At 50.2% G+C, this 57,671-nt stretch carries 53 protein-coding genes and 1 pseudogene (2 of these 54 running past the window's edge); 18 read left to right on the forward strand and 36 right to left on the reverse strand.

Features of this window, described 5'->3' with window-relative positions; all coding sequences use genetic code 11:
- A protein-coding gene (locus tag AC3ISQ_RS12975; protein WP_489347058.1) for a ribosomal protein uL16 3-hydroxylase crosses the window boundary here: on the forward strand, window positions 1–511 show its final stretch. The gene continues 611 nt to the left of window position 1, outside the view; only the last 511 of its 1,122 coding nucleotides appear in the window; its start codon lies beyond the left edge, outside the window; its stop codon occupies window positions 509–511.
- 52 nt (window positions 512–563) lie between these two features.
- Here AC3ISQ_RS12975 and AC3ISQ_RS12980 read toward each other — a convergent pair whose 3' ends face one another.
- The 7 genes from AC3ISQ_RS12980 to lolC form a co-directional block, all read right to left on the reverse strand.
- Complete coding sequence (locus AC3ISQ_RS12980) at window positions 564–1,646, reverse strand: malate/lactate/ureidoglycolate dehydrogenase (protein ID WP_489347059.1); 1,083 nt, start codon at window positions 1,644–1,646, stop codon at window positions 564–566.
- A gap of 84 nt (window positions 1,647–1,730) precedes the next feature.
- On the reverse strand, window positions 1,731–2,960 hold the full coding sequence (pepT, locus tag AC3ISQ_RS12985) for a peptidase T (RefSeq protein WP_489347061.1): 1,230 nt from the start codon (window positions 2,958–2,960) through the stop codon (window positions 1,731–1,733).
- A 161-nt stretch (window positions 2,961–3,121) separates the two neighbouring features.
- A complete protein-coding gene (cobB, locus tag AC3ISQ_RS12990; RefSeq protein ID WP_489347062.1) occupies window positions 3,122–3,958 on the reverse strand; it encodes a Sir2 family NAD+-dependent deacetylase in 837 nt (278 codons plus the stop codon).
- A 21-nt stretch (window positions 3,959–3,979) separates the two neighbouring features.
- Window positions 3,980–4,891: an N-acetylglucosamine kinase gene (nagK, locus tag AC3ISQ_RS12995; RefSeq protein WP_489347064.1), complete on the reverse strand. Its 912-nt coding sequence runs from the start codon at window positions 4,889–4,891 to the stop codon at window positions 3,980–3,982.
- 56 nt (window positions 4,892–4,947) lie between these two features.
- Entirely contained in the window at window positions 4,948–6,195 is a 1,248-nt protein-coding gene (gene lolE / locus AC3ISQ_RS13000; protein WP_489347066.1) for a lipoprotein-releasing ABC transporter permease subunit LolE, read from the reverse strand.
- A complete protein-coding gene (gene lolD / locus AC3ISQ_RS13005) occupies window positions 6,195–6,914 on the reverse strand; it encodes a lipoprotein-releasing ABC transporter ATP-binding protein LolD (RefSeq protein ID WP_489347068.1) in 720 nt (239 codons plus the stop codon). The genes lolE and lolD overlap by 1 nt, the downstream gene beginning before the upstream one ends.
- Window positions 6,907–8,109 (reverse strand): lipoprotein-releasing ABC transporter permease subunit LolC, encoded by a 1,203-nt coding sequence (lolC, locus tag AC3ISQ_RS13010; protein WP_489347070.1) that lies wholly within the window; start codon window positions 8,107–8,109, stop codon window positions 6,907–6,909. Before lolC ends, lolD begins: the two co-directional genes overlap by 8 nt.
- 240 nt (window positions 8,110–8,349) lie before the next feature.
- Between lolC and mfd the strand changes: the two genes are divergently transcribed.
- Window positions 8,350–11,802, forward strand: a complete 3,453-nt coding sequence (gene mfd / locus AC3ISQ_RS13015) for a transcription-repair coupling factor (protein WP_489347072.1) — start codon at window positions 8,350–8,352, stop codon at window positions 11,800–11,802.
- A 103-nt stretch (window positions 11,803–11,905) separates the two neighbouring features.
- Here mfd and AC3ISQ_RS13020 read toward each other — a convergent pair whose 3' ends face one another.
- The 9 genes from AC3ISQ_RS13020 to AC3ISQ_RS13060 all read right to left on the reverse strand — a co-directional run bounded on the left by AC3ISQ_RS13020 (window position 11,906) and on the right by AC3ISQ_RS13060 (window position 19,762).
- Window positions 11,906–12,457, reverse strand: a complete 552-nt coding sequence (locus AC3ISQ_RS13020) for a glycine zipper 2TM domain-containing protein (RefSeq protein WP_489347074.1) — start codon at window positions 12,455–12,457, stop codon at window positions 11,906–11,908.
- Window positions 12,458–12,772: 315 nt separating this feature from the next.
- A complete protein-coding gene (locus AC3ISQ_RS13025) occupies window positions 12,773–14,077 on the reverse strand; it encodes an NAD(P)/FAD-dependent oxidoreductase (protein WP_489347076.1) in 1,305 nt (434 codons plus the stop codon).
- Window positions 14,078–14,408: 331 nt separating this feature from the next.
- Window positions 14,409–14,951, reverse strand: a complete 543-nt coding sequence (ycfP, locus tag AC3ISQ_RS13030; protein ID WP_489347078.1) for an alpha/beta hydrolase YcfP — start codon at window positions 14,949–14,951, stop codon at window positions 14,409–14,411.
- 65 nt (window positions 14,952–15,016) lie between these two features.
- Entirely contained in the window at window positions 15,017–16,039 is a 1,023-nt protein-coding gene (gene nagZ, locus AC3ISQ_RS13035) for a beta-N-acetylhexosaminidase (RefSeq protein ID WP_489347080.1), read from the reverse strand.
- Between the two features lie 30 nt (window positions 16,040–16,069).
- The gene (locus tag AC3ISQ_RS13040) at window positions 16,070–16,939 is read right to left on the reverse strand and encodes a phosphotransferase (protein ID WP_489347082.1); all 870 of its coding nucleotides are present in this window, start codon (window positions 16,937–16,939) and stop codon (window positions 16,070–16,072) included.
- Window positions 16,920–17,513, reverse strand: a complete 594-nt coding sequence (lpoB, locus tag AC3ISQ_RS13045) for a penicillin-binding protein activator LpoB (protein ID WP_489347084.1) — start codon at window positions 17,511–17,513, stop codon at window positions 16,920–16,922. The genes AC3ISQ_RS13040 and lpoB overlap by 20 nt, the downstream gene beginning before the upstream one ends.
- A gap of 26 nt (window positions 17,514–17,539) precedes the next feature.
- Window positions 17,540–17,926 carry a YcfL family putative periplasmic lipoprotein gene (locus AC3ISQ_RS13050; protein ID WP_489347085.1) on the reverse strand — a complete coding sequence of 129 codons (387 nt, stop codon included), beginning with the start codon at window positions 17,924–17,926 and terminating at the stop codon, window positions 17,540–17,542.
- Between the two features lie 13 nt (window positions 17,927–17,939).
- On the reverse strand, window positions 17,940–18,290 hold the full coding sequence (gene hinT, locus AC3ISQ_RS13055) for a purine nucleoside phosphoramidase (RefSeq protein WP_489347087.1): 351 nt from the start codon (window positions 18,288–18,290) through the stop codon (window positions 17,940–17,942).
- A 164-nt stretch (window positions 18,291–18,454) separates the two neighbouring features.
- The gene (locus AC3ISQ_RS13060) at window positions 18,455–19,762 is read right to left on the reverse strand and encodes an Nramp family divalent metal transporter (protein ID WP_489347089.1); all 1,308 of its coding nucleotides are present in this window, start codon (window positions 19,760–19,762) and stop codon (window positions 18,455–18,457) included.
- A 196-nt stretch (window positions 19,763–19,958) separates the two neighbouring features.
- Between AC3ISQ_RS13060 and mntR the strand changes: the two genes are divergently transcribed.
- From mntR to AC3ISQ_RS13080, 4 genes are all read left to right on the forward strand, one after another.
- Window positions 19,959–20,420, forward strand: a complete 462-nt coding sequence (gene mntR / locus AC3ISQ_RS13065; protein ID WP_489347091.1) for a manganese-binding transcriptional regulator MntR — start codon at window positions 19,959–19,961, stop codon at window positions 20,418–20,420.
- Between the two features lie 232 nt (window positions 20,421–20,652).
- Entirely contained in the window at window positions 20,653–21,663 is a 1,011-nt protein-coding gene (locus AC3ISQ_RS13070) for a LacI family DNA-binding transcriptional regulator (RefSeq protein ID WP_489347093.1), read from the forward strand.
- A 252-nt stretch (window positions 21,664–21,915) separates the two neighbouring features.
- Window positions 21,916–23,304, forward strand: coding sequence for a glycoside-pentoside-hexuronide (GPH):cation symporter (locus tag AC3ISQ_RS13075; protein WP_489347095.1), 1,389 nt, complete (start codon window positions 21,916–21,918; stop codon window positions 23,302–23,304).
- Window positions 23,305–23,358: 54 nt separating this feature from the next.
- Window positions 23,359–24,714, forward strand: coding sequence for a NosD domain-containing protein (locus AC3ISQ_RS13080; protein WP_489347097.1), 1,356 nt, complete (start codon window positions 23,359–23,361; stop codon window positions 24,712–24,714).
- A gap of 137 nt (window positions 24,715–24,851) precedes the next feature.
- Here the strand turns inward: AC3ISQ_RS13080 and fabV are convergent, their stop codons facing one another.
- The 15 genes from fabV to yceD all read right to left on the reverse strand — a co-directional run bounded on the left by fabV (window position 24,852) and on the right by yceD (window position 38,455).
- Window positions 24,852–26,057 carry an enoyl-ACP reductase FabV gene (fabV, locus tag AC3ISQ_RS13085; RefSeq protein WP_489347099.1) on the reverse strand — a complete coding sequence of 402 codons (1,206 nt, stop codon included), beginning with the start codon at window positions 26,055–26,057 and terminating at the stop codon, window positions 24,852–24,854.
- 126 nt (window positions 26,058–26,183) lie between these two features.
- A complete protein-coding gene (gene ptsG / locus AC3ISQ_RS13090) occupies window positions 26,184–27,617 on the reverse strand; it encodes a PTS glucose transporter subunit IIBC (protein ID WP_489347101.1) in 1,434 nt (477 codons plus the stop codon).
- Window positions 27,618–27,945: 328 nt separating this feature from the next.
- Window positions 27,946–28,734, reverse strand: a complete 789-nt coding sequence (locus tag AC3ISQ_RS13095; RefSeq protein ID WP_489347103.1) for a metal-dependent hydrolase — start codon at window positions 28,732–28,734, stop codon at window positions 27,946–27,948.
- Between the two features lie 13 nt (window positions 28,735–28,747).
- A complete protein-coding gene (gene holB / locus AC3ISQ_RS13100) occupies window positions 28,748–29,755 on the reverse strand; it encodes a DNA polymerase III subunit delta' (RefSeq protein ID WP_489347105.1) in 1,008 nt (335 codons plus the stop codon).
- Entirely contained in the window at window positions 29,755–30,393 is a 639-nt protein-coding gene (tmk, locus tag AC3ISQ_RS13105; protein WP_489347107.1) for a dTMP kinase, read from the reverse strand. Before tmk ends, holB begins: the two co-directional genes overlap by 1 nt.
- A complete protein-coding gene (gene mltG, locus AC3ISQ_RS13110; RefSeq protein ID WP_489347109.1) occupies window positions 30,383–31,408 on the reverse strand; it encodes an endolytic transglycosylase MltG in 1,026 nt (341 codons plus the stop codon). Before mltG ends, tmk begins: the two co-directional genes overlap by 11 nt.
- Before the next feature lie 13 nt (window positions 31,409–31,421).
- Complete coding sequence (gene pabC, locus AC3ISQ_RS13115) at window positions 31,422–32,219, reverse strand: aminodeoxychorismate lyase (RefSeq protein ID WP_489347111.1); 798 nt, start codon at window positions 32,217–32,219, stop codon at window positions 31,422–31,424.
- A gap of 118 nt (window positions 32,220–32,337) precedes the next feature.
- Complete coding sequence (fabF, locus tag AC3ISQ_RS13120; protein WP_489347113.1) at window positions 32,338–33,576, reverse strand: beta-ketoacyl-ACP synthase II; 1,239 nt, start codon at window positions 33,574–33,576, stop codon at window positions 32,338–32,340.
- A 79-nt stretch (window positions 33,577–33,655) separates the two neighbouring features.
- Window positions 33,656–33,892, reverse strand: coding sequence for an acyl carrier protein (gene acpP / locus AC3ISQ_RS13125; RefSeq protein WP_489347115.1), 237 nt, complete (start codon window positions 33,890–33,892; stop codon window positions 33,656–33,658).
- A gap of 154 nt (window positions 33,893–34,046) precedes the next feature.
- Window positions 34,047–34,781, reverse strand: a complete 735-nt coding sequence (gene fabG / locus AC3ISQ_RS13130; protein ID WP_489347117.1) for a 3-oxoacyl-ACP reductase FabG — start codon at window positions 34,779–34,781, stop codon at window positions 34,047–34,049.
- A 12-nt stretch (window positions 34,782–34,793) separates the two neighbouring features.
- Complete coding sequence (fabD, locus tag AC3ISQ_RS13135) at window positions 34,794–35,723, reverse strand: ACP S-malonyltransferase (protein ID WP_489347119.1); 930 nt, start codon at window positions 35,721–35,723, stop codon at window positions 34,794–34,796.
- Window positions 35,724–35,741: 18 nt separating this feature from the next.
- Window positions 35,742–36,695, reverse strand: coding sequence for a beta-ketoacyl-ACP synthase III (locus tag AC3ISQ_RS13140; RefSeq protein WP_489347120.1), 954 nt, complete (start codon window positions 36,693–36,695; stop codon window positions 35,742–35,744).
- A gap of 7 nt (window positions 36,696–36,702) precedes the next feature.
- Window positions 36,703–37,737 carry a phosphate acyltransferase PlsX gene (plsX, locus tag AC3ISQ_RS13145; RefSeq protein ID WP_489347122.1) on the reverse strand — a complete coding sequence of 345 codons (1,035 nt, stop codon included), beginning with the start codon at window positions 37,735–37,737 and terminating at the stop codon, window positions 36,703–36,705.
- A gap of 12 nt (window positions 37,738–37,749) precedes the next feature.
- Window positions 37,750–37,917 (reverse strand): 50S ribosomal protein L32, encoded by a 168-nt coding sequence (gene rpmF / locus AC3ISQ_RS13150; protein WP_489347124.1) that lies wholly within the window; start codon window positions 37,915–37,917, stop codon window positions 37,750–37,752.
- A 16-nt stretch (window positions 37,918–37,933) separates the two neighbouring features.
- Entirely contained in the window at window positions 37,934–38,455 is a 522-nt protein-coding gene (gene yceD / locus AC3ISQ_RS13155) for a 23S rRNA accumulation protein YceD (protein WP_489347126.1), read from the reverse strand.
- A 142-nt stretch (window positions 38,456–38,597) separates the two neighbouring features.
- Here yceD and AC3ISQ_RS13160 point away from each other — a divergent pair, with 142 nt between their 5' ends.
- Window positions 38,598–39,179 carry a Maf family protein gene (locus AC3ISQ_RS13160; protein WP_489347128.1) on the forward strand — a complete coding sequence of 194 codons (582 nt, stop codon included), beginning with the start codon at window positions 38,598–38,600 and terminating at the stop codon, window positions 39,177–39,179.
- Window positions 39,180–39,181: 2 nt separating this feature from the next.
- Here AC3ISQ_RS13160 and rluC read toward each other — a convergent pair whose 3' ends face one another.
- Window positions 39,182–40,138 (reverse strand): 23S rRNA pseudouridine(955/2504/2580) synthase RluC, encoded by a 957-nt coding sequence (rluC, locus tag AC3ISQ_RS13165; protein WP_489347130.1) that lies wholly within the window; start codon window positions 40,136–40,138, stop codon window positions 39,182–39,184.
- Window positions 40,139–40,689: 551 nt separating this feature from the next.
- Between rluC and rne the strand changes: the two genes are divergently transcribed.
- The 9 genes from rne (at window position 40,690) to AC3ISQ_RS13210 (ending at window position 50,798) form a co-directional block, all read left to right on the forward strand.
- Entirely contained in the window at window positions 40,690–43,884 is a 3,195-nt protein-coding gene (rne, locus tag AC3ISQ_RS13170) for a ribonuclease E (protein WP_489347132.1), read from the forward strand.
- 162 nt (window positions 43,885–44,046) lie between these two features.
- Window positions 44,047–45,096 (forward strand): dihydroorotase, encoded by a 1,050-nt coding sequence (pyrC, locus tag AC3ISQ_RS13175; RefSeq protein ID WP_489347134.1) that lies wholly within the window; start codon window positions 44,047–44,049, stop codon window positions 45,094–45,096.
- Between the two features lie 76 nt (window positions 45,097–45,172).
- Window positions 45,173–45,412 (forward strand): DNA damage-inducible protein I, encoded by a 240-nt coding sequence (gene dinI / locus AC3ISQ_RS13180; RefSeq protein WP_489347136.1) that lies wholly within the window; start codon window positions 45,173–45,175, stop codon window positions 45,410–45,412.
- Between the two features lie 230 nt (window positions 45,413–45,642).
- The gene (gene bssS / locus AC3ISQ_RS13185; RefSeq protein ID WP_489347137.1) at window positions 45,643–45,897 is read left to right on the forward strand and encodes a biofilm formation regulator BssS; all 255 of its coding nucleotides are present in this window, start codon (window positions 45,643–45,645) and stop codon (window positions 45,895–45,897) included.
- Window positions 45,898–46,053: 156 nt separating this feature from the next.
- The gene (solA, locus tag AC3ISQ_RS13190) at window positions 46,054–47,169 is read left to right on the forward strand and encodes an N-methyl-L-tryptophan oxidase (protein WP_489353279.1); all 1,116 of its coding nucleotides are present in this window, start codon (window positions 46,054–46,056) and stop codon (window positions 47,167–47,169) included.
- Window positions 47,170–47,393: 224 nt separating this feature from the next.
- Window positions 47,394–48,011, forward strand: coding sequence for a response regulator transcription factor (locus AC3ISQ_RS13195; RefSeq protein ID WP_489347139.1), 618 nt, complete (start codon window positions 47,394–47,396; stop codon window positions 48,009–48,011).
- A gap of 321 nt (window positions 48,012–48,332) precedes the next feature.
- Window positions 48,333–48,887 (forward strand): cytochrome b, encoded by a 555-nt coding sequence (locus AC3ISQ_RS13200; RefSeq protein WP_489347141.1) that lies wholly within the window; start codon window positions 48,333–48,335, stop codon window positions 48,885–48,887.
- A 24-nt stretch (window positions 48,888–48,911) separates the two neighbouring features.
- On the forward strand, window positions 48,912–49,490 hold the full coding sequence (locus tag AC3ISQ_RS13205; protein WP_489347143.1) for a YceI family protein: 579 nt from the start codon (window positions 48,912–48,914) through the stop codon (window positions 49,488–49,490).
- Window positions 49,491–49,595: 105 nt separating this feature from the next.
- A complete protein-coding gene (locus AC3ISQ_RS13210; protein WP_489347145.1) occupies window positions 49,596–50,798 on the forward strand; it encodes an IS256 family transposase in 1,203 nt (400 codons plus the stop codon).
- Window positions 50,799–50,836: 38 nt separating this feature from the next.
- On the opposite strand, the pseudogene trhO reads toward AC3ISQ_RS13210, so the two are convergent.
- Window positions 50,837–51,886: pseudogene (trhO, locus tag AC3ISQ_RS13215) on the reverse strand (oxygen-dependent tRNA uridine(34) hydroxylase TrhO); the annotation flags it as partial.
- A 117-nt stretch (window positions 51,887–52,003) separates the two neighbouring features.
- A complete protein-coding gene (locus AC3ISQ_RS13220; protein WP_489347147.1) occupies window positions 52,004–52,165 on the reverse strand; it encodes a histidine kinase in 162 nt (53 codons plus the stop codon).
- A gap of 259 nt (window positions 52,166–52,424) precedes the next feature.
- On the opposite strand from AC3ISQ_RS13220, the gene AC3ISQ_RS13225 reads away from it, so the two are divergent.
- Together AC3ISQ_RS13225 and AC3ISQ_RS13230 are read left to right on the forward strand one after the other, a co-directional pair.
- Complete coding sequence (locus AC3ISQ_RS13225; protein ID WP_489347149.1) at window positions 52,425–53,345, forward strand: Kdo(2)-lipid IV(A) acyltransferase; 921 nt, start codon at window positions 52,425–52,427, stop codon at window positions 53,343–53,345.
- Between the two features lie 525 nt (window positions 53,346–53,870).
- Entirely contained in the window at window positions 53,871–55,424 is a 1,554-nt protein-coding gene (locus tag AC3ISQ_RS13230; RefSeq protein WP_489347150.1) for a peptide MFS transporter, read from the forward strand.
- A 97-nt stretch (window positions 55,425–55,521) separates the two neighbouring features.
- On the opposite strand, the gene AC3ISQ_RS13235 is transcribed toward AC3ISQ_RS13230, so the two are convergent.
- Window positions 55,522–55,815: a YceK/YidQ family lipoprotein gene (locus AC3ISQ_RS13235; RefSeq protein WP_489347152.1), complete on the reverse strand. Its 294-nt coding sequence runs from the start codon at window positions 55,813–55,815 to the stop codon at window positions 55,522–55,524.
- Window positions 55,816–55,906: 91 nt separating this feature from the next.
- On the reverse strand, window positions 55,907–57,671 hold the 3' portion of the coding sequence (gene mdoH, locus AC3ISQ_RS13240) for a glucans biosynthesis glucosyltransferase MdoH (protein ID WP_489347154.1). It continues 782 nt past the right edge of the window; 1,765 of the gene's 2,547 nt are visible here — the last part of the coding sequence; its start codon lies beyond the right edge, outside the window; it ends in the stop codon at window positions 55,907–55,909.

Genomic DNA, 57,671 nt, shown 5'->3' on the forward strand with positions numbered 1-57,671 from the left:
ACCAAATGGTCGTGAACTGGTGAGTGGTTTCGCCGATTACGTATTGGCGCGTGAACTGGGTAGCAAGCGTTATAGCGATCCAGACATCACCTTGCGTGATCATCCAGCACAAGTGTTACCACAGGAAGTGGATGCGTTGCGCCAAATGATGCTGGAGCTGGTGAAACAACCGGAGCATTTCCAGAGCTGGTTTGGCGAGTTTACGTCTCAATCGCGCCACGAACTGGACATCGCACCGCCAGAGCCGCCGTATCAAGCTGGTGAAATCTACGAACTGTTACAACAGGGCGAATCGCTGCAACGCCTTGGCGGGTTGCGTGTATTACGCGTGGGTGATCAGTGCTTCGCGAATGGCGAATTGATGGATACCGAACATCTGGCCGCGGCTGATGCGCTGTGCCAGCACTTTAGCGTCGATGCCGCAATGTTGGGTGATGCAGTGGATGATCCTTCGTTCTTAGCCATGCTGACCGCGTTGATTAATAGCGGTTACTGGTATTTTAACGATTAATTAAGCTTGCAAAATTAGCCACCTGAGTCTGTTCAGGTGGCTTTTTTTACGCTTAATGCACTTGGGCACGGTAGTTTGCTAACTCATCAACAGACATCCCCGCTTGCTGTGCCGCAAGACAAATCTGCTGCCAAGTATTCACATCGATCGGAATGCCCTCACGCAATCGTGCCTCGCGGTTGGCTTGTTCCCATTCCCCCGGAACCTGAATCGGTTGTTGGCCGCTTTCCGGTGATTTTTTCACCCAATCGATAAAGGCTTCCGCTTCGGTCTGCATTGCAGGTGCTTCGAACGCTTTAGGATCGAGCATGATCGTCGTCATACAGTTAACGATCACGTCATTGCTAGGTTGCAACGTCGCGTCATGGGTGGTTAATCCACCGGACAATGCCCCTCCGAGGATCTCGCACATCGTCGCTAACGCGTAGCCCTTATGCTCAGCGAATGCCAGCAATGAACCGAATGGCGGCTCCTGCATCACTTTTGGCTCGACAGTTGGCTGACCGAGATGGTCAATCAAATAGCCCGGGGCAACGGATAATCCTTTGTTATAAGCCACACGGGTTTTACCGAAAGCGATCCCGCTGGTAGCAAAATCGAGCAACAGCGGTAATTGACCTGACCGGGGGAAAATCACGCAGAACGGGTTAGTGCCGAAACGACGGTCGCTACCGCCAAACGGTGCCACCATCGGCCCACCGACCACGTTGACGAAGTGAATAGAGATAAGCCCCGCACGGGCACACTGTTCAGCCCAATGACCGATACGACCAATATGATGGGCATTGTTCAACCCCACCGCCGCTAGCCCTAGCTTACTCGCACGTTCGATACCTAACGCCATCGCTTCATAAGCGACAACCTGGCCAAAACCTTTACTTCCATCCAACGTAATCACTGCTCCCGCATCACGCACCACCTTGGCATGAACGTTCAGTTGCAGATGTCCTTGTTGCAACGAAGCCATATAGGTCGGGATCATGCCAACACCGTGCGAATCATGTCCGGCGAGATTGGCTTGAATCAGATGTTCAGCGACCAGTTCGGCTTCTCGCGCTGTACTGCCAGCATGGCGCCAAATCGCTTGCACCAACCGCTGAAGATTTTCGCTATCGATACGGTATTCAGAACTCATGCTGTCAATGTCCTTATGTTTAAAGGAAAGAGAAAAAGCCACGCTGGGCGGGATTAGCGTGGCCTTTGATTGGAAGGATAAAAATTATTTCGCGCGTTCAGCGGTCAATTGCGCGATACGCATAATCACTGACACCGCCTTTTCCATGCCTTCTAGTGAAACAAACTCATGTTTACCGTGGTAATTATAGCCGCCGGTAAACAGGTTCGGGCATGGCAAACCTTTGAAGGACAACTGCGCGCCGTCGGTTCCACCACGGATGGGTTTCATAATCGGTTCGATGTCACAATCACGCATCGCTTGCTGCGCCAACGCAATCACGTGTGGATGCTCTGCCACTTGCTCACGCATGTTGTAATAGCTGTCTTCGATCGCTACTTCAATGTAGCAGTCGCGCGGCAAGCCTTTACCGACGAGCTGCGCGACTTCAATCATCTTACGTTTACGTGCCTCAAAACCTTCACGTTCGAAATCGCGCAAGATGTAATGCATTTCTGCCCGTTCAACGTTGCCTTTAATCGCTGTCAGATGATAGAAGCCCTGATAACCTTCGGTATTTTCTGGTGTTTCATCCGCAGGTAGTGCTTGATTAATGCGGGTCGCTAATGCCAATGCATTGACCATCACGCCCTTGGCACTGCCGGGGTGAACGTTGTTACCGGCGATCTTGATAGTGACTGAAGCTGCGTTGAAGTTTTCACTCTCTAACTCACCCACACCGCCACCATCGACGGTATAGGCCCAAGCAGCACCAAATTTGGCAACATCAAAATAATGTGCGCCCTTGCCCACTTCTTCATCCGGTGTAAACGCCACGCGAATGTCACCATGAGGAATTTGACGATGCTTCAACCGCATCATCGCCGTCAGGATCTCGGCAATACCCGCTTTATCATCTGCACCCAACAACGTTTTGCCGTCGGTGGTGATCAGCGTATGCCCCAGCATTTGATGCAGGATCGGGAACATCACGGGCGATAACACTTCATCACCGATGCCGAGCGCGATATCACCACCGCGATAATTTTCTACAATCTGTGGATTCACATTCTTACCGCTAAAATCCGGTGCAGTATCCAAATGCGCAATAAAACCAATCGCTGGCACTTGCCAAGCCACGTTGCTTGGTAACGAGCCCATTACACAGCCATGTTCACTGAGCGTTACCTGTTCAAACCCCAGTTCAATCATTTCTTGCCGCAATGCTTTAGCCAGTTTCAGCTGCCCATCAGTACTCGGTACATGTTTAACGTTAGCTTTAGATTGTGTGTCGAATGAAACGTAGTTAAAAAAGCGATCAAGTAGATTTTCCATGGTTCCGCCCTCAAAATATCGCGTTTCATTATGCGCAGCCGAACTCGATCAAATATTGAGACAGGTCATTTATAGTCAGAATTAACTGAAATCATTAAGTGAAGATGATGAGTTATTGCGAGAGGATGTGGGATTCAGCAAGAACCCCACATTAGATAGATCTATGGCTTGTCCGCCCGTTCCACTTTTCCTACCAGGAATTTGTGGACGAATTTTGGTACGACTTCGCTGGCTGGGCCGTAGTGTTTCTCATCGAACTGACTTTCCACTTGGCTCGGTTCCAAATTCAGTTCCATCGTATGAGCACCACCCAAGCGCGCCTCATGGACAAAACCGGCTGCGGGATAAACATGCCCCGAAGTCCCAATCGCCACAAAGAAATCCGCTTGTTCTAGCGCCTGATAAATCTCATCCATACCCAACGGCATTTCACCAAACCACACCACATGCGGGCGTAGCGGTGCCGGGAACTGGCAGCAGTGGCAACGTTCATCCACACTGAGATCTTCCGGCCAATCGAACACTTGCCCAGAGCTGGTACAACGCACTTTCAACAGTTCGCCGTGCATATGCAAAACCCGCTGGCTACCTGCACGTTCGTGTAAATTGTCGATATTCTGCGTCACCAGCAGGAAATTGTCTCCCAGCCACGCTTCTAGATCTGCGAGTGCTTTATGCGCCGCGTTGGGAGTGATGTCCGGGTGTTGTAACTGACGACGGCGAGCGTTGTAAAACTCCTGCACCAAAACCGGATCGCGCTTGTAACCTTCTGGCGTCGCGACATCGTCCACTTTATGTTCTTCCCACAAGCCATCATCTGCGCGGAAAGTACGAATCCCCGATTCAGCGGAGATCCCTGCGCCGGTCAACACCACAACAAACGGCTTTTTCAATTCGGCAGCCGCCATCGTATCGCGGTGGAAAATGCGTGAACGAAAACGCTGATGCAGCACATGCTTGCTTTTGCGAAACTGACACAAACGGTGACGAGTGTGCATGACTCTGCTCCTTAGTTTTCCCTAATTAACCAAATTGAGGAACGCCGCTCCGCGCACCCCACCCGCATCCCCATAACGCGCCGGTTCAATCCGTGGCAGTTTAGCCACGCGCAGCACATGGGCGGGTAAACGCTGCTGCAACGCCGGGTAAATTGCTGAGAAGTTCGATAGTCCGCCCCCCAACACCACCAAGTGTGGATCGATCATCGTCAGCAAATTCCCCAGGCAGATAGCCAATACGTCGAGGAAGCGTTCCACATGAGCTACCGCCTGCGGCTCACCGGCCTGATAATGCGCAATAATTTGTGTTGCAGGCAAGTGCTGTTGATTGAAATGGGCATACATCCATTCAAATCCTCGGCCTGATATGTAATTTTCAATGCAACCGTGGTGACCACAGCCACAGGCGATGCGAGGAATATCACGTCCTAACACCTCCAGCGCATCGACGGGTAAACGGAAGTGACCAAACTCACCAGTAATATAATTACGGCCAGAAACGACTTTGCCATCGACAATAAATCCACCGCCAACGCCCGTACCCAGGATCAATCCCAGCACTGTTGGGTAATCACGGAATTCATCGTCCCAGGCTTCAGAAAGCGCGAAACAGTTGGCGTCGTTGTCGATACGCACTTCACGGTCGATTAGTTTTGCCAAATCACGCGGCAAAGGCTGCCCCATCGCCGAGGGGACGTTGGCGGTAAACACCGTGCCATCGTCATCATTGGGTAAACCCGGAATACCGATACCCACCTTACCTTTCATGCCACACACAGCATCGGCTTCAAGCGTCAGATCGCGCAGCGTGGTCAGTAGTTGCTGGTAATCTTCACGCGGCGTCGGCACACGTTTTTGCCAGATACGTTGCAGATTGGCATCGAACACACCCAACTCAATCTTGGTGCCGCCCATATCGAAACCGTAGTACATAAACTTACCTCAAGTGAAAAAATGGGGCCGCATTACTGCCGCCCCAGAGGTTTGTATTACTGCCCGCTTAGCACGCGAGCAGGATCGATGCGGCTGGCACGCCGCGCCGGATACCAACTTGCCAGCAGGCTGAGTACAATCGCCGTTGCCAGTACAATCGCCACATCCAGCCAGTGCAGTTCAGAAGGCAGGAAGTCGATAAAGTAGATATCGCCGGACAGGAAATTATGGCCGATCAACTTTTCGATACCTTTGATGATATTGGTCAGTTGCAGCGAAGCGATCACCCCAACCACCACACCGCTGAGGCTACCCACCAGCCCGGCTAGCAAGCCGTACCAGATAAAGATCGCGCGGATAAAGCCGTCTTTCGCACCGAGAGTACGCAACACGGCGATATCGCCACTTTTGTCTTTCACCGCCATCACCAAAGTGGAAACGATGTTGAAGCAAGCCACGCCAATTACCAGCACCATCGCCAGATACATAATGGCGCGGATCATCTGGATGTCGCGGTACATGTAACCATAGGTGCCGATCCAGCTTTTAATATAGACATAGGAATTAGTCACTTCGCCCGCGTCACGCACCAATTTATTAGCGGCAAATACGTCGTTAACTTTAATGGCTATACCAGTGACACTGTCACCCATATCCAAATATTGCTGCGCATCCGCCAATGGCACCATCGCCAGACTGTGATCGAGCTGGCCACTCAGTTGCAAAATGCCGGTCACGTGCAGGCGAATACGCTTGGGCTGTAGCAACTTCATTTCAGGATCGCTGTTCGGGATCATCACCGTGACATACGAACCTTGCTTAACGCCCAGCGCATCCGCCACACCTTTGCCTAGAATCACCTGATTAGTACCGCTTTTGAAATTCGCCCAAGCATCACCTTGTACGTATTTCGGCAACGCACTCAGTTGGCTTTCTTGCTGAGGATTAACCCCTTTCACCTGTACCGCACGCAGTTGCGCGCCGTTTTCCATCAGACCGGTGAAATTGATATAAGGCGCGGCTGCCAAAATACCGGGCACTTTTGCCACCCGCTGCAAAATCTCCGGCCAACCTTTAAACGGCTGCTCAACCGGCGAAATCTCGCCGTGCGGCACTACCGACAAAATACGGTTTTTCAGTTCACGTTCGAAGCCGTTCATCGCACTCAGACCGACGATCAGCACCGCAACACCCAGCGCGATACCGATAGTGGAAATCACCGAAATCAGCGAAACCATGCCGCCGCGCCGCCGACCACGGCTAAAGCGCAGCGCCATTAGCAAGGAAAGTGGCGAACAGCTCATTACTCGGCCCCCATCAGGGTCAGTTGCGCCTGTAAATGGCCATCGCGCATTTCTAATTGACGGCTGAGGCGTTTAGCCAGTTGCAGATCGTGAGTGACCACCAAGAACGCCGTGCCCTGACGCACGTTCAATTCACCCAGTAAATCGAAGATGCTGTCGGCAGTACGCTGATCGAGGTTACCGGTCGGTTCATCCGCCAGTACCAACGACGGGCTATTAACCAATGCACGCGCGATAGCAACACGTTGACGCTCACCGCCTGAAAGTTCAGAAGGACGGTGTTTACTGCGTTTTGCTAAGCCTACCGCCGTCAGCATTTCCAACGCTTTTTCCTGTGCTTCCGCCGGTTTACAACCGCCGATCAATAGCGGCATGGCGGCGTTTTCCAACGCAGTAAAATCGGGTAACAGATGGTGGAATTGATAGATAAAGCCCAGTTCGCGGTTGCGCAGCTCGGCTTTAGCGGTCGACGTCATGGTATTCAATGATTTACCTTTGAATACCACTTCACCGGAAGTCGGCGAATCCAACCCGCCCAACAGGTGCAGCAAAGTACTTTTACCGGAGCCAGAGCTACCGACAATCGCCATCATCTCACCCGGTTGCATAGAGAAACTGACGTTACGCAGCACGTCTGTATTTAGCTTGCCTTCTTGATAGGTTTTGCACAGCTTGTCGCATTGCAACAATTTGTCATACGGCAAGGGATGGTTACTCATAACGTAAAGCCTCCGCAGGTTGAACGGCGGCAGCGCGCCATGAAGGGTAAAGCGTAGACAGCAAAGACACCGCCATTGCCGCGATAGCAATGATCGTCACCTGTACAGGATCGACCGCCACTGGCAGCGATGCGCCGTCGATCAAATTGCCGAGGATCGGCATCAAATTATTCAGATTCAGCGCCAGCAGTACACCCAGCCCAGTGCCCAGTAATGAGCCGATAATCCCGGCACTGGCACCTTGAGTCATAAATACCGCCATGATTTGGCGACGCGTTAACCCCTGAGTTTGCAAGATTGCCACTTCCCCCTGCTTTTCCATCACCAACAGACCGAGCGAAGTAATGATGTTGAACGCCGCCACTGCGACAATCAGGCTCAGCAATAGCCCCATCATATTCTTCTCCATGCGAACCGCTTGGAACAGTTCACCTTTACGCTCGCGCCAATCTTTCCATTCAGTGCCCGCAGGCAGTTTTTGCTGACTCAAAGTATCTACGGTCAAAGGTTGTTGCAGGAATAAGCGCCAGCCGGTGATATTCCCCAGCGGATAGCGCATCAGGCGCGAAGCATCTTGTTGGTTGACCAGCAATTGGTAACCATCCACTTCACTGTTAGCGTGGAAAGTGCCAATAATGGTGAATAGACGTTGGCTTGGGATGCGCCCCATCGGCGTAAATTGGCTGGCGCTCGGCACCATCAGGCGTACCTGATCACCACGTTTCACGCCCAGTTGCCCGGCCATCTGCTCGCCAATAATCAGATTGTACTGACCGGGTTGCAGTTGCTGTTGTTTGACGTTGACCAGATACGGCGTCAACGGATCGGCTTCGTCCGGGTTAACCCCCAACATCACCCCGACCGCGACACTACGGGCGCTTTGCAACACCACATCGCCGGTCGTCAGCGGTGCAACGCGTGTCACGCCTTGTAACCCCTGAACCGATGAGGCGGGCAGTTGTTGTGGATTGACTGATCCTTGATGACTGGTGATCAACGCTTGCGGCATCAGACCCAGAATGTTGTTTTCCAGATCTCGCTCGAAACCGTTCATCACGGAAAGGACCGTGACTAGCGCCATCACACCCAGCGTAATGCCAATGGTGGACAGCCAAGAGACAAACCGCCCAAAGCGGTCTGAAGCTCGCCCACGCATATAACGCAGGCCAATGAATAACGCGACAGGTTGATACATGAAATCCGTTTTGTGGCATTAGCTTAAGCAAATTGATCAACGATGATAATGGCTCTGTCCGCTTTATGGAACTGTTCGACCGGTTTTATTCGCGCACCAATTTCCCTTACTGTTCAAGAAACCTCCAGTAGTCCGCTTTGGCTATGTCAGTTTAGCTATTACTGGGCTAGTATATTGACAACGAAAGGCACGCCGTTCTTTGTGCCAGCAAAATTTAACTCATTGATTAAAGAAACCTACATGAGCCCTTCTGCTTCCCGTTATTCTCTGCCCGAACGCGCGGGCGATCTGCGTCAATTAGGGCAACTGACCGGCTCAGCCTGTGCGGTAGAATGCGCTGAAATCGTCGAACGTCACAACGGTCCCGTGCTGCTGGTAGCCCCAGATATGCAGAATGCACTGCGGCTGCGCGATGAGATCCAACAATTTACCGATCAGATGGTCACCACCTTGTCGGATTGGGAAACACTGCCCTATGACAGTTTCTCGCCGCATCAGGAAATCATCTCCGCTCGCCTGTCCAGCCTGTACCATCTGCCAACTATGGCGCGCGGCATTGTTATCCTGCCGGTGAATACCTTGATGCAGCGCGTCTGCCCGCATGAATTCTTGCATGGCCACGCGCTGGTGATGAAAAAGGGTCAGCGTTTATCACGCGACAAACTGCGCGCACAGCTAGAACAAGCAGGCTATCGCAGCGTCGATCAGGTAATGGAACACGGTGAGTTTGCCACCCGTGGCGCATTGCTTGATCTGTATCCGATGGGTAGCGAAGAGCCTTATCGCCTTGATTTCTTTGATGATGAAATTGACAGCCTGCGCATTTTTGATGTCGATACGCAACGCACGCTGAGCGAAGTGGAAGCCATTAACCTGCTGCCAGCGCACGAATTCCCGACCGATAAAAACGCTATCGAACTGTTCCGCAGCCAGTGGCGCGAGCAGTTTGAAGTGCGTCGCGATGCCGAACACATTTACCAGCAGGTCAGCAAAGGCACTTGGCCAGCCGGGATCGAATACTGGCAACCGCTGTTCTTTAGCCAGCCACTACCTTCCCTGTTCAGCTATCTGCCGCAAAACACTTTGGTGGTGAATACCGGCAATCTGGAAGGCGCTGCCGAACGCTTCTGGCAAGACGTTAATCAGCGTTACGAAAGCCGCCGCATCGATCCGATGCGGCCGCTGTTAGCACCAGATACCTTATGGTTGCGCGTTGATGCGTTATTCTCCGAGTTGAAAGCTTGGCCGCGCGTAGCGCTGAAAACCGAAGAACTGCCTGCTAAAGCCGGTTGCACCAATCTGGATTACCAAACGCTGCCGGATCTGGCGGTGCAGGCGCAGCAAAAAGCACCGTTGGATAATCTGCGCCGCTTTATTGAAAGTTTTACTGGCAGCGTAATTTTTTCGGTCGAAAGTGAAGGTCGCCGCGAAACGCTGCAAGACTTGTTAGGACGCATCAAACTGGCACCGAGCCTGATCCAACGCTTGGATCAAGCGCAAGCGCCGGGGCGTTATATGATCGTCGGCGCGGCAGAACGCGGTTTCCTCGATAATATTCGCCAGCGGGCGTTGGTGTGCGAAAGCGATCTGCTTGGTGAGCGCGTCAGCCGCCGTCGGCAAGATAACCGCCGCACCATCAATACCGATACGCTGATCCGCAACTTGGCGGAACTGCATCCCGGTCAGCCGGTGGTTCACTTGGAGCACGGCGTTGGGCGTTATGTCGGCCTGACCACGCTGGAAGCGGGTGGCATTCAGGCGGAATATCTGATCCTTTCCTACGCGGGTGAGGACAAACTGTATGTACCGGTTTCATCGCTGCATTTAATCAGCCGCTATGCCGGTGGCGCTGACGAAAACGCTCCGCTGCACAAATTGGGTGGCGATGCTTGGTCACGCGCACGGCAAAAAGCCGCCGAGAAAGTGCGCGACGTCGCCGCCGAGCTGCTGGATATTTACGCCCAACGCGCTGCTAAATCCGGTTTTGCCTTCAAGCATGACCGTGAGCAATATCAACTGTTCTGCCAAACCTTCCCGTTTGAAACCACGCCAGATCAAGAACAAGCGATCAACGCAGTGCTGAGCGACATGTGTCAGCCGTTGGCGATGGATCGTTTGGTGTGTGGCGACGTTGGTTTCGGTAAAACCGAAGTAGCGATGCGCGCCGCTTTCTTGGCGGTAGAGAACGGCAAACAAGTGGCGGTGTTGGTACCAACCACCCTGCTGGCACAACAGCATTTCGATAACTTCCGCGATCGTTTCGCCACTTGGCCAGTCCGCATTGAAATGATGTCGCGTTTCCGCACCGCTAAAGAACAACAGCAGGTGCTGGATGCTGCCGCCGAAGGCAAAGTCGATATCATCATCGGTACGCATAAATTGCTGCAAAGCGATTTGCGCTGGAAAGATCTCGGCCTGTTGATCGTCGATGAAGAACACCGCTTTGGCGTGCGCCACAAAGAACGTATCAAAGCGATGCGCGCCGATGTGGACATCCTCACTCTGACCGCGACGCCAATCCCACGCACGCTAAATATGGCGATGAGCGGGATGCGCGATCTGTCGATCATCGCCACCCCACCGGCTCGCCGCTTAGCGGTAAAAACCTTCGTGCGTGAGTACGATAACTTGATGGTGCGTGAGGCAATCCTGCGTGAAGTGCTGCGTGGTGGGCAGGTGTATTACCTGTACAACGACGTAGAAAACATCGAGAAAGCTGCGCAGCGTTTGGCAGAGCTGGTGCCAGAAGCACGGATCGCCATCGGTCACGGCCAAATGCGCGAGCGTGACTTGGAACGGGTGATGAACGACTTCCACCACCAGCGCTTTAACGTGTTGGTTTGTACCACCATTATCGAAACCGGTATCGACATTCCGAGCGCCAATACTATCGTTATCGAACGTGCCGATCGCTTCGGGCTGGCACAGTTGCACCAGTTACGTGGCCGTGTTGGGCGTTCGCACCATCAGGCTTATGCTTACTTGCTGACGCCACCGCCCAAAGCGATGAGTACCGATGCCCATAAACGCTTGGAAGCCATCGCCACGCTGGAAGATTTAGGTGCTGGTTTCGCGCTGGCAACGCACGATCTGGAGATCCGTGGTGCCGGTGAGTTGCTGGGCGATGACCAAAGCGGCCAGATGACGACTATCGGTTTCTCGCTGTATATGGAATTGTTGGAAAGCGCAGTTGACGCGTTAAAACACGGTCGAGAGCCATCGTTGGAAGACCTTACCAACAGCCAGACCGAAGTCGAACTGCGGATGCCCGCGCTATTACCGGACGATTTCATTCCAGACGTCAATACCCGCTTGTCGTTCTATAAACGCATTGCTAGCGCTAAAAACGACGGCGAATTGGATGAATTGAAGGTCGAGTTGATCGATCGCTTCGGTCTACTGCCAGACGCGGCACGTAACCTGTTGCAAAGCGCGGCACTACGTCAACATGCACAGAAATTAGGTATCAAACGCATTGAAGGTAACGAGCGCGGTGGATTCATTGAGTTTGGTGATAAGAACCTGGTTGATCCTGGTTACCTGATTGGTTTGCTACAGAGCAAACCACAAGTCTATCGTCTGGACGGCCCGAGCAAACTGAAGTTTATGTTGGATCTGACTGACCGACCCAAACGCATAAAGTTTGTGGAAGAGCTGCTGACCGAGTTCCGGGCGCATACGCTGGCGGCTTAGGTCGCCGCTATAAAATAAAAATCCGCGTCAATGTTAACGCCACTCGCTTAACTGAATTAAGCGATCAGAACTAACACTGACTGCGGATTTAATTTTACCCGGATTAAGCTTCGTTATTGGTTGGCTTGTTCAACACCAACTGACCGCTTTTATCCAGCGGGATCTGGGTACCGGGATCGCGATCCATACGGATTTTACCTTGCTGATCGCCAATCTTGTAGGTTACGTCATAGCCCATCGTTTTTTGGGATTTGTCGTACACCGTTTTGCAGCGCTGTTGGGTGCTGGTTGTGGTGTCGTTGTTCTGCATTGAGCCTTGGATCTGGTTACCGGCATAACCACCGCCCAACGCCCCTGCCACTGTTGCGACATCACGACCACGACCGCCACCGAACTGGTGACCAATCACTCCACCGGCTACCGCGCCTAATACTGAACCTGCGATGCGGTTTTCATCTTGCACTGGCGCACGATGCGTCACGGTGACGTTACGGCATTCCTGACGTGGTGTTTTAATCGTTTCTTTAATTGGCGTTGCCGACAGCACCTGTGCGTACTGCGGGCCCGAAGAGAAAACGTTCATACTTGCTACAGCCGCAATACCCAGCGCCGCAGCAACACCAATCCCTACACCCGCTAACATTGATTTATTCACAGGAAACCCCTCCTGAAAGTGTTACCACGCATTTTGCTACGGGAAATACTACCGACGTTGCGCCGTGCTTATTGTTTTGCGCATTAGCGGCACGCGATCCCCGGATGACGACGTGCGTGACGCGCCGTCTCTCTCAATATAATGCAAAGTCTGCACACAGTTTCGGATACTCGCAATAAGACTGATTGACCAAATGAGCCAGAAAAGGAATTAACCCTGCTGTTTAGGAGGAATCCGAAGAACTTTATTGATGTCGAAAATAAAAAACCCACGCAGGCGAACCGACGTGGGTTTATTAATGGCAGTTAAAAACTATCAATGCATCTTCAAACGAGGGCGAATAACTCGGTTTATCCCGCCCACCAGCATCATCAGCCCGGTCTTGATATATCCGTGTAACGCCACCTGGTGCATACGGTACAACGAGATGTAAACGAAGCGCGCGATACGCCCTTCAACCATCATCGAGCCACGCATCAGGTTACCCATCAGGCTACCCACCGTGCTGAAGCGTGACAGAGAAACCAGTGAACCGTGATCTTTATAGACATAGGCTTTCAGCGGTTGACTGTTCATCAACGCCAGAATATTGGTAAAGCAACGCGAGGCCATCTGGTGCGCCGACTGCGCGCGCGGAGGGACAAAACCGCCGCCCTCTTTCGGGCAAGAAGCACAGTCACCGATAGCGAAGATGTTCGGATCGCGGGTAGTCTGCAACGTCGGTTCAACCATCAATTGGTTGATACGGTTGGTTTCCAACCCGGCGATGTCTTTCATAAAGTCTGGCGCTTTGATACCTGCCGCCCACACCATCAAGTCAGCATCGATAAATTCACCGCCTTTGGTGTTCAAGCCGTTAGCGTCAGCGCTGGTGACCATGGTATTGGTCAACACACGCACGCCTAATTTGGTCAATTCCATATGTGCCGCCGAAGAAATACGCGGTGGCAACGCAGGGAGAATTCGCTCACCGGCTTCAACCAACGTGACGTTCAGCGCGCTGTTGTCCAGCCCTTCAAAACCGTAGCTGTGCAGTTGCTTCACCGCGTTATGCAGCTCCGCGGAAAGCTCAACCCCCGTCGCACCGCCACCAACGATGGCGATGTTAACGCGTTCTTTTTGCCCCGGTTGTGCCGAGAACTTAAGGAACAGGTTAAGCATTTCGTTATGGAAACGACGCGCCTGATGCGGATTGTCTAGGAAGATGCAGTGATCTTTCACGCCTGGAGTGCCGAAATCGTTTGAGGTACTGCCTAACGCCATCACCAAGATGTCGTAATTCAGTTCGCGCGCCGGTACCAGTTCCGCGCCCTGCTCGTCACAAATCTGTGCCAGTTGCAGTGTTTGGTTGTCGCGGTTGATATTAATCAGCGAACCCAACTGGAAATTGAAATGATGGTTACGTGCGTGCGCCAGATAGCTCAGCGCATCCACACCGTCATCTAAGGAGCCGGTTGCCACTTCGTGCAGCAACGGTTTCCACAAGTGACTATGGTTGCGATCGACCAACGTCACTTCGGCCTTGTTTTTACGGCCCAGTTTATGACCCAGACTGGTTGCCAGCTCCAGACCACCGGCACCACCACCCACAATAACGATTTTTTTCTTTGGCGTTGTCAAAACGACCCCCTAATGTGAACCAATTGTTATTCAAGGGTAAATAAATAATATCCTTAAAATACATAGGGTTCTCGTAATATAAAATTGCGATCTGCGGCCAGAATAGCATGTGAGGTTATTTGGTCATACCAAAATTGATATAGGTCAAAGTTTTTTGGTTAAAGGCTAGACGAGAGAAATTTTTGCCGATTGTGTATCAAATAGTTAGCGCTGAATCACAATTTCGAATTTTGCTGCTGGAAAGGCGGATTTTGTCTTTTTGAGCGAAATAGACCGTCATTAAGCTCAACAAATGAGCTCAATGACGACAGTAAGAATGGTTATAAATCTGTTAAGCGAGGGTTTTGAACGCTTTGATGCGTTGCAGGTGTGGCGAGAGATCTTTGAATTTGTGCGTCTGCTTTTCGTCCCAGACGATCTCATAGTATTTGTGCAACAACTCGCTGCTGCGCTTATTATCCAACACCTCGTCGTGACGAGAAAGCACCACCAAGCAACGATCGCGGTTTTTTTCACGGAAATCGCCCACGCATTTGGTGGCGATGTCGTGATATTCCTCTGGCCTGTCGATTTTGTCGTGCATATGTTCTTCCGGGAACAGGTTCGGGTTGAACATCACCTGACGAATGCCGCACAGGAAGCCGATACGTTCGGCCCAAAAGCCGCCCAAACCCACACCACAGATCAGCGCGTGTTTATCGCCACTCTGCTGGATCGCTTTATCCACTTCCTTGAGTAAATGTTGCATATCATGGCGTGGATGCAATGTGCTGTAACTGATGAAACGCACGTCCGGATCGATGAACTGTAACTGTAAAACCTTTTCATGATTGCCGGGACTGGTTGAATCGAAGCCATGCAAATAGATAATCATAGGGTTCCTCGCAACAAATAGGGAGCCGCTAATCTGCTCCCAATATTGACACCTTGCGGTGATCTTTACTCACCAGAACGCTGCACTTTGAACTCTTCCCACCGTTCGTGTAACGCACTCAATTCCTTATGCGCGTGCTGCCAACGGCTGGAATTACGCAGTTCCTGACGAGTGAACTGCCCGCGATGATATAATCGCTTCAATTTGTCTACATTGACCGGGGACAGGTTATCTAGCACGCTAACGGCCCCTGCACGATTATTACACACCAGTATCATGTCACAGCCGGCATCCAACGCCGCTTGGCCACGTTCGGCATAGCTACCCATAATCGCCGCACCTTCCATTGACAGATCGTCAGAGAAGATGATGCCGTCAAAACCGAGCTCCTGACGCAGGATCTCTTTGAGCCAGTACGGTGAACCGCTGGCTGGACGTGGGTCTGCTTCAGTATAGATGACGTGCGCAGGCATCACGGCGTCTAGCAAGTTTCGCTCGATCAACGCACGGAAAATGCTCATATCATGATTGCGAATGGTCGCCAGCGGACGTGGATCGCGCGGGGTTTCCTTATGTGAATCCGCGCTCACTGCACCGTGGCCGGGGAAGTGCTTGCCGGTGGTTTTCATCCCGGCGCTGTGCATCCCTTGAATAAAGCGTTCTGCCATTTCCAGCGCTTTTTTCGCATCGCTATGGAACGAACGCTCCCCAATCGCGGCGCTGACGTGACCAATATCCAACACTGGAGCGAAGCTGATATCAATATCCTGCGCGATCATTTCTGACGCCATCAGCCAACCGGATTCTTGCGCCAAACGCCCGGCCTCTGCCGCATCGTTCAACGCAGCAAATGACTGTGCCGCAGGCAAACGGGTAAAACCTTCGCGGAAACGCTGTACCCGCCCACCTTCTTGATCGACCGCCACCACTAGCCGATCGTGCGAGGCTTCGCGGATCTGACGCACCAATTCGCGCAATTGTTCTGCGTCGTGGAAATTGCGGGTAAACAGGATTAATCCCCCCACCAACGGGTGCTTTAAAATCTCACGTTCTTCTGCGTCCAGCTTGAAGCCGGCGACATCTAGCATTACTGGGCCCACGGGCACCTCACGTCTTTTTTAATCAAATTTTGGGGATGGTAAACCAAAACGCTGCTGCAATGCTGCGCCCCAACGCAAAAACTCGCGATCGCCGCTTTGTTGCCAGCGAACTTCAAACCACATCAACATCAAATAATCGACCCACGGCAGCCAACGCTGGATCTGTGCCTTGAGCAAAGTCTCATGGTGATAACCGTGACGAACATAATGTTGGATAAAAATCTGTTGTTGCTCTAATGACCATTGATTGAAGCGGAACATCGCCGCCAACTCCAGCGCGATATCCCCATCGGCGGCATATTCCCAATCGATCAACCGCAACGATGTACCTTGGCTAATCAAGTTATCCGGGTGAATATCCATGTGCAAAGGTGCTAATTTTAGAGGCTTTGGCGGTGCATTACGCAAGAAATACTGTTGCCAACGCAGCCACTGCGGCGTTAAGCGGCGACGATCGATATGCTGCCAGTAGCGGCTGAACTGCTGCTGCAGGTTAAGCCGATAACCGCAAGTCGGACGCCGATGTAAATCCGCCGTCAACGCCGCCAGTTGTCCTTCTTCAATAAAAACAGCAAATTGGGATTGTGTGACAACGTCACCATTGAGCCACTCAACGATAATCCACTGATTATTTTGCAGTAAAATACGTGGGCCAAGAATGTTCCCGGCACCACGTAACATGCGTGCTTCACGTTGTCGATTGACGCCCAACACCGCTTTTTCTGCCGTTTGTTGTCGCGCCAGAAGTTGCACGCCCTCGCCTTCGATGCGCCAGCTTTCCCCGCTCAACCCTTGTACCGGGCTGAAACGACAACTGGCGGTATTCAGCAATGGTAATCTGCTTGCGAGCAATGTTCTCAGTTCAGCTTCAGCGAGTGACTGCGCCATTACCCGACCAGACAATTTCGCCCGTTTGCACTTGCATCAATTGCATTTCGATAGCAGGTGATTTCACATCACCACTGACGTCGCTGTACAGCACGTATTGCGCGCCCACAACCCGCGCCAGACCGATGGCCTTGCTGCGCGAACCGAGGCTGTCGTCAACGGACAAACCGAGTGTTTGTTTAGCGCTCGCCAGTTGTGCCGCAGGCACTACGGAGAAGGTGCTATTAGATGCCATCGCTTTATGCAACGCCGCCGTCGCTTTCGAGGTTTGCAGCGAGCCATTGGTGTTGTTCTTCACGCTATCCAGCAACAGTACGCTACCCGGATTAACACCATCGGCTTTCAGCATTTGATTAATCAATGGCTGCACGCTCCCAACCCAGTTAAATGACTGAATTTTCGGCGGTGGCGGAACCACATCCGTTGGTGGCTGCGTGGTTTGATCCGTAGGTTCAGTGGTGGTCGGCGGCGTCACCGGCTCGACCGTCACTGGCGGCTGCGGGGGTTCTGGTGGGCGTGACAAACACCCAGTCAGCATTAAGGCGCCCAGCGCCACAAACAAAACCTTTTTCATTATTTCTCTCCAATGGAACCAATGACTTACAAGAACAGATGCAAGCGCACGCTCTTGGCGTCGAAGTTATAATTAATCGAATAAATTTCGACGGAAGCATTGGCAGGAACGACAATCTCACGCGAGTTTTCCCGTGGTCGTATATCCAATCCCTGTGAGTCATACCAGTAGAAACGGTAGTTCACCTTAACCGGCTTGTCTTGGCTATTGCTGAGCGTTGAGCTCGTCACCAAATTGTCAGAACCGCTGGAAACGCTCGGGCTCGATGCCAGAATACCGGCGGTCAGCACCGAAGAATCCATCACCACCGCCTGATTTTCGTTGACCGAAATACTCGGTGAACTGCATCCCATCAGTATCGCCGCAGGCAATACTAACGCCATCAAACGACGCGCCATTTTGCTAGAACCCATGGTTTTCATCCGTTTAGCGAGCCAGCATTGGACCAAGTGCTTTACCACCGACCAGATGCATGTGGATGTGATAAACCTCCTGCCCGCCATGCTGGTTGCAGTTGACGATCAGGCGGTAGCCATCTGCGGCGATCCCTTCTTTTTGGGCGATCTTGGCGGCGGCGGTAAACATACGCCCCAGCGCCGCTTCATGCTCGGCAGTCACATCATTAGCGGTTGGGATCAGCATGTTAGGAATGATCAGGATGTGAGTCGGCGCTTTAGGGGAAATATCACGGAATGCGGTGACCAGTTCGTCTTGATAGACAATGTCTGCCGGGATTTCACGGCGGATGATTTTACTGAAAATCGTTTCTTCGGCCATCTGGAATTCCTTCGGTTCTAAAATAGTTGCTAAAAGGTGTACGCAGTATGAGTGACAAATTCTACTGCTTTCAACCGGATTGCGCATCCTTAGTGTTAGATGGCCGAGAATTGTGCGATTGGGGGAAAGTGAATCCCCCGGAATGAATAAAAATTGATAACGAATTATTCCAACCCAGGGAGGGTCACGCCAAAGGTTTGCAGCAATAGCACCACATTTAACGCCACAATAATGACCGTACCGATCACCGAGATCAGGCTGGTTAGGCGGCTATTGGCAAATTCCCCCATGATTTTGCGATTACGGGTAAACATCACCAACGCAATCATCGGTGCTGGCAGTGCCAAGCTCAAAATAACCTGACTGTAAACCAACGCATCGGTGGCATTGACGCCCATCGCCACCACAATAAATGCCGGAACCATGGTCACCAAGCGGCGCACCCAGATCGGAATATGGAAACCGACAAAACCCTGCATAATCATCTGCCCAGCCATGGTGCCGACGACCGAGCTGGAGATCCCTGAAGCAATCAATGACATCAAGAACACGACTGCAGCACCGACGCCTAACAGTGGCGTTAATGTGTGATAAGCGGTTTCAATCTCAGCGACATCGCTGTGCCCGGCATGGAAAGCGCTAGAAGCCATAATCACCATAGCGATATTCACCATACCGGCAATCGCCAACGCAATAATCACCTCTATATTGGAGAAACGTAGCAGTTTGCGGCGCTCACCGTCATTACTGGCTAGAGTACGATGTTGGGTCAGCCCCGAATGCAGGAAGATGGCGTGTGGCATCACCGTTGCACCGATAATACCGACGGCGATGGTCAGCGCCTGAGCATCCGGGATTTGCGGCGTAATCATACCCATCCCCGCCGCTTGCCAATCAACCGGGACAATAAACATCTCGACCAGATAGCACAGCGCAATGATCGCCACCAAGCCACCAATCATCAGTTCGACCGGGCGGAAACCCTTTCTTTCTATCATCAGCAATGCATAAGTGACTAACGCCGTGACTCCCATTCCTGCCAGCAACGGCATCTTAAACAGTAAGGACAATGCGATCGCCCCACCGAGGAACTCAGCCAAATCGGTCGCCATGGCAGCGATTTCACTCAAAATCCACATGCCGATCACCACCGGCTTGGAAAATTGCTGGCGACACATCTCCGCCAGATTACGATTAGTGACAATGCCTAACTTGGCAGACAGCGCCTGAAATAGCATGGCGATCAGGTTTGCCATCACCACCACCCACAGCAGGCTATAGCCGTATTTGGAACCAGCCTGAATATTAGTGGCGAAATTACCGGGGTCCATATAGGCGATAGAAGCGATCACCGCTGGCCCGGCAAACAACAACGGTGTAAACACGCCACGCCTGCGCCCTGCCAGAGCATGGCTGATCGCGGTATTAGTACGCTCGGTTAACGAGGAGGTGGTGGTTGCTGTATCATTCATTGCTGCTACCCATGTAACCGGAGTGTGTCCGACGATAAAGAAGAATGTAGCATTGGCTACACTTTATGCAATAGGCATGATAACAGGATTATATATCTAAATGTTTCTTATTCTCATTAAAGAATCACTATTTGAAAAGCAATCCCCTTTGCACTAGTTTATGGCAACTGAATGAATCATAAGGATGACGAACTCTATGGCAGCAAGTACGCCAAGCCACCCTACTGCGGTGGAGATGCCAGATGAGGCGGAGCATGCCTTACGCTTTACCCGTGCTCGCGAGGCGCAGGCCAATGCGTTGATTGAGGATTACGTCGAATTAATTGACGATCTGCTCTCCAGCACGCGGGAAGCCAGAACGACTGATATCGCCCGGCGCTTCGGTGTTTCGCACCCAACCGCAATCAAAAATATCGCCCGATTGAAAAGTGCTGGTTTGGTAGAGTCACAACCTTATCGTGGAGTATTTCTCACCGAGGCAGGTGAACAACTGGCGCAAAAGGTTCGTAGACGCCATCGGATTGTGGTCGAGTTACTGGTTGAGTTGGGTGTTTCGCCAGAAACGGCGGAATTAGATAGCGAAGGGATCGAACATCATATTTCTGCCGAAACGCTGGCCGTGTTTGAGCAGTTTTTACAAACACACTCGAAAGTATAAAAAAGAGGGAGATGCCTCTCTCAGCTTGTCGACGAGCCTCATTATTTTAGTAAGGTTCGTCTTTTTTTAGAGACCGCAGGTCGCAATCACGATATTCCCCGCCATGATCACCAAAGATTTGAGATAGCTGAACAGAGTTTCATGTAACGCAACAACATGTGAACTGGCTGACATTTTTGACCTTCATCACAATTTATAGTGACATCATTGTTAGGCAACGCATTTCGTTATCATGGCATCCATTAAAGACGTAGCAAAAAAAGCTGGGGTATCTACGGCCACCGTATCGCGTGTGCTAAATAATCACCCCAGCGTGACTCCTGAAACACGTCAAGCAGTACATGATGCAATGGATTACCTCTGTTATGTGCCAAGTAAGAGTGCGTTTCAGCTTAGCGGTAAATGTTCTGGACTGGTTGCTGTGGTTGTACCAAACCTGGTTAATCCTCACTTTTGTGAGTTGCTGGCCACAATTGAAGAAGAGGCAAGGTACATTGGGAAGTCGGTAATCGTAAAGACACACCAAAACCAGCCTCAGCAGGATAAACAAATTATCCATACCTTAATTGGTATGGGGATTGACAGTCTATTGTGGGTTCCGACAGAAGCAGAGGTCGAACTTTCTGAGTGGTTAACCGCCACGAATATTCCGGTAGCGGTGGTGACGCAGGTTTCTCGCTTTTTTAATTCCGTATCAATCAACCAGAGTAAAGGCGCGGAAAGCATTGCGGAGCATTTCATACAAACAGGGCATACCACATTTGGTTTTATTGCTCAGGAGGGTGTTGATAATCGAAAAGTGTCCTCTTGGAGTAAAAAGCTTACCAGTCAGGGTTTAGCTCTCGATAAAGAAAATCAATTCTGGATAGCTAAAGGCGAAGGGGAAAAAACATCAGGCCATATCAGTACCCTTGACAATATTATCGAAAAATTAGCAATTCAGAGAAACAGGTGCTCATGTCTTTGGGTCTATAACGATGTCGCTGCCAGCTATATTATTGACGGGTTAAAAGAAAAAGGGATTTCTGTACCTCAAAATATTGCCATTGCCAGCTTCGATAATACATTATTGGCACAAACAAAAAAGATCACCAGCGTTGCACAACCGATAACCGAAATTGCTCATCTGGCATTCCAGATGGTTAAGAATGAAAATAAACAAGGAAGTATTGAAATGTATGAAATTGTCTCCAGATTAATTATACGCGAGAGTAGTATTAATATTAACATTACAACTCTTTAATCACTGCAATTTTCCTTTTCACGCTGTCGGAGGGATAGATAATATACCCAAAATAATTCGAGTTGCATTGAGGCGGCAAGTGAACGAAGCCCTAGGAGCTTGGCCCACCAAGTGACTAGGGTGAGTAAAGGCAGCCAACAAAAATGCAGCTTGAAGTATGAAGGGTATATTCCCTTTTCTATTATCACCACAGGCACTGGCCGTAATAGCCGGAGCTTTGTACTGATGACTGCGCATTATTGAGGTAATTTTATGTCTACTGCTGCAATGGAAAAGCAAAGCGCTTACGAGAAACTGCGCCTGAAAGAAAAGATCGGTTACGGTATGGGTGATGCCGGATCCTGCATGATCTGGAGCGTGCTGGCGCTGTATCTGACATGGTTTTATACCGATGTGTATGGCTTGGCTCCCGGGGTTGTTGGCACGCTATTTTTGGTAATCCGTGTTTTTGATGCCTTCAGTGATCCTATCATGGGAGCTATTTGTGATCGCACCCAGAGTCGCTGGGGTAAATTTCGGCCATGGCTATTATGGATGGCTCTGCCATTTGGCCTCGGGGCGATATTGATGTTCACTACACCAGACCTAAGCATGAACGGAAAAATTATTTATGCTTGGGTAACCTATCTGGTGATGTCATTGATTTATACCGCCATCAATATTCCCTACTGCTCAGTAGCGGGCGTGATTACGCTGAACCAGAAAGAGCGGCTGGGTTGCCTGTCATGGCGTTTCTTCCTTAACGGCTTAGCGACACTTATCGTATCCTCCTCCATTTTGCCATTAACCGACTGGCTGGGTAATGGTAATCGAGCATCCGGTTTTCAGTTAACAATGATGATCATGGGTGGTGCCGCAACGTTAATGTTCCTGTTCTGTTTCGCCAGTATTAAGGAGCGCGTCGTTTCGGTAAAAGCCAATGACTCGTTAATAAAGGATCTGAAAGACATTGCTAAAAATGACCAATGGTTGTTGATGATTTCGATTACCTTCCTTAACGTCTTCCCGGCATTTATTCGCGGTGCGGTTACCATCTATTACGCTACCTACGTGATGCAGGCTTCCGTGGGATTTATTACCTTTTTTATGGCACTCGGTGTCGCCTGTAATATGCTGGGCAGCGTAATAGCTAAACCACTCACTGATCGCTTTGATAAAATTAAGCTATTCCGCATTATTAATATCATTCTTGGCATCCTGTCCTTTGCGTTGTGGTTTGTCGATCCTAAATCGCTGACGCCGTTGTTAACGCTGTTTATTATCATTAATATTTTGCATTTAATACAGTCCGGCCCCATCCTGTGGGCCATGATGTCTGATGTTGACGACTATGGCGACTGGAAATTCGGTAAACGCCTAACCGGTATTTCTTTCGCTGGTAACCTGTTTATGCTGAAAATGGGACTCGCAGTAGCTGGAGCAATCGTTGCCTGGATATTGTCATTTACAGGTTATATCGCTAATAAGCCGGAGCAAAACGCGCAGACAATTCAGGGCATTATTATCATGTTCTCATTACTGCCAATGGTCAGCTATTTCATCAGTGCATTTATGGTGCGCTACTTCAAACTGAATAACGCACTCCTTGAAAAAATTAGAGTCGATCTTGCAAAGCGCGAACTGGAAAATGGACCAACCTAATCGCATGTGCACCACAGACTTATTTTATGTTAATGTCACAGAAGGGTTTAACAAATGGCAAGTAACAACTATTACGATGTCACTGAGTGGAATGTAGGTAATCCGTATGAGGATATTGGCGAGGTCATTAATAGCATAATCGCAGACATTAAAAACAGACAAACCGATACAGATACTAATGAAGGAGGAAAACCAGGTGCAGTTATCTATATTCCACCAGGTGATTATCATCTTCTCACTCAGGTCATGATAGATATCAGCTATCTGAAAATTATGGGTTCCGGACATGGATTCACCTCTTCAAGTATTCGTTTCAATACTCCAGAGAGTGAATGGGCCAATTGGCATGAATTGTGGCCAGGAGGGAGCCGTATTCTTGTCGATATGTCCCCGGAAACTGATGCTGAGGAGTATATGGGTGCCGCATTTTATGTTGCACGTAGCGGGGACCCACGGATAAGTTCGGTTGAGTTTGCTGACTTTTGTATTGATGGCTTGCACTTTGTAGATGATGGCTCAGGAACCGATGATCCAGAAAATACCTATCTTAACGGCAAGACCGGGATTTATATTGCCAGTGCGCAAGACTCATTCCGGGTCAGTGGCATGGGGCTGGTATATTTAGAGCATGGCGTGACTACTTATAATTCTGATGCCCTGTCTATACATAATAATTTCATCGCTGAATGTGGTAACTGTATAGAATTACGTGAATCAGGTCAGGCATCCAAAATTACCGATAACCTGATAGGCGCTGGCTATAGAGGATATTCAATTTATGCGCAAAACTTTGGTGGTCTTTTAATTACAGCAAACAATATCTTTCCACGTGGGAAAAGCAGCATTCACTTTTCTGGTGTGGTACGTTCGTCTGTCAGCAGTAATAGATTCCATGCTTTTTATCCGGGAATGCTGGTATTCCAGGACAACAGTTCAGAAAACCTGGTTTCTTCCAACCATTTTTTCCGCGAGCGTGAGCCTTGGGCACCTATGCAAGCATACAATAATGGTTTAGATGATTTATATGGCCTTTTGTATATCAGTGGCGATAATAATTCGATCATTGCCAATCATATTTCGGAGACAATAGACATACAATATATTACGCCAGCGGGTGCAACACCGGTGATAATCCGTGTTGTGTCAGGTCAGGGGAATTATATTTCTGATAACCATATTGTTGCCACTACCGAAGCATCACAAGTACAGGCTGCTGCCACAGACTCTTGTTTCTCTACGCAAGTGAGCGCGTTGCTGGCTACTGACGGTCTTGAGGCGCTTGAAGTGATAACAGTACAGATAGAAACAGAATCACTTCAAAATACCGTACTTGATTCAGGAAGTGACGTTCAAGTTGTGATGGATAAAACCGCTAATGCATTCAGAGCCACTCCAACATCCGCAGTATGAACGGAGGGCTCGCATTAATACGTCGCAATAAAATTGCTTGTATTGGCGAACTTGTGCTGGCAGCGCAAGCCGGTAAATGAGATCAACCGCCAGCACTTTCACATCGTTCTGAGGGAGGCTTACGCCTCCCTCTCGAGTCACTTGGTCAAGTCGATCAGATGATTGATTTTCACATCAGGGTTCACATCGGCGCCATAGTCCACACCACCCATTTCAAAACCAAACAGGTTGAGGAATTCGGTTTTATAGGCGGCGAAATCAGCCAACTCACTCACGTTATCAGTCGTGACATCATCCCACAGAGTAGAAACTTCTGCTTGCACTGCTGGGTCCAGCTCTTTGTAGTCAGCACGCAGACGGCCTTCTTCATCCATAATAGGCTCAGCGCCACAGATGCTGTCTTTGTACAAACCGTAAACCTGCTCGATACAACCTTCGTGAGTGCCCTTTGCTTTCATCACTTTGAACAGCAATGACAGATACAAAGGCATAACCGGAATGGCAGAGCTCGCCTGAGTCACTACCGCTTTCAACACAGAAACACGCGCGTCACCATTACCGTGCGCAGCCAACTTCTCACGGATACGGATAACTTTCTTATCCAGATCCTTTTTTGCTGCGCCGATGGTGCCGTTCCAGTAAATGTCTTGGGTGAGTTTTTCACCCAGATAGGTATAGGCGGTAGTAGTCGCGCCTTCTGCCAACACGCCCGCTTCGAGCAGTGCGTCAATCCACATCTGCCAATCTTCACCGCCCATCACTGCCACGGTATTATCAATTTCTTCCTGATTGGCACGTTCCAACGTGACTTCACCGACCGTCTCTTTGTCAGTATTTAGGCCGCGTAAGGTAATGTCCTGACCGATCGGCTTTAACGTAGAGTTAAAGACTTCACCGGTTTTCGGATGGGTTCTACGCGGTGAAGCCAAGCTGTAAACCACTTGATCAACCTGACCAAATTCTTTTTTGATCAGTTCGATAGTCTTTTGCTTAACTGCATCAGAAAATGCATCACCATTGATATTGAAGGATTTCAGTCCCGCTTGTTCAGCAAAATTCTGGAACGCGGCGGTGTTATACCAACCTGCGGTACCCGCTTTGTCTTTGTCGCCAGCACGTTCAAAGAACACGCCCAGCGTATCAGCACCACAACCGAAGGCTGCAGAGATGCGTGATGCCAAACCGTAACCAGTGGATGACCCAATCACCAACACTTTCTTTGGCCCCGACTTGATAGCCCCTTGCGCTTTGACGTATTCGATTTGTTTTTTGACGTTAGCTTCACAACCAACCGGATGGGTAGTAACACAAACGAAGCCGCGAACGCGTGGTTTTATAATCATGTAGACCTCAAAAAATAGAATTCGTAAACGTGCAGTAGAGTAACGCCTGTTACCTTTCCTGCAAAGCCCGATTATAGCAATAAAAAGGGGAGGCTTTCGCCTCCCCTTTAAGCTCCCCAGCCTGAATTAGTGATTACGGATGTATTCATCCATATCAGTTTTCAGGTTGTCGGACTTGGTACCGAAGATGGCCTGAACGCCAGAGCCAGCAACAACAACGCCAGCAGCACCCAGTTTTTTCAGACCAGCCTGGTCAACTTTAGCCACGTCGGCCACGCTAACGCGCAGACGGGTGATACAAGCATCCAAGTTAGTGATGTTCTCTTTGCCACCGAAAGCCTGCACCAATGCAGCAGACATTTCAGAACCGCCCTGAGTCACTTGCTCGGTAGAAGAATCTTCACGACCCGGCGTTTTCAGATCCAACTTGGCGATCAACACGCGGAAGATGGTGTAGTACACCAGACCGTAGATGATACCGACGATTGGGAACAGCCAGATTTTGCTGCTGTTACCGCTCAGTACGATGAAGTCGATCAAACCGTGTGAGAAGCTGGTGCCATCACGCATACCCAACAGGATACAGATTGGGAACGCCAGACCGGCCAAGATAGCGTGGATCACATACAGGATCGGCGCTACGAACATGAAGGAGAACTCGATCGGCTCGGTGATACCGGTCAGGAACGAGGTCAACGCCGCGGAGATCATGATACCGCCGACTTTCGCGCGGTTCTCAGGTTTAGCTGAGTGCCAGATCGCGATAGCTGCAGCAGGCAGACCGTACATTTTGAACAGGAAGCCACCAGACAACATCCCTGCAGTCGGGTCACCTGCCATGTAACGTGGAATATCACCGTGGAATACTTGACCGGCCGCGTTGGTGTATTCACCAATCTGCATTTGGAACGGTACGTTCCAGATGTGGTGCAGACCGAATGGCACCAAAGCACGCTCAACCACACCGTAGATACCAAACGCCACTACCGGGTTCTGATAAGCAGCCCATTGGGAGAAGGTTTGGATAGCCGTACCAATTGGTGGCCAGATGAAGGACAGAACCACACCCAGAACGATTGCAGCCAGACCAGAAATGATCGGTACGAAACGTTTCCCGGCGAAGAAGCCCAGATATTCCGGCAGTTGAATACGGAAGAAACGGTTAAACATATAGGCAGCAATGGAGCCGGAGATAATCCCCCCGAGTACACCGGTATCCGCCAAGTGTTTAGCCGCGATCTCTTCCGCAGGCAGGTGCAGTACCAAAGGCGCAACTACCGCCATGGTTTTCACCATGATGCCGTAGGCAACAACCGCCGCCAGCGCAGAAACACCATCGTTGTTGGTGAAGCCAAGTGCTACACCGATGGCGAAGATCAATGGCATATTGGCGAATACAGACCCGCCCGCTTCCGCCATCACGTGGGAGACTACCGCAGGTAGCCAGCTAAAGTTGGCGGAACCGACGCCCAGCAGGATACCTGCGATAGGCAATACGGATACCGGCAGCATTAGCGACTTACCTACTTTTTGCAGGTTTGCAAATGCGTTCTTGAACATAGTTGAGTGTGCTCCTGAGTAATAATGCTTTGCTACTTCTTATCGCGATTTTCGCGTTGTAAGGGAGGGGAGAAAACCCCTTACAATTCGGGGTGTCTGAGCACCCCTGGAATTTTTACGCAGAGTAAAATAAATAGCCTAATCAATGTTTGATGACAGTCACGTTTCAATGAAAATGCCCAGCTACTTTGCCTGGATTGTCTGTTTTTTGTAAAAAAAGATGAAAACAAGACCATTAAATGACACCAAACGGGCAAGGAACTTACCCGTTTTGGTAATTAATTACGAGCTAAAAAAGAAATACCGACAATGCCGCTACGGATTAAGCCTAAACCAGCTTTGGCAATTTGATATGAAATAAGCGTGAAAAGTTTTCGGTCGTGGCTGTAGCGAGTTCTTCTAGGCTCACACCCTTCAAGACCGCCATGTATTCGGCGACATCACGGACATAGGCAGGTTGGTTCTCTTTACCACGATGTGGCACCGGAGCCAGATAAGGTGAGTCAGTTTCCACCAGAATACGATCCAGCGGAACGTAGCGAGCGACTTCGCGCAGTTGTTCAGCATTGCGGAAAGTCACGATGCCGGAAAACGAGATATAAAAACCCAGATCCAGCAAAGTTTTAGCCGTTGCCAAATCTTCGGTGAAGCAATGCAACACGCCGCCACAGTCCTGTACGTTTTCTTCTTGCAGGATTTTCAGCGTATCTTCACGCGCATCGCGAGTATGGACAATCACCGGTTTATTCACATCACGGCCAATGCGGATATGTTCGCGGAACGATTCCTGCTGCAGCGCCCAGTTATCTTTCTGATAGAAATAATCCAGCCCAGTTTCACCCAACGCAACCACCTGCTCTGCCGCTGCTAATTGGCGCAGTTCAGCATAGTCGTAACCGTCTTCCAGATTCAATGGATGCACACCGCAAGAAAATGCGACGTCATCACGGGAACCAATCAGATCGGTCATCGCGCGATAACCCGGCAAGGTCGTCGCGACAGCCAGCACATAGCCGACATCGCGTGCCTTGGCTTTTGCCAGCGCATCGTCCACGTTTTGGTGCAAATCTTGGTAATCCAAACCATCAAGATGGCAATGGGAGTCTACTAACAACATGATAATTAACTCTTTACAGCGAATGAGTATGAGTATAGCCGGTAGAGCCAGACATCTGCTCCCAGCTAAGTAACTGTTCGGTCAGCAGCAGTTCGCGATTGACGCCAACCACGCTGAGTAATTGATGGCGGCAATGAAGCCACTTCTGTACCAGATGTTGCAAAGTCCGCTGACTCAAACAACCGGCTAACTGTTGAACCAACGGTTGTTGATCCTGATTCAATACATAATGGCTCGCGCCTTGTTGCCACTTCATCGCATCGACCAATAACGCACATAACCAGTGTAGACGTTCACTCGCATTGTCATGGTTCAGCACGGGCAATAACGACAACATATCGCGGCTATTTAGCGCTGCACTTAACGCGCTACAGAGTGCGGTACGCTGCTGCCAATGTTCCGGTTGCAGCAATTGCTCGGCGGCCAGCGGTGCGCCATCATGCAAACGCAGAGCGGTCAGATGATCGATAGCATTTGTGGGAATTTGCCGATTCAGCCATTGCAGACTGAGTTGTTCATCCGGGCTGGCGAGATGCCAATAGAAACAGCGACTGCGTAATGTTGCCAACAGACGCGCAGGCTCGCGGCAGCCCAACAGGAAATAGGTGTTCGCTGGAGGCTCTTCCAACGTTTTCAACAACGCGTTAGCCGCCGCCTCAGTCAGTTGTTCAGCCTGCGGCAACCAGACGACTTTCGCCCCGCCTTGTTGTGCATGGGAGTACAGCGTTTCGGTCAGTTGGCGGATCGGCTCGATGCCTAAGCTACTTTTGCCCTTTTCCGCACTGAGCACATGGTAATCCGGGTGATTCCCTGCCAACATCAGGCGACAGCTATGGCACTCACCACAGCTCTTTTCACCGTTACGACGTTGGCAAATTAACCAGCGACTGATGCCGTAAGCCAGTGCGTCATCCCCATTGCCCGGCGCAGCATGCAGCAATAGAGCGTGATGCCCTCGCCCACTGGCGTATTGCCCGACCAATTGACGATAAGCCGCATTCAGCCACGGGTACCAATTCATTACGCGTTTTCCTGTTGCTGTAGCCATTGTGACAGACGGCTGTGGATAGCCATCGTCACTTGTTCTAGCGATTGAGCCGCATCAATGGTAACGATGCTATCGTCTTGCGCCGCTAATTCTAGATAGCGCGCACGGGTACGTTCGAAAAACGGTAAAGCTTCCTGTTCGATACGATCCAATTCACCTCGCGCTCGGGCACGTTGCAATCCAACTAGCGGTGGGAGATCGAGGTAAATCGTCATGTCTGGGCGAAAATCGCCAAGCACGGTATCACGCAGAGAAGTCATTAACTGTTTATCAACCCCGCGTCCGCCGCCTTGATAAGCCTGAGAGGACAAATCGTGACGATCGCCCACCACCCAAGCGCCACGAGCCAAGGCCGGTTTAATCACCGTTTCCACCAGTTGTACACGAGCGGCGTACAGCATCAGCACTTCGGCTTTAATGGTCGGTAGCTCTCCGTCAGTGCCGCGCTTGAACAAATCACGCAGTTTCTCGGCCAACGGTGTGCCGCCCGGTTCACGGGTAAACACGATGTCATTGATGCCGTGCTCGCGTAGCACGTTCACAATCGTTTCACGCGCAGTGGTTTTACCCGCGCCTTCCAGCCCTTCAATGACGACAAATTTACTTTTCATTCTTTTCCTTTAACACCTGACGATAAACACGTACCGCCTGATTATGGCTTGCCAGGTTGGTGGTGAAGGTGTGGCCACCTTTACCGTCAGCAACAAAATAGAGATAGGGCGTTTTGGCCGGATGCGCCGCCGCTTCTAATGATGCTTGGCTTGGCATGGCGATCGGCGTAGGTGGCAACCCACTGATCACATAAGTGTTGTATGGCGTTGCCGTTTCCAGATCTTTGCGCGTGATGTTGCCATTATAGCTGTCGCCCATGCCATAAATCACTGTCGGGTCGGTTTGTAGACGCATACCTAAACGCAGACGATTAACGAATACCGAAGCGACTTTAGTGCGTTCAGCCGGCACGGCTGTTTCTTTTTCGATAATCGACGCCATGGTGATCAACTCTTCTGGCGTGTTATACGGCAACGAGGGTTCGCGCCCTTGCCAAGCATCTTCGACCGCTTTGATCATGCGTAAATGGGCACGCTTCAACAGCGCCAGATCGGTCATGCCTGCAGTGTATGAATAAGTATCGGGGTAAAGATGCCCTTCTGGATTACTGTCGTCTTTCATGCCCAATGCGGTAGCAATTTCGGCGTCAGTTTTACCCGCTAACGTATGTTTGAGATACTTGGACTGTTGCAACACCTGCAACCAATCGCGAAAACGTGAACCCTCAATAAAGCGCGCGCTGAATTGGGCTTCTTTCCCGCTGGCTAGCAGTTGCAGCATTTGGCGTACCGTCATTCCCGGCGTAAAGCGGTAAGTACCGGCTTTAAACTTCGCTAACTCCGGTTCCAAACGCAGCAACCAAGAGAACCACTTGCCATTGCGGATCAGTTTGTCGCGTACCAGCAGATCCTCTAACGCAACGCGTCCGGTGCCGGCTGGCAGCTTGAATATCGCTTCTTGCTGGATTGCCAACGCGGTGTCAGCAAAACGTTCAACTTTCTGATATCCCCAGAACAGCGATGCTAGTAGCAAAGCCAGCAACAACACGACAATTTTGAGTTTTTTCTTCTTCATCAATCAACCATGGTCAACAATGTGGGCGCAAAAATTCGTATAACTGGCGCGAGTGATAACGCCATGATTGTGCAGCATTTACTGGCAGCAATGGCATCAACGCATTACTCACCAGCAGTTCATCGGCATCGGCCAGCGTCGTTAGCGGCTCACTCACTTCATGCAATGTATATTCGCTGTCTGACAACAGTTCGATCACCCTGCGTCGCATCAATCCCGCAACGCCAGCCTGACTCAGATCCGGCGTAAACACCGTATTTCCCTTGCGCCAGAACAAGTTGGCCGCACAGCATTCCACCAGGTAACCTTCAGTGTCAAGCACCAGAGCCTCATCGGCCTCGGTCTGGTCAAGATGCGTGCGAATCAATACCTGTTCTAACCGATTTAAGTGTTTTAACCCTGCCAATAGCGGATTGCGTGACAGTGCTACAGGGCTCAGCGCCAGACTGATACCCTGCTCACGCCATGACAGATAATGTTGCGGATAGGTACTACGCGCAACAATGCGCGTTGGGTATTCACAACCGGCTGGGCTATAGCCACGCCCACCACTGCCACGGGTCAGCATCGCTTTGACCACACCGAGCGAAATTGATTCTGCGGCATGAATCATCTCTCGTTCCAGAGCCAGCCAATCTACCGGCGGCAACATCAAGCGCAGTGCAGCCTGCTGCATACGTTCAATATGCCAAGCCAACAGATCAATCTTACCGTCGACTATTCTGGCGGTGGTAAAACACCCGTCGCCAAATTGCAGGCCGCGATCGCTAACCGCAATGGCATCATGCTGTTGTCCGTTGATCCAGTACATGAGCCTCCTCCTAAAAAATCGTCGCTAGAATACAGCATAACAGGCGTGGGGATCTGATAAGCAAAAAAAAAGCCCGGTTAAAAAAACCAGGCTTTTTATTAAGCTATGCGAGAAACAGCTATACGCGACGGAAAATCAGCGAGCCGTTGGTGCCACCAAAGCCAAAGGAATTACACAAGGTGTATTCCATGTCTTTAGTTTGGCGCGCGGTGCCAGGAACGAAGTCCAAATCACAACCTTCATCTGGATTATCCAAGTTGATGGTGGGCGGAACGACCTGATCGCGTAATGCCAATACGGTGAAGATCGACTCAATCGCACCAGCAGCACCCAACAGGTGGCCAGTCATCGATTTGGTAGAGCTGACCATCACGCGGCTGCCTTCACCAAAGATGGACTTCACTGCTTGAGTTTCCGCTTTATCACCGGCTGGCGTTGAGGTGCCGTGTGCGTTGATGTATGCGATTTTCGCTGCATCCAAGCCAGCATCACGCAACGCGTTTTCCATTGCCAGCGCTGCGCCCTCACCATTTTCTGGTGGTGACGTCATATGGTAAGCATCGCTGCTCATACCAAAACCGACAATTTCTGCGTAAATTTTTGCGCCACGTTTCTTAGCGTGTTCGTACTCTTCCAGCACCATCATGCCAGCGCCATCGCCCAGCACGAAACCGTCACGATCTTTATCCCATGGGCGGCTAGCCGCTTGTGGAGCATCGTTACGGGTTGACAGTGCACGAGCGGCACCAAAGCCACCCACACCTAGCGGAGTACTGGCTTTTTCTGCCCCACCCGCCAACATAACGTCAGCATCATTGTAGGCAATGATACGAGCGGCATGGCCGATATTGTGCACACCAGAGGTACAAGCGGTGGCGATCGAAATGCTCGGACCACGCATGCCGTACATGATGGTCAGATGGCCTGCAATCATGTTGACGATAGTCGATGGTACGAAGAACGGGCTGATTTTACGTGGGCCACCGTTCACTAATGAACTGTGGTTTTCTTCGATCAAACCCAAACCACCGATGCCGGAGCCAATAGCGGCACCAATGCGGCTAGCGTTGGCTTCGGTGATATCCAGCCCCGCATCTTGCATGGCTTGCATGCCAGCTGCGATACCGTATTGAATGAACATATCCATCTTGCGCGCATCTTTGCGCGAGATGAAATCTTCTACATTAAAGTTCTTTACCAAGCCGGCAAATTTGGTTGCGTAGGCGGTGGTATCGAAATGGTCGATCAGGCTGATGCCACTCTGACCGGCAAGAAGTGCGTTCCATGTGGACTCGACCGTATTGCCGACAGGAGACAACATTCCCAGTCCGGTCACAACTACACGACGCTTAGACACGGTTGTCCTCCAGGGAGGGAAAATTTAACACTAGGGATAAAAAACTTAGGCGGTCGAATGACCGCCTAGAGATGTTCGCTTACGCCTGATTAGCGTTGATAAAATCAATAGCTGCCTGAACAGTAGTGATTTGCTCAGCGTCTTCGTCTGGAATCTCGGTGTCGAATTCTTCTTCCAGAGCCATAACCAGCTCAACAGTGTCAAGAGAATCGGCACCTAGGTCTTCAACGAAAGAGGCTGTGTTAACAACTTCTTCTTGCTTAACACCCAGTTGTTCAACAATGATTTTCTTAACGCGTTCTTCGATAGTGCTCATACTCTTAAATTTCCTATCAAAACTCGCTTTCGCGATGGTTTTCGTAGTGTATAAAATGTTGAAAAAGATGCAACTAAATCCCGGCTGGTCAAACCACGATTTTACGCTATTTTGCGGTTTTTGCCCCAAATAACGCAAATAGTTTTCGCATTTTTTAAATCATGTACATGCCGCCATTGACATGTAACGTTTCGCCAGTGATGTAGCCAGCCTCATCAGAGGCTAAAAAAGCAACAGCGCTGGCGATTTCTTTTGCATCACCCAGCCGATTGGCTGGAACTGACGACAAAATGCCTGCACGTTGTTCATCTGTCAACGCCCGAGTCATGTCTGTTTCAATAAAACCTGGTGCCACGACGTTGACTGTAATGCCACGCGAAGCCACTTCACGTGCCAAAGACTTGCTAAAACCAATCAGACCAGCTTTAGCCGCCGCGTAATTCGCCTGCCCTGCGTTACCCATAGTGCCAACGACAGAACCGATGGTGATGATACGACCAAAACGCTTTTTCATCATAGCGCGCATTACCGCTTTTGACAGGCGGAATACCGAAGTCAGATTAGTATCCAGGATATCCTGCCACTCATCATCTTTCATGCGCATCAGAAGATTATCACGTGTAATACCAGCATTATTAACTAAAATATCGATTTCGCCAAATTCGGCACGGATAGATGCTAAAACACTGTCGATAGATTCAGAATCGATCACGTTCAACATGAATCCTTTACCGCTGGTGCCCAAATAGGCGCTGATAGCTTCAGCCCCTTTTTCACTGGTCGCGGTACCGACAACTTTAGCACCACGTGCAACAAACGACTCAGCGATTGCACGGCCAATGCCACGGCTCGCACCAGTGACCAGAACGATTTTTCCTTCGAAGCTCATTGTTTTCCTCTTTTATTGTTCAAGCGCCGCTGACAGGCTGGCTGGTTCATTCACTGCCGCCGCAGTCAGGGTATCGACAATACGTTTGGTCAGGCCAGTCAATACTTTACCCGGCCCCACTTCCAGCAGAGAAGTCACGCCCTCTGCTGCCATGAATTCTACGCTTTCTGTCCAGCGCACTGGGCTGTACAGCTGACGAACCAATGCGCTACGGATTGCTTCAGGATCGGTTTCCGTGCGTACATCAACGTTATTCACTACTGGCACACTTGGTGCTTTGAAAGTCACGTCTTTCAATGCCGCAGCCAGTTTTTCCGCCGCTGGTTTCATTAAAGCACAGTGTGACGGCACGCTGACTGGCAACGGCAATGCACGCTTGGCACCGGCCGCTTTACAAGCTGCCCCCGCACGTTCGACCGCTTCTTTGTTACCCGCGATCACAACCTGCCCCGGAGAGTTAAAGTTAACCGGAGAAACGACTTGCCCTTGCGCTGATTCTTCACAAGCTTTGGCGATCGCGTCATTATCCAAACCGATGATCGCGTACATTGCACCAGTGCCTTCTGGCACCGCTTCTTGCATCGCTTTACCGCGCAATTCAACCAAGCTGATTGCAGTTGCAAAATCCAGCACACCCGCACAGACCAGCGCTGAATACTCACCAAGGCTGTGACCGGCCATCATCGCTGGCGTTTTACCACCTTGTTGCTGCCATACGCGGAAAATCGCGACGGAGGCAGCTAACAGGGCTGGCTGAGTTTGCCACGTTTTATTCAGTTCTTCCGCTGGACCTTGTTGTACCAGAGCCCACAGATCGTAACCCAGAGCAGCAGATGCCTCGGAAAATGTGTCTTCAACAATTGGATGTTCTGCGGCCAAATCAGCCAACATACCCACAGCCTGAGAACCTTGACCTGGGAAAACAAAAGCAAATTTTGACATTTTAAATTTCCTGTCGAATCAGAATCGAACTAGCGCCGAGCCCCAAGTAAAGCCGCCGCCAAAGGCTTCAAGCAGCACAAGCTGACCACGCTGGATACGCCCATCGCGCACCGCTTCATCGAACGCTGCCGGTACGGAGGCGGCAGAAGTGTTGCCGTGACGATCAAGCGTCACAACCACTTTATCCATCCCCATGCCCAATTTTTTGGCCGTCGCGCTGATAATGCGTAAGTTAGCCTGATGCGGTACCAACCAATCCAGTTCGCTACGCTCCAGACCACTGGCCGCCAATGTTTCATCAACAATATGTGCCAGTTCGGTCACCGCAACTTTAAACACTTCGTTACCCGCCATAGTGACATAGGCCGGTTTATCTTTATCTTGGCGATCCGGATTTGCCAGCGCCAATAGATTGCCGTAGCGACCATCGGCGTGCAAATGAGTAGACAGAATACCCGGCTCTTCAGAAGCCCCCAACAGCACCGCACCCGCACCGTCACCAAACAGAATAATAGTGCCGCGATCTTCAGGATCCAGCGTGCGAGACAGGACATCAGCCCCGATCACCAGCGCGTGTTTTACCGCGCCGTTTTTAATGTATTGATCCGCTACGCTCAGCGCATAGGTAAACCCCGCGCAGGCGGCAGCCAGATCAAATGCCGCACAGTCTTTCACGCCCAGCATTTGTTGGATCTGACAAGCAGAACTAGGAAAAGCATGGCTGGAGGTGGTGGTTGCTACCACGATCAAACCGATATCTTCTTTAGCCACACCCGCCATTTCCAGCGCCTTTTCAGCCGCTTGGAAGCCCATCGTTGCTACAGACTCATCGGCAGCAGCGATACGGCGTTCACGGATACCTGTACGCGTGACGATCCACTCGTCAGAGGTATCCACCATTTTTTCTAGGTCAGCATTGGTGCGCACTTGTACGGGCAGGTAGCTCCCCGTACCGAGAATCTTTGTATACATGGACGATTCAGTCACTCTTAGGTAATACAGCCTTAAGGCGCGCAGCAATCCTTTCCGGAACTTGCCGCTGCACCGCCTGCACAGCCTGTTCGATAGCTGCAACGAACGCTCGCTGGTTCGCCGCGCCATGGCTCTTGATTACGGTGCCCCGCAATCCTAACAGACATGCGCCATTGTACTGGTCGGGGTTCAGATGACCAAAGCGCTTTGCCACCCGTTTTTGTAACCAACGACCTAACAGTCTTAACCACCACGCTTGTTTGCCACCGTCATTCGATGATTTCAGCAATGACAAGAATACCCTTATCACGCCTTCCATAGTTTTCAGTGTCACGTTGCCTACAAAGCCGTCACACACCATGACATCGGTTTTACCGGTGAGCAAATCGTTTCCTTCCAGATAACCAATATAGTTGATTGCTGGCGTATTTCTTAATGTCGCGGCGGCCTCGCGGATATTATCCAGCCCTTTAGTCTCTTCTTCGCCAATATTCAGTAGCGCGACACGGGGTTGCATGATACCAAGCACCTCTTCAGCCATCACCGCGCCCATCACCGCAAACTGAACCAGCATGGTGCTGTCGCATTCGACATTTGCACCCAAATCCAAAACTACGGTTTTACTGCGTAACTGGTTTGGGATCACCGTCATCAACGCCGGACGTTCGATATCGTCCAGCGGTTTGAGCAGCATTTTCGCCAACCCCATCAGCGCCCCAGTGTTACCCGCACTCACACAAGCCTGGGCATCGCCCTGTTTTATCAACTCCAATGCGATACGCATAGAAGTTCCACGACTTGCGCGGATGGCTTGTGACGGTTTAGCATCGCTGGCTATTACACTTCCAGCTGGCACAACTTGCAGGCGCTCCAGAATAACAGGAGAGGCGTGAGCAAGTAGAGGGGTGATGGTGTCGGGATCGCCGACTAGCAGAAGATGGAGCTGTAAATTAGAGGCCAGTGCCTGCAATGAAGCAGGCACTGTGACGCAGGGACCGAAGTCCCCACCCATTGCATCTAACGCTAGGGTTAGACGAGCCAAGGATATCGCTACTTAGCCGATAACCTTGCGACCGCGGTAGAAACCGTCGGCAGTGATGTGGTGACGACGGTGAGTTTCACCAGAAGTCGCATCGACAGACATGAGAGGTGCAGTCAGCGCATCGTGTGAACGACGCATGCCACGCTTGGAACGGGTTGGTTTATTCTGTTGTACGGCCATGGACCTTACTCCTTAATTACTTACGCTTTAAACTGGCTAATACGGCAAATGGGTTTGGTTTCTCCGCCTCTTCAGGCAGTTTGCCAAAAACCATGTCCGCTTCGGACACTTCACAGTGTTCAGATTCATGTACCGGAACGACAGGCAGTGAAAGAATAATTTCGTCTTCAACCATTGCCAACAGATCGACTTCACCAAAATCACTGACTTCGATCGGTTCGTACGCTTCCGGTAATGCCTCAGCCTGCTCATCGTTGACGACCGGGCTAAAACAATACGTCGTGTGGACGTGGTGCTCAAACGGCTTACTGCAGCGTTGACACATCAAAGTGACCGTGACATCCGCATGACCTGTAATCACCGCCAGGCGTTGGTTATCGATATTAAACGATAACGATACCTGCACATCGCTATCCACACTAACCACAGATTCGGCAACACGAGTTACCTGCTCAGGCGAATAGACACCAGCGTAGTCTAGACGTTTTTGAGCGGTACGTACCGCATCGATGGTCAGGGGTAATTTTACCTTTTGCATAGGGCGCGCATATTAACTTTGTAACGACATAGAGTCAAAGAAAAAGGCCGTAAAAACGCAGCCTTTCACCAATATTCGCTTCCACAGCGGCGGATAGTTTAAAATGACTGCCTTATTTACGCTACGGTTTGCGAAAAAAATTATGCAGAGAATACTTTTAGCCTCCACTTCCCCATATCGCAAAATGCTGCTGGAAAAGCTGCATCTCCCTTTTATTACCGCAGCGCCAGAAGTCGATGAGACACCGCTGGAGGGTGAAAGTGCCGAGGTATTGGTACTCCGTTTGGCGGCAGCCAAAGCCCAGATACTGGCAACGGCTTATCCTGACCATTTGATTATCGGCTCCGATCAGGTCTGCGTGATCGACGGAAAAATCACTGGTAAGCCGCATAGCGAAGCGAATGCTTGCGCGCAATTAAAACGTGCCAGCGGAAAAACGGTCACCTTTTATACTGGGCTAGCGCTGTACAACAGTCGCAGTCAACATTTACAAGCCCTGTGTGAACCCTTCCATGTCCATTTTCGCCCGTTAAGCGAGCCAGAAATCGCTGCCTATGTTCATCTTGAACAACCGCTCAACTGCGCAGGCAGTTTTAAATGCGAAGGCTTGGGGATTGCATTATTTGAACGTTTGGAAGGCCGCGATCCCAATGCTTTGATTGGTCTGCCGCTGATTGCGTTATTAGAAATGTTGCGAGCTGAAGGTATCAGCCCGCTGGTGTGACGTTATTTCGCTGCTTGTCGTAATACTTTCAGGCAATGACGTAGTTCATCGTCCATCGGTGCTTCGATACGCAGGGTTTCGCCAGTGCCCGGATGTTCAAAACGCAAAGCCGCAGCATGTAAGAACAGGCGTTTCAAACCTGTTGAAGCCAATTGGCGGTCGAACTCACGGTCGCCATAACGATCATCAAAAGCGATCGGGTGCCCAGCATGCAAGGTATGCACGCGGATCTGGTGCGTACGGCCGGTAATCGGGCTGGCTTTCACCAAGGTAGCGAATTCAAAACGTTCCTCTACCTTGAAACGCGTTTCCGACGGTTTACCTTCGCTATTGACGCGAACAATACGCTCGCCACTTTGCAGAATATTTTTCAGCAGCGGGGCTTGAACGGCCTTGCAGTGCGATTGCCAATGCCCACGTACTAGCGCCAGATAATCTTTCTGCATCCCCTTTAAACGTAGTTGCTCATGCAGTGAACGCAGCGCCGAGCGCTTCTTCGCCACCATCAACACGCCAGAAGTGTCACGATCCAAGCGGTGCACCAGCTCCAAGAAACGAGCTTCCGGGCGCAACGCGCGCAGCCCTTCGATCACACCAAAACTCAATCCGCTACCACCATGCACGGCGGTGCCCGACGGTTTATTCAGCAGCAACAGATGGTCATCTTCATACAAGATGCAATTAGCCAACGCGGCAACTTTATCTAACTTGGCAGAAACCTGCGGCTCTTCCCGCTCAGCGACACGTACCGGCGGTACACGCACTACATCTCCTGCCACTAATTTATATTCTGCTTTGATACGGCCTTTATTAACTCGCACCTCGCCTTTACGCACGATGCGATAAATCATGCTCTTCGGTACCCCTTTTAAGCGGGCAAGCAAAAAGTTATCGATCCGTTGACCCGCTTCGTCATCGGATATGGTGATTAATTGTACTGCGGGATTGTTCGTTTTCATGGGCGGGATTCTAAATAGCGCGCTCAAATAGCGCCACATCTTTTTCTGTGCTTAACTGATCCTTTGGCTATAAGGGAAATTTTAGCGTGCAATAAGGCAGCAAGCCGAGTTGAACGTTTGCGATTTCGCTTACAGTTAAGGAAAAGTCACCTTGCTATAACGGTATCAGCAATGGAATAATGTGTGTTGTTTCCGCCTTGATTCTCGTTATAACAAGGGAAATTGCGGAATTATGAAATTTGTTTGGCGCACAAGAACGCAGCAATGGCGTAAGACGTAGTGTGAAATCAAACAATTAGCGGGCTGCGGGTTGCAGCTTGGCCGGTAAATGGAATCAGATCTGTCGACTTAAATCAGAGGCTATTCCCCTAGTAAAAGTGCTGTTTTTCACAAAGAAATACAGGCTTACCGAGATAATGCGCCCCTATGCAGGCGACAACCGTGAGGTTGACACTTTGCGAGAAGACACGGGGCTTTCGGTTTTAACCCGGCCATGAGGTTATTTTGCCCGCAGCTTTGTCGATAATGTAAAAAATAACGAGTAAGTTAAGATGAAAAGAATGTTGATTAACGCAACTCAGCAGGAAGAGTTGCGTGTTGCCCTTGTAGATGGACAGCGGCTGTATGATTTGGATATTGAAAGTCCGGGTCATGAACAGAAAAAAGCGAATATTTACAAAGGCAAAATCACCCGTATTGAACCAAGTCTTGAAGCAGCGTTTGTTGATTACGGCGCAGAACGGCATGGTTTCCTCCCATTAAAAGAAATTGCCCGCGAATACTTCCCAAGTAACTATTCCTCCCACGGTCGCCCAAACATCAAAGATGTTCTGCGTGAAGGCCAGGAAGTGATTGTTCAAGTTGATAAAGAAGAACGCGGTAATAAAGGCGCAGCCTTGACCACCTTCATCAGCCTAGCGGGTAGCTACCTGGTGCTGATGCCAAATAACCCACGTGCCGGTGGCATTTCTCGCCGCATTGAGGGTGACGACCGTACCGAATTGAAAGAAGCGCTTTCCTCCCTGCAACTGCCTGACGGCATGGGGCTGATTGTCCGTACTGCCGGGGTTGGTAAATCTGCCGATGCTCTGCAATGGGATTTGTCATTCCGCCTGAAACACTGGGAAGCGATCAAAAAAGCCGCCGAAGGCCGTGCTGCTCCATTCCTGATCCATCAGGAAAGCAACGTTATCGTGCGCGCCTTCCGCGATTATCTGCGCCCTGATATTGGCGAAATCCTGATCGACAACCCGAAAGTTCTCGATCTAGCTAAAGAGCACATCGCCGCGCTGGGTCGCCCTGATTTCAGCAGCAAAATTAAGTTGTACAGCGGTGAGATCCCACTGTTCAGCCACTACCAAATCGAATCGCAGATCGAATCCGCTTTCCAGCGTGAAGTTCGTCTGCCATCTGGTGGTTCTATCGTTATCGATACCACCGAAGCCCTGACCGCTATCGACATCAACTCCGCTCGCGCAACTCGCGGTGGCGATATCGAAGAAACTGCCTTCAACACCAACCTGGAAGCTGCCGATGAAATCGCTCGCCAATTGCGCTTGCGTGACCTCGGTGGTCTGATCGTTATCGACTTCATCGATATGACGCCAGTTCGCCACCAGCGCGAAGTGGAAAACCGTCTGCGTGATGCCGTGCGTCAAGACCGTGCGCGTATCCAGATTGGCCGTATTTCTCGCTTCGGTTTGCTGGAAATGTCTCGTCAGCGTCTCAGCCCTTCACTGGGTGAATCCAGCCACCACGTCTGCCCACGCTGTAGTGGTACCGGCACCGTGCGTGACAACGAATCGCTGGCACTATCTATTCTGCGTTTGATCGAAGAAGAAGCGCTGAAAGAGAACACTAAAGAAGTTCACGCCATCGTCCCTGTTCAGGTTGCCTCTTACCTGTTGAACGAAAAACGTGACTCCGTTAGCGCCATCGAAAAACGCCAAGGTGGTGTAAAAGCGATCATCGTGCCAAACGATCAGATGCAAACACCACATTATTCAGTGCTGCGCGTGCGCAAAGGTGAAGAAACTACCACTCTGAGCTACTTGCTGCCAAAACTGCACGAAGAAGAGATGGATCAGCCTGTGGAAGATGCGCCAATGGAGCGCAAACGCCCAGAACAGCCAGCCTTGGCGACCTTCTCTCTGACCGCTGATGCACCACCACCGGCAGAAGCAACTGCACAAACTAAACCAGCGGCCAGCAAACCAGCCGTTGCGGCAGCAGAGACCGACGCCAAACCAGGCCTCTTGAGCCGTTTCTTTGGTGGTCTGAAAGCCCTGTTTGCCGGTGAAGAAAAACCAGCGGAAGAGAGCAAACCGACTGAAACGAATCAAACCGAAGGCAGCGACAACCGTCGCCCTGACCGTCGTGGTCAGCGCCGTCAGGGTTCTAACCGTAAAGATCGCGGTGATCGTAACGAACGTGGCGAACGTAAAGATCGTTCCGAGAGCCGTGATAATCGCGACAACCGCGAAGGTCGTGAAAGCCGCGACAACCGTGATGAACAACGTCGTAACCGTCGTAATGCTGTACAAAATGCGCCGGTCACTGATGAAGTTCAGGTAGAAGAAAGCGGCAAAGCACAACGTGAAGATCAGCCGCAACGCCGCGAACAACGTGGTGATCGCCAACGTCGTCGTCAAGATGACAAACGCCAAGCTCCGCAAGACGTCAAAGCGCTGGAAGGTGTTGATAACACCGTTGCCAGTCATGATGATGATCAGGAAGAACGCCATCAGCAACCAGCACAGCGTCGTCAACGTCGCCAGCTGTCGCAAAAAATCCGCGTCCTGTCTGCTGAAGAAGAACTGCAACGCGCAGCGGAAGAACTGCTGGCACCTAAAGCGCCGGTCGTTGAAACTCAACCGGTAGTAGCGGAAGAAATTAAACTGCTGCCAGAAACCGTGGTTGCTGCAGTTGAAGACGATTCTCAAAGCGAAAACCGCAATGGTGAAAACGGCATGCCACGTCGTTCACGCCGTTCACCACGCCATCTGCGCGTCAGTGGCCAACGTCGTCGTCGCTATCGTGATGAGCGCTATCCGACCCAATCACCAATGCCATTGGTAGGTGCTTTTGCTTCACCAGAAATGGCGTCTGGCAAGGCTTGGATAAGTTACCCTGTCACACATGCATATCAAGCTGTTGAAGAACAAGAAGTTTTGACTGAAAACATCGTTAGAGAACCGACTATTCCAGAGATTGCTGTTGCTGCACCAATCGTTGTAGAAGCTGTCATCGCTCAACCGGAAGTGGTTGAAGTGAAGGCGGAAGAAGTCGTACCTGAAGCACCAACTATCGTTGAACCTGTCGCTATCGCACCTGTGGTCATTGATGCGCCAGCCGCAGAGGTTGAGCCAGTTGCAGAAGTCGCGCCAGCGGTAGAACCAGAGCCAGTCGTTGAACCTGCCGTCGTTGTAACCGCACCAGTGGTTGAAGCTGCGCCAGTGATCGAGCCTGTAATGGAAACTGCGGTTGAAGAAGTCACCGTGGAAGCTGCACCAGTTGTCACTACGCAGCCTACTCCGGTCAAAACTGTGCAAGATGTGCTTTACAAGCACGTCGCAACGGCGCCAATGACTAAAGCTCCAGCACCAACTTATGTGCCAGAAGCACCTAAGCACAGTGATTGGCAGCGCCCTACTTTCAACTTTGAAGGTAAAGGCTCCGCTGGTGGTCATGCTGCGGTTAATCAGGCCACTGCGCCAGCAACCAAACCACAGCCAGTTAGCGAATAAGTTAACCTGCTGAATTCGAGCCCGCCTAAATGGCGGGCTTTTTTATGGTTCCACGCAACAAACAGATGCATCGCAATCGTTTTCGGCATATCCTTACGCCCCGGCGTGAATAAGCCCCTTATTCGCTTTCTATTAGAATCCTAACCGCCGGAGCTTTGTAATATGACCGCACAGCCTCAAGCCCTGAAAATCCGCCGCCCTGACGATTGGCATATCCATCTACGTGATGACGACATGCTGAAAACGGTTCTTCCTTATACCAGTCAGGTATTTGGCCGGGCGATTGTGATGCCAAACTTGGCTCCGCCGATTACCACTATTGAAGCCGCCATTGCCTACCGCGAGCGTATCTTGGCCGCTGTACCGCAAGGACACAACTTCACCCCATTGATGACCTGCTACCTCACTGATTCGCTGAACGCTGCCGTTTTAGTGGAGGGTTTTAAACAAGGCGTGTTTACCGCTGCCAAACTGTATCCAGCCAATGCCACCACTAACTCCAATCACGGCGTTAGCAATGTGAAAGGCATTTATCCGCTGCTTGAGCAGATGCAGAAAATCGGTATGCCATTGTTGATTCACGGCGAAGTCACCGATGCAGCGATTGATATTTTTGACCGCGAAGCACGCTTTATCGACCAAGTAATGGAGCCTATCCGCCAACAGTTCCCTGAGCTAAAAATTGTTTTCGAGCACATCACCACTAAAGAAGCGGCTGAATATGTGCAAGCAGGTGATCGTTTCCTGGGTGCGACCATCACTCCACAGCACCTGATGTTCAACCGTAACCACATGCTAGTCGGTGGTATTCGTCCACATCTGTTCTGCCTGCCAATCCTGAAGCGTAATATCCATCAGGAAACCTTGCGCAAAGCCGTCGCCAGTGGTTCGGATCGTTTCTTCCTCGGCACTGACTCAGCACCACATGCCAAGCATCGTAAAGAGTCTAGTTGTGGCTGTGCTGGTGTGTTCAATGCTCCTGCGGCGATGCCTGCTTACGCTACCGTGTTTGAACAACTGGGCGCATTAGAATATCTGGAAGCCTTCTGTTCTCTGAACGGGCCACGCTTCTACGGTTTGCCGGTTAACGAAGATTTTATCGAGCTGCAGCGCGTGCCAGTTAGCCAACCGGAAGAGATTTCCTTAGGTGGCGAATCCATCGTGCCTTTCCTGGCCGGTGAAAGCGTCAATTGGTCGGTAACTGCCTGCTAATAATATTTAATTCGCCCTATTGCCCTTGAAGATAATTACCTGTATAAATAAACAGTAAATTACTTCGGGGGCAATTATGCGTGTTGAAGTCACAATAGATAAAACCAAACCGCTCCCTGCGGGAGCCATTGAAGCTCTGAGTGGCGAGCTAGGCAAACGGGTTAACCGACAGTTTCCAGATGCCGTGGTTCAGGTACGTTATGCCGGTGCTAACGGGCTTTCGGTACTTGGCGGCGGTAAAACAGATAAAGATCTGATCGCTGAAATACTCCAAGAAACTTGGGAAAGTGCAGACGATTGGTTCAGCGCAGAATAATACTGCAACGTGATGTTTTTGCCGGGGGTCGCTCTCCGGCTTTTTTGCTTTTCACCCCATCCCCATTTTTGCTGGATAATTGCTCAAAAAAATATTTATTTCACAAATCTCCTTGGAAAATCCTCCAGTATTCGAACCGGATGCGTATACTGAAAGAGCTCAGCATGATGGTGAGCCGCATTGATCCTCGTTAGTCACTCCAGTTAGTTACTACTCAATAAGGGGTCTTTATGGACAGAAATGATGAAGTAATTCAGACACACCCGCTTGTTGGTTGGGATATCAGTACTGTCGACGTTTATGACGCCATGATGATACGCCTTCATTACCTGTCTTCACTAGACCAAACACCCGAAGAAGCCCAAGTAGATAGAACGCTTTGGCTAACTACCGATGTCGCCCGTCAATTAATCAATATTTTAGAGGCCGGCATAGCCAAAATAGAAGCAACGGAATACCAGGATCTTGATCGTAAAAAACACTAATTCAGCCATTAACCACCACTAGGCGCTGCGATTCATTCACCCCAGCGCCTTTTTCTTTGTTACTTTCCCTATCAAGAATTCAAGACCAACAGATGCATTACGGCGACCAACCTTTTATCATGACGGGTGAATAGTTGAGGAACTGAGGGAATGTCCGTGGAATATGATTTGATCGTGGTAGGCAGTGGTTCAGTAGGAGCGGCAGCAGGTTACTACGCCAGACAGGCTGGGCTGGAAGTGTTAATGATCGACAGTTCAATGCCACCACATAAAAATGGCAGCCACCACGGCGACACCCGTATCATCCGCCATGCCTATGGCGAAGGTGAAAAATATGTGCCGCTGCTGTTGCGCGCTCAGGCACTGTGGAATGGTTTAGAACAAACCTGCGGCGAAAAGTTATTCCACCCTTGTGGTGTGCTCAATCTAGGACCACAGAGCTCCGAATTTATTGCCAACGCCCTGCGCAGTGCTAAAGCCTTCCGTTTAAATACACAACTGCTCAACGCCGAACAAATCAATCAACGCTGGCCGGAATTTACCGCCCCGGAAGGTTATATCGGTGTTTTCGAACCCGATGCCGGTTTTTTACGCTCTGAGTTAGTAATTAAGCACTATATCCGCTTGGCACGGGAAGCCGGTTGCGCCCAATTGTTTAACTGCCCTGTGAGCGAAATTAAAAAGACCGATAATGGTATCACTGTCGTCACTAGCGATGGCGATTATCACGGGCGTAAAATCGTGGTTTCCGCCGGTACTTGGGTCAAAAAACTATTACCACAATTACCTGTCACACCGGTTCGCAAAGTCTTCTCTTGGTATCAAGCCGATGGTCGTTATAGCGAGAAGAACAAATTCCCGGCATTTACGGTAGAAACTCAGGATGGTGACCAATATTACGGTTTCCCGTCAGAAAACGATGGACTCAAACTAGGTAAGCACAATGGCGGTCAGCCAATAGAAGGTTCAGAGCAGCTCAAATCTTACGGTAACAACATCAATGACGGCAGTGAAGCATTTGGCTTTTTGCGTCAATACCTGCCCGGGCTCGGTGTCTGTTTACACGGTGAGGTTTGTAGCTACGACATGAGCCCGGATGAAGACTTTATTATCGACATATTGCCTGATTGTGATCGCATGATGGTGATCACCGGTTTGAGTGGGCACGGCTTCAAATTCGCCAGCGTACTGGGAGAGATTGCAGCGCTGTTCGCACAGGGTAAACAGCCACAACAAGATATTACGCCCTTCTCGCTTCAACGTTTTAAGTAATCACGTCACGTTACAGATTAATTGGGCTTTATTAATAATAAAGCCCTAGTTCCTCGCAAACCATGGTTCGAATTCAGCTAACTGACTTAATACCCTACAGAAAATATTGCCACGGAAATTACTGTGGTACCCGTCTGGATTTCCGAATTGATCGTACAAGGTGTAAGGCTTATTTTACGATTACTATGCCTTGATCCGTTTGCGTTACCAACAAGGACGTCACCATGAAACTACTTGCTGTGGACGAATGCTGCTTCACCCGTTTAGGGATCGCCAACTACTTCACTGACAATGCGCTCGCTACAGTAAAATGCTGTCGTAACATTGAATCAGCCATTCCACTGCTGGAAAGTTTCCAACCTAGCCATATCTTGATGAACCTGACGAATTACTGTCGCTATGACAAAGATGATGCGTCATTACTGACATTTATGAGCTCTTGCCAGTTAACCACTTTGTTCATCTACCTTGACACGCCGTATCCATACAGTGACAGTCCGATGCGCATTACTGAGAACACTTTCCTGTTCAGCAAAGCCATCCTGCCAAAAGCGCTACAAACTCTGCATGAAGAACCACTGATGCAGTTGGATAACCATATAGAACACTCGCTATTCAGCCCACAAGAGTTAACGGTGATGAAGTATTGGATGTCGGAAATGCCAAACTACCGCATCGCCAAAAAATTGCAGATCAGCTCACATACCGTTTACGTACACAAGCGGCATATCACTGAAAAGATTAATGCCCGCAACCGATTAGAGTTTTACTCGCTGTACAATGTGCTGCGCTATTTCTATCCGCCAACCACTCCACCACTCCTCATGCCACTCCAGCACTGATTACCGTCTACAAACAGTGTTACCACCAGAAATAATCATTCGTCTTGTCATTCGCTCTAATTTTAACAATTCCCTTTCTGTTGACAAAAAATGACAAATCCTGACAATAAAAAACAAAATAACTTTAATTTCAACAAGTAAAAATCTAAAGCTTTTCTGAAATCACTCAAGATGACGACGATTTAATTGACTGACTTTGTCGATTAAGCACAAATTAACTGATTAATATTACATAAAATTAACGCACTTTAATTTAATGTTGATTTTATATTTCTTAATGTTAAATATGCAGTGAGTCAATGAGTCACTTAAGGATCTAAGATGCTCTGGAAAAATACCGCGGACCGTTTCGGCCACGTCTCAGTTTTGCTTCACTGGCTGGTCGCACTGGCGGTTTACGGCATGTTTGCTCTCGGTTTATGGATGGTAACCTTGGGTTATTACGATTCTTGGTACCATCAAGCACCGGAAATTCATAAAAGTATCGGCATCTTGCTGTTTGCCGTGATGGTTGTACGGGTGATTTGGCGTTTTATCTCGCCACCACCGAAACCGTTAGCCAGTTACAGCCGCCTCACTCGTATTAGTGCGGTACTCGCCCACTTAGCGCTATACGTCATTTTGTTCGCCATCATGATCAGCGGTTATTTGATCTCGACCGCCGATAGTCAGCCTATTAGTGTATTTGGTTGGTTTAATGTACCCGCTAGCGTGACCGGTCTGCCCGATCAGGCTGACAACGCAGGAACAATCCACCTTTATCTGGCCTGGACTGTGGTAGTACTTTCCGTATTGCATGGTTTGGCTGCACTTAAACATCACTTTATTGATCGTGATGTCACTTTGAAACGGATGCTGGGTCGCAGCGCCGATTAACCTCTTGGAATTATGGAGATAGTTATGTTGAAAAAGACCGTATTAGGCCTGACCGTAGGTGCTCTGCTGCTGAGCGCCGGTTCCGCCGTCGCTGCTGATTATACAATCGACAAGGAAGGGCAACACGCCTTCGTTAACTTCCGCATTCAACATTTAGGTTTTAGCTGGGTGTACGGTACGTTCAAAGACTTCGATGGGACTTTCACCTTTGACGAGAAAGATCCAAGCAAAGATAAAGTAAACGTCACCATCAATACCGCCAGTGTCGATACTAACCACGCGGAACGTGACAAACACCTGCGTAGCAAAGATTTCCTGAATGTGGAGAAAAACCAGCAGGCCAAGTTTGTTTCTACCGAAGTGAAAAAAGACGGTGATGGCTATGCCATCGTCGGTAATCTGACGCTGAATGGCGTGACCAAGCCAATCACACTGAAAGCAACGTTGATGGGTGAAGGTAAAGATCCTTGGGGGGGTTACCGTGCTGGCTTCAACGCCACAGGTAACATCAAGCTGAAAGACTTCAACATCACTAAGGATCTCGGCCCAGCCTCACAAGAAGCAGAGCTGATTATCTCCGTGGAAGGCGTACAGAAGAAATAATATTCAGGGCGCTGTGATTGCAGCGCCCATTCTGGCTACTCTTTTTCCGGGAGTGTTAGAAATTCTGTGTCATTCCAGTAAAATACCGACAAAAAGGAATGACACATGTCCCAACCCTTCGATTTCGATAAAGCCCTGAAAGCACTTCAGGATGGTCAGGCACTGACAGGTAAAGATGGCATCTTAACGCCATTAATCAAACAGTTAACCGAAGCTGCTCTGGCCGCTGAACTCGACTCTCATCTGGCTCAAGATATTGCCGTTAACCGTAAAAATGGTTCGTCTAAAAAGACACTAAAAACACCCACTGGTGCCTTTGAACTCGCCACGCCCCGCGATCGTAACGGTACTTTTGAGCCTCAACTCGTGAAGAAGCACCAGACCACGCTTTCCGATGAGATTGAGCGCAAGATCATCCGCATGTTTGCACTGGGCATGAGTTACAAGGATATCAGCCAGGAAATTGAAGACCTGTATGCTTTCAGTGTTTCCAGCGCCACGATCAGCGCCGTCACCGATAAAGTGATTCCTGAGTTGCAACAATGGCAACAACGCCCGCTGGAGACGGTTTATCCCTTCGTCTGGCTGGATGCGATTCACTATAAGATCCGCGAAGACGGGCGTTATCAAAGCAAAGCCGTGTACACTGTTCTTGCGCTGAATCTGGAAGGCAAAAAAGAGATCCTGGGTCTGTATCTGTCTGAAAACGAAGGGGCTAACTTCTGGCTGTCAGTACTGACCGATCTACAAAACCGTGGCCTGAACGACATTCTGATTGCCTGTGTGGATGGTCTGACGGGGTTCCCGGAAGCGATAAACAGTATTTACCCGGATACCGAAGTCCAGCTCTGTGTTATCCATCAGATCCGCAACTCGATTAAATATGTCGCCTCCAAGCACCATAAGGCGTTTATGGCCGATTTGAAGCCCGTTTATCGTGCCGTATCGAAAGAAGCAGCAGAAACGGCGCTGGATGAACTGGAGGCTAAGTGGGGCCAGCAATACCCGATGGTCATCCAGTCATGGCGGAGAAAATGGGAGAATTTGTCACATTACTTCCGGTATCCGGCGACGATCCGTAAAGTCATTTACACCACGAATGCCATTGAATCAGTGCACCGCCAGTTCAGAAAGCTGACGAAAACTAAAGGCGCATTCCCTAACGAAAACAGTCTGTTGAAGCTGCTTTATCTGGGGTTAATGAATGCGCAGGAAAAATGGACAATGCCGATCCAGAGCTGGAATTTGACATTGTCCCAGTTGGCGATTTATTTTGAAGGTCGCCTCGATAAAGTGATTACGTTGTAATGATCTTTTAACGTGACACAGAATTCTGAACGCTCTCCTTTTTCCGGTGCAGGAATGTGCATCGTAGTTTGCAGCAGTCCTTTCGACTTATTGAAGATTTTAATTCCCGTCTCACGCCCAGCACGGCGCGCACGTTGTTCTTCATCCGGCAGTTTCAGTTCTTCGCGGCAAGTCTCGCTACAGCAGCCTTCAAATTTGGCGGCACAGATAGGGCATTGAATAAATAGCAAATGGCAACCATCATTCAAGCAATTGGTATGGCTATCGCAAGCGGTACCACATTGATGACAAGTGGCGATCACATCGTCAGAAATACGCTCGCCCATGCGCTCATCAAAGACAAAGTTCTTACCGATAAATTTGACCGGTAATCCCTGCTCTTTCGCTTTACGCGCATACTCGATGATGCCGCCTTCAACGTGGTAAACGTTCTTAAAACCGTTATGCAGCATATAGGCGCTGGCTTTCTCACAACGGATACCACCGGTGCAATACATGACAATATTTTTGTCTTTATTGTCTTGCAGCATTTCAACCGCCATCGGCAGTTGTTCACGGAAAGTGTCGGAAGGCACTTCGATCGCATTTTCGAAATGGCCGACTTCATATTCATAGTGGTTACGCATATCAACAAACAGCGTATCCGGATCGTCGATCATTTCATTGACCTGATCCGCCTTCAGGTACTCGCCGACATTCGCCGGGTTGAAGGTTTCGTCATCAATGCCATCCGCTACAATGCGGTCACGGACTTTCAGACGCAGCACCCAGAAAGACTTACCGTCATCTTCCAACGCAATATTCAGGCGAACTTGGTCCAATGCCGGATCGGCGGCAAACAATGCGGATTTGAAAGCTTCAAAGTTGTTCTGTGGGACACTGACCTGCGCGTTGATACCTTCTTTGGCAACATAGATGCGGCCAAACACACTCAGTTTTTCAAATTGGATATAGAGGTTATCGCGGAAGGCTTTAGGATCATCAATGTGGAAATATTTGTAAAAAGAAACTGTAGTACGCGGCTCGGTTTCAGCCAGCATGCGCGCCTTCAGTTCCTCATTAGAAATTCGGTTATGTAACACTCGCATGCGGTACTTTCCTGTCTTTCTGGAGTTGACTGATTGTTACTGTTTAGGTCGTAGACCCAAACGCGGCGCACATCATACTCGAAAACCTTGCGCAACACAGCATTTACCGATTAGCAACTATTGATGCCGCCGATACTCGGTAAAACCGGAGAGCACTATCCCGGCAAGTAAAATGACCCCCGCCGTCGCTAACAGAGGGTTATGCTGCCAATGTGCACCTAGGCTTCCCAGCACCGCGCCGAACACCAGTAATCCTGCACTTAACCATGAAGCCCACATAATCATCTCCCGAATAATATCGCTGCTATGATACATAACAGTCAGACTTTTCCCATGATCCATTTGGGCTTTCTAGAGCACTCGATAGTCGACTGAATGTGACAAAATGGTGTTTTAATGCGGTCCGATTTTCCTGTTGTACTGGAAAAATGTCACAATACTGGGATACGAACGGCAGAAAAAAGATCACATGGTCAGTTTAGTGCCATGAAAATCATCTGCGAATATGACTAAATGACTACATGTAAGCTGAGAACACATGACCCAAGTTCCCTCTTTTAATCGCTCTTTATTACACCCACGTTACTGGATTACCTGGTTAGGCATTGGTCTGTTATACCTCTTGGTGTTGTTGCCTTACCCCATTATTTATCGCCTCGGTACTTCGCTTGGGCGTCTCTCAATGCGTTTTTTGAAACGTCGGGTTGAGATTGCCGAGCGCAATCTAGAACTGTGCTTCCCCGAAATGCCGCGTGCCGAACGCGATACATTGGTCGCAAAAAACTTTGAATCCGTTGGCATGGGACTGTTTGAAACCGGTATGGCTTGGTTCTGGCCGAACTGGCGGATTGAGCGCTGGTTTACCGTTTCTGGCTTGGAACACATCCAAAAAGCCCGTGATAATCACCAAGGCGTTTTGCTGATCGGTTTGCACTTCTTGACACTGGAATTGGGGGCACGAATCTTTGGTATTCATAACCCTGGCATTGGTGTCTATCGTCCGCATGACAACAAACTGATGGATTGGCTGCAAACTTGGGGTCGCATGCGCTCTAATAAATCGATGCTGGATCGTAAAGACGTCAAAGGGATGATCCGCGCGCTGAAACAAGGTGACATCATTTGGTATGCGCCGGATCACGACTACGGCCCACGTAGCAGTGTATTTGCGCCACTATTTGCGGTAGATAAAGCGGCGACCACCACCGGTAGCTACGTGCTAGCACGGATGGGTAAACCTGCGATTATCCCGTTCACCCCGCGTCGCCTGCCTGATGGCAAAGGTTATGAGTTGATCATGCAGCCTGCGGTGGAAGATTTCCCACTGGATGATGAACTCAACGCCGCGGCCTTTATGAATAAAGTAGTAGAAAAAGAGATCTTGATGGCACCAGACCAATATATGTGGCTGCATCGCCGCTTCAAGACCCGTCCAGATGGCGAACCTTCGCTGTATTAATGCTTTATTTCCCGCGCGTAGAGCGCGGGTTTCCCTCTTGCTTTACAGTACAACAACCAGACTTTCTCCCTCTTTCTTGCACTTTTCACCATAAAACGCTATTTTCCCCACTCTTTGTCTGACTATGCGCGAATTCTCCGATGTTCAGCGTCGTGGCAAAAACCATCGGTAGTCATTTGTTTTTAAACAAATTTAATCAATTCAGATTAATAAATGCGCTGTCAATCGCATTTACAGCCTTGCCACTATAAAAACTGAAAAAGGAGATGTTTGTCGACTTTTCGTCTAAAAAATGAGGTAGAGGTACTAGACAAAACCAGCAACCAGTTATCAAATGGTTAAATAATATCACCAGCGATGTAATCACTCGCCAAGTGAATAAAAAGTTCGGCGCGCATCCAAGATTTACGGGCGCTACGGATAAGGTTTTGTCGGGGAATTCGCTGTTCGATTCCCTCATCTTTAATACACGTCATACCACACAATAAGCTGCATCAACACGGCACATTTTATCGGGACCCAATTATGCAATCCTCTGACATTCAGAAAGAAAGCCGAACCTTCTTCGGCCATCCCTATCCACTCGGTTCATTGTTCTTCACCGAAATGTGGGAGCGTTTCTCGTTCTACGGTATTCGACCTTTATTGATCCTGTTTATGGCCGCCACGGTATACGACGGCGGTATGGGATTGGCTCGTGAAAACGCGTCGGCTATCGTCGGTATTTTTGCCGGTAGCATGTATTTGGCCGCTTTACCGGGCGGTTGGCTGGCCGATAACTGGCTAGGGCAACAAAAAGCGGTTTGGTACGGTTCGATCCTGATCGCGCTCGGTCACTTGTCTATCGCGCTCTCGGCTATCATGGGCAATAACCTGTTCTTCATTGGCCTGATGTTTATCGTGCTGGGTTCTGGTTTGTTCAAAACCTGTATCTCGGTAATGGTCGGTACACTGTATAAAAAAGGTGACAGTCGCCGTGACGGTGGTTTCTCGCTGTTTTATATGGGCATCAACATGGGCTCCTTTATCGCCCCGCTGATTTCCGGCTGGTTGATTCGTTCCCACGGCTGGCACTGGGGCTTTGGTATCGGTGGTATCGGGATGTTGGTCGCTTTGGTGATCTTCCGCCTATTCGTCGTGCCATCCATGAAGCGTTACGAGAAAGAAGTCGGTCTGGATTCCACTTGGAATACCCCAGTGGTGAAAAGAAAAGGTGTCGGTGCTTGGATTGTCGGCATTGCTGTAATCATTGCTGCGTTAGTGTTCGCCGTGGCACAAGGCATGATTGTGATCAATCCGGTCGAAGTCGCCAGTATGCTGGTGTACGTCATTGCCGCATCGGTAACACTGTATTTCATCTATCTGTTCGTATTCGCTGGTTTGAACCGCAAAGAACGCGCACGCCTGCTGGTGTGTTTCATCCTGCTAATTTCTGCCGCCTTCTTCTGGTCGGCGTTTGAACAAAAACCAACGTCATTCAACCTGTTCGCTAACGACTACACCAACCGTATGATCGGTGATTTTGAAATCCCGGCGGTTTGGTTCCAATCCATCAACGCCCTGTTCATCATCCTGTTGGCGCCGATTTTCAGCTGGTTATGGCCTGCTATGGCACGTAACAGCATACGTTTGAGCAGCATCACCAAGTTCGTTATTGGTATCCTGTTTGCCGCTGCGGGCTTTGGCTTGATGATGATGGCTTCACAACATGTGTTGGCTAACGAGGGTACTGGCGTTTCCCCTATGTGGCTGGTAGGCAGCATCCTAATGTTGACGCTGGGTGAACTGTGCTTAAGCCCAATCGGTTTGGCGACCATGACCTTGCTGGCGCCAGAAAGAATGCGTGGTCAGATGATGGGGTTATGGTTCTGCGCCAGTGCGCTGGGTAACTTGGCGGCAGGTTTGATTGGTGGCCACGTTAAAGCCGACCAATTGGAACTGTTACCGAACCTGTTCGAACGTTGCTCTATCGCCCTACTGATTTGTGCCGCAGTACTGACTCTACTGATCGTACCGATTCGCAAAATGCTGGAAAATACCCAAGGCAAAAGCGAGCAGAAACCTGCTACTGCTGCCTGATTAACGTTTTAGTTTGTTCTACAACCAGCGCCCGTGCGCTGGTTTTTTATTTCTGTCAAGGATGGTATCGACATCATTTCATCCAAAGTTTATGACGTTATTCGTATGGCCCATGCTGCATATCAAACGGCAGCATAAAGGTATCGACCACCATCGATAGCGGTACGTCGATCACCGTGACGTAGCGCCAAGGCGTATCGCGCAGATCCCATTGCACGCCGGGATAATATTGATTGCCATGCCCAGCACCTGGGATGGTGCGGCTGATAATGCTGCCACAGCCAGATAATGCGGTCACACCGACAACCAATAGAACCAAACGCGCTAAAAACGGGATACTCACTGAATACACTCTCTGCTTGCTTACGAAATGAGCGGCGCAGTTTATCATAACTTCAACCCTACCGTTTTAGGCAAAAGGCCGAAAAAAAACGGGGAACACGTCATGCGTATTCCCCGTTTTAAACTCGGTGTTTCAGCTTTTAACGCTGACCCACCGGATGAGCTAACACATTGTGTGGCAATTGTTGATAATGCTCACGCCACGCAGCACCTTCAGGTTGTAGCCAGATACGTTGATGCAAACGAGCCAACATCACCGGATCGCTCAACAGCTCAAGACGTTTAGCTTTAGCCAATTGTTCCGGGCTGGTCGCTAGCGCCTCGTTCACCCGCTCTTCACGGTTACGTTCAATCGTCGTTCGTAAATGATGACGCGCAGTGGCTAACGCAGTCGCCAAGGCATTAAATGACGGATTCACCACCGCGTGCATGAAACCATGAGTCAGAGCGCGCGAACGGTTCAGTTGCAAATATTCTTCCGTCGCGACTAATTCACGCGGTGGAGAATACTCTTCTGGGATCAGGAATAGTTTGGCACGTTTACTCTTGATGCCCAAAGTAGCTCGGCTCGACAGCGCAGAAACGAACGGCGACAAGATCAGCGAGAACACAATCGGTGATAACCACCACAGGAAGCGCAGATCCAACCAAGCCATGCCACCCGCCCACACCAGCCCCAACAGCATTTGCGAACCGTGACGTTTGAAGGCTTCGCCCCACGGCGTATCGTCGTCGTCACGCTGCGGTGAATTCCATACCACTTCCCAACCGAGGAATGCACTCACCACGAACACGGTATGGAACAACATACGCACCGGAGCCAACAGCACCGAGAACAGCATTTCCAGCAGCATCGAGAAGAACAGGCGAATCGCGCCGCCGTATTCCTTCGCACCTTTGGCCCAAATCAGCACGATGCTCAACAACTTCGGTAGGAACAACAGTACCAAGGTGGTGGAGAACAACGCAATCGCCAACTCAGGACGCCACTGCGGCCAGACCGGGAATAACTGCCGTGGTTGTAAGAAGTATTGCGGTTCCATCAGTGTATGCACCACCTGCAAGGCGGTCGATAACGCTAGGAACATAAACCACAGCGGCGCAGACAGATAGGACATCACGCCGGTCAGGAACACCGCGCGGTGTACCGGGTGCATCCCTTTGACCAAGAACAAGCGGAAGTTCATTAGGTTACCGTGACACCAACGACGGTCACGTTTCAGCTCATCCAGCAGGTTCGGTGGTAATTCTTCATAACTGCCTGGTAAGTCATAAGCAATCCACACCCCCCAACCAGCACGGCGCATCAACGCGGCTTCCACGAAGTCGTGCGACAAGATAGAACCAGCAAACGAACCTTCACCCGGCAATGGCGCCAAGGCGCAGTGTTCGATGAACGGTTTCACGCGGATAATCGCGTTATGCCCCCAGTAGTGGGATTCACCTAACTGCCAGAAGTGCAAGCCCGCAGTGAACAGCGGCCCATAAACACGAGTCGCAAACTGCTGGCAACGCGCATACAGCGTATCCATACCTGACGCTTTCGGCGCAGACTGGATGATCCCGGCATTTGGATTGGCTTCCATCAGGCGCACCAGACCGGTGAGACACTCACCGCTCATCACGCTGTCGGCATCCAGAATCACCATGTAGCTGTATTCACCGCCCCAACGACGACAGAAGTCATCAATGTTGCCGCTTTTACGTTTTACACGGCGACGGCGACGGCGATAGAAAATACGCCCATGACCATCAACATCACGGCACAGTTCTAACCAAGCCTTCTGTTCTGCCGCGCAGATATCGGGATCGTAACTGTCGCTCAGGACATAAACGTCAAAATGATCCAACTGGCCAGTGGCAGCAACCGATTCATAAGTCGCACGCAAGCCAGCAAAAACTCGC

The sequence above is a fragment of the Serratia sp. KH_031 genome (assembly GCF_057839655.1).

Bases quoted from the DNA above. Each gene is read 5' to 3' on its own strand.
- AC3ISQ_RS12980 (WP_489347059.1), bottom strand. From the start codon at position 1,646: ATGAGTTCTGAATACCGTATCGATAGCGAAAATCTTCAGCGGTTGGTG.
- pepT (WP_489347061.1), bottom strand. From the start codon at position 2,960: ATGGAAAATCTACTTGATCGCTTTTTTAACTACGTTTCATTCGACACA.
- cobB (WP_489347062.1), bottom strand. From the start codon at position 3,958: ATGCACACTCGTCACCGTTTGTGTCAGTTTCGCAAAAGCAAGCATGTG.
- nagK (WP_489347064.1), bottom strand. From the start codon at position 4,891: ATGTACTACGGTTTCGATATGGGCGGCACCAAGATTGAGTTGGGTGTG.
- lolE (WP_489347066.1), bottom strand. From the start codon at position 6,195: ATGAGCTGTTCGCCACTTTCCTTGCTAATGGCGCTGCGCTTTAGCCGT.
- lolD (WP_489347068.1), bottom strand. From the start codon at position 6,914: ATGAGTAACCATCCCTTGCCGTATGACAAATTGTTGCAATGCGACAAG.
- lolC (WP_489347070.1), bottom strand. From the start codon at position 8,109: ATGTATCAACCTGTCGCGTTATTCATTGGCCTGCGTTATATGCGTGGG.
- mfd (WP_489347072.1), top strand. From the start codon at position 8,350: ATGAGCCCTTCTGCTTCCCGTTATTCTCTGCCCGAACGCGCGGGCGAT.
- ycfP (WP_489347078.1), bottom strand. From the start codon at position 14,951: ATGATTATCTATTTGCATGGCTTCGATTCAACCAGTCCCGGCAATCAT.
- nagZ (WP_489347080.1), bottom strand. From the start codon at position 16,039: ATGCTAGATGTCGCCGGCTTCAAGCTGGACGCAGAAGAACGTGAGATT.
- AC3ISQ_RS13040 (WP_489347082.1), bottom strand. From the start codon at position 16,939: ATGGCGCAGTCACTCGCTGAAGCTGAACTGAGAACATTGCTCGCAAGC.
- lpoB (WP_489347084.1), bottom strand. From the start codon at position 17,513: ATGAAAAAGGTTTTGTTTGTGGCGCTGGGCGCCTTAATGCTGACTGGG.
- AC3ISQ_RS13050 (WP_489347085.1), bottom strand. From the start codon at position 17,926: ATGGGTTCTAGCAAAATGGCGCGTCGTTTGATGGCGTTAGTATTGCCT.
- hinT (WP_489347087.1), bottom strand. From the start codon at position 18,290: ATGGCCGAAGAAACGATTTTCAGTAAAATCATCCGCCGTGAAATCCCG.
- AC3ISQ_RS13060 (WP_489347089.1), bottom strand. From the start codon at position 19,762: ATGAATGATACAGCAACCACCACCTCCTCGTTAACCGAGCGTACTAAT.
- mntR (WP_489347091.1), top strand. From the start codon at position 19,959: ATGGCAGCAAGTACGCCAAGCCACCCTACTGCGGTGGAGATGCCAGAT.
- AC3ISQ_RS13070 (WP_489347093.1), top strand. From the start codon at position 20,653: ATGGCATCCATTAAAGACGTAGCAAAAAAAGCTGGGGTATCTACGGCC.
- AC3ISQ_RS13075 (WP_489347095.1), top strand. From the start codon at position 21,916: ATGTCTACTGCTGCAATGGAAAAGCAAAGCGCTTACGAGAAACTGCGC.
- AC3ISQ_RS13080 (WP_489347097.1), top strand. From the start codon at position 23,359: ATGGCAAGTAACAACTATTACGATGTCACTGAGTGGAATGTAGGTAAT.
- fabV (WP_489347099.1), bottom strand. From the start codon at position 26,057: ATGATTATAAAACCACGCGTTCGCGGCTTCGTTTGTGTTACTACCCAT.
- ptsG (WP_489347101.1), bottom strand. From the start codon at position 27,617: ATGTTCAAGAACGCATTTGCAAACCTGCAAAAAGTAGGTAAGTCGCTA.
- AC3ISQ_RS13095 (WP_489347103.1), bottom strand. From the start codon at position 28,734: ATGTTGTTAGTAGACTCCCATTGCCATCTTGATGGTTTGGATTACCAA.
- holB (WP_489347105.1), bottom strand. From the start codon at position 29,755: ATGAATTGGTACCCGTGGCTGAATGCGGCTTATCGTCAATTGGTCGGG.
- tmk (WP_489347107.1), bottom strand. From the start codon at position 30,393: ATGAAAAGTAAATTTGTCGTCATTGAAGGGCTGGAAGGCGCGGGTAAA.
- mltG (WP_489347109.1), bottom strand. From the start codon at position 31,408: ATGAAGAAGAAAAAACTCAAAATTGTCGTGTTGTTGCTGGCTTTGCTA.
- pabC (WP_489347111.1), bottom strand. From the start codon at position 32,219: ATGTACTGGATCAACGGACAACAGCATGATGCCATTGCGGTTAGCGAT.
- acpP (WP_489347115.1), bottom strand. From the start codon at position 33,892: ATGAGCACTATCGAAGAACGCGTTAAGAAAATCATTGTTGAACAACTG.
- fabG (WP_489347117.1), bottom strand. From the start codon at position 34,781: ATGAGCTTCGAAGGAAAAATCGTTCTGGTCACTGGTGCGAGCCGTGGC.
- fabD (WP_489347119.1), bottom strand. From the start codon at position 35,723: ATGTCAAAATTTGCTTTTGTTTTCCCAGGTCAAGGTTCTCAGGCTGTG.
- AC3ISQ_RS13140 (WP_489347120.1), bottom strand. From the start codon at position 36,695: ATGTATACAAAGATTCTCGGTACGGGGAGCTACCTGCCCGTACAAGTG.
- rpmF (WP_489347124.1), bottom strand. From the start codon at position 37,917: ATGGCCGTACAACAGAATAAACCAACCCGTTCCAAGCGTGGCATGCGT.
- yceD (WP_489347126.1), bottom strand. From the start codon at position 38,455: ATGCAAAAGGTAAAATTACCCCTGACCATCGATGCGGTACGTACCGCT.
- AC3ISQ_RS13160 (WP_489347128.1), top strand. From the start codon at position 38,598: ATGCAGAGAATACTTTTAGCCTCCACTTCCCCATATCGCAAAATGCTG.
- rluC (WP_489347130.1), bottom strand. From the start codon at position 40,138: ATGAAAACGAACAATCCCGCAGTACAATTAATCACCATATCCGATGAC.
- rne (WP_489347132.1), top strand. From the start codon at position 40,690: ATGAAAAGAATGTTGATTAACGCAACTCAGCAGGAAGAGTTGCGTGTT.
- pyrC (WP_489347134.1), top strand. From the start codon at position 44,047: ATGACCGCACAGCCTCAAGCCCTGAAAATCCGCCGCCCTGACGATTGG.
- dinI (WP_489347136.1), top strand. From the start codon at position 45,173: ATGCGTGTTGAAGTCACAATAGATAAAACCAAACCGCTCCCTGCGGGA.
- bssS (WP_489347137.1), top strand. From the start codon at position 45,643: ATGGACAGAAATGATGAAGTAATTCAGACACACCCGCTTGTTGGTTGG.
- AC3ISQ_RS13195 (WP_489347139.1), top strand. From the start codon at position 47,394: ATGAAACTACTTGCTGTGGACGAATGCTGCTTCACCCGTTTAGGGATC.
- AC3ISQ_RS13200 (WP_489347141.1), top strand. From the start codon at position 48,333: ATGCTCTGGAAAAATACCGCGGACCGTTTCGGCCACGTCTCAGTTTTG.
- AC3ISQ_RS13205 (WP_489347143.1), top strand. From the start codon at position 48,912: ATGTTGAAAAAGACCGTATTAGGCCTGACCGTAGGTGCTCTGCTGCTG.
- AC3ISQ_RS13210 (WP_489347145.1), top strand. From the start codon at position 49,596: ATGTCCCAACCCTTCGATTTCGATAAAGCCCTGAAAGCACTTCAGGAT.
- AC3ISQ_RS13220 (WP_489347147.1), bottom strand. From the start codon at position 52,165: ATGTGGGCTTCATGGTTAAGTGCAGGATTACTGGTGTTCGGCGCGGTG.
- AC3ISQ_RS13225 (WP_489347149.1), top strand. From the start codon at position 52,425: ATGACCCAAGTTCCCTCTTTTAATCGCTCTTTATTACACCCACGTTAC.
- AC3ISQ_RS13230 (WP_489347150.1), top strand. From the start codon at position 53,871: ATGCAATCCTCTGACATTCAGAAAGAAAGCCGAACCTTCTTCGGCCAT.
- AC3ISQ_RS13235 (WP_489347152.1), bottom strand. From the start codon at position 55,815: ATGATAAACTGCGCCGCTCATTTCGTAAGCAAGCAGAGAGTGTATTCA.